The organism is Pseudomonas sp. GW821-FHT02B10, from assembly GCF_059421865.1.
In genome coordinates, this window is the sequence record NZ_JBWKVU010000002.1 from 730297 (window position 1) to 787186 (window position 56890).

A 56890-nucleotide genomic window follows, 5' to 3' on the forward strand; every position below is an offset into this window, starting at 1 on the left:
TGCCAATCCCGATCGGCATGCCGACCCTAGGTGCATCCCTGGCGACCCAGTCCGGCCTGCTGTTCTTCGCCGGCACCCAGGACTTCTACCTGCGCGCCTTCGATACCGGCAACGGCAACGAAATCTGGAAAGCCCGCCTGCCGGTGGGCAGCCAGTCGGGGCCGATGACCTACGTTTCGCCCAAGACCGGCCGGCAGTACATCCTGCTGACCGCGGGCGGCGCGCGTCAGTCGCCGGACCGTGGGGACTATGTGATCGCTTATGCATTGCCCGAATAACGGCTGATCCTGGCCTTACAGAAAAACCGCGCAAGGCGCGGTTTTTTTGTGGGCGGAATACAACCCGTCCGAACATGGAACGCTTAGCGATTAACCAGCTTGTCGAGTTCGTCGAGACTGATCTTGGGAATGATCGAGGTGGGAATACGCGACGTGGGGGACAGGTTGTAGACCGAAAAATCCTTGCCCATGACCTTGTCCGACATCAGCTTCAAGGACGGCAGGATCCGTGATTGCAGGTGCTGGTCCAGGCCGCAGGGTGACTTGAAGGTATCTGGCGTTTCATAAAAACGCCCTTGGGCAGGATTCAGGTCGACGCCCACCAGGATCGCCGTATTGAAGCCGGCGTGATAGGCGAGTTGCAGCGCCAGATAAGCCACCGTGCGGGCGTCGAAGAAACCCAGTTCAAGGTTCTTGCTGAAACCGATGGTCCGGCTCCTGTTGCCCCAGAGCAGGGGAGGGCGAACCAGATCGCGGTTGCTCCTGAGCAATCGCTGCATCCAGGTCTGTCGTGGCGCCTTCTTCAGCAGAAACAGCTCGCCGCGAGGCTGGATTGGAATCGTGCGGGCATGTTCTTCCCAGAGCGCCACGCGCTGACTGACAGCCATTGCCTGGGTGAAGAGCTCGGGTTGCTGGAGGGAGAAGCTGGTGTCGGTGCAGGCATAAAAAAAGGGCTGTATGCCGGTCCCGCGGAACATCGAGATGGCCCCGTTCATGGTGATCATCGGGATGTTCGAGAAGGCTTCGATAGGGAAGTCCTTTGCCGAACTACCGGATGCAATGATGAAAACAGGGCCTTGCTGAATATTTCGGCAACGTGCAAACCCCGTTGCCCGGCCAGGCGAAGGCGCCGTAGATACTACTTCCATGTGTTGTGTCCGAATCATCAGGCCACTCTGATTATTATGGGGTGGCTTAAGTGGTGCATCACGCCGGGGAAAGGACAGGCTCTCCCCCATTGATAGAAGTGCAGTCTAGGACCAAACAAAGGCCATGCACGACTTCCGAACAGTTATGACCGTCGCGGTTTTTAATAGTTGTGCGGTAGGGCTGATTTCTTGGAAAAAACGATCGGGCGTTTTGCCGGCCTGGCGGCCGAATGGAGGGATTTGCAGCGCGTTGAATACGCGAAAGCCGCGCAATGCGCGGCTTTCAAAGATGGTGGGCCCACACGGACTCGAACCGTGGACCAAAGGATTATGAGTCCTCTGCTCTAACCGACTGAGCTATAGGCCCTCAGTAGGCCGCGGATTATAGCGACGGTTTCTCGGCTGTGCTATCCGAAAAATCTGAAACGGGAAGGCGTAGAAAGGTCGCAGCGAATTCGTCGGCGCTCAGCGGCAGGCTGATGACGTAGCCCTGGATCTGTTCGCAGCCTTCGTTCCCGAGGAATACCTGCTGGTCATGGGTTTCCACGCCTTCGGCGATCACGGTGAATTGCATGCTGCGGCCCAGGGCGATGATGGCCCGTACGATCGCCACATCGTGGGGGTCGTCGGGCAGGCCACGGACGAAAGATTGATCGATTTTCAGGAAATCCAGCGGCAGGCGCTTGAGGTAGCTCAGGGACGAGTAGCCGGTACCGAAATCGTCGATGGCCAGTTGGACGCCCAGGCGCTTGAGCTGGTGCAGGACCGCCAGGGCTTCCTCGGCCTGGCTCATGATGAAGTTCTCGGTAATTTCCAGTTGCAGGAAGCCGGGTTTGAGGCGGTTGTCTTTCAGCAGTTGTTCAATCCGCCCCAGCAGGTTCGGCTGGCGCAACTGGGCGCCGGCGAGGTTGACCGAGAGCGGGCCGAAGCTGTCGTAGCGCTCGTTCCACTTGCGCAGCTGTTGGCAGGCGTGTTCCAGCACCCAGTCGCCGATCTGCAGGATCATGCCGTTCTCTTCGGCCAGGGGGATGAAGTGTTCGGGCGGGACATCGCCGAAGGTCGGGTGATGCCAGCGAATCAGGGCTTCGGCGCCCACCAGCTCCTGGTCACCCAGCCTGATCTTGGGTTGATAGTAGAGATACAGCTCGTTGCGTTCGATGGCCCGCCGCAGTTCATGTTCCAGGGCCACGCGCTCGCTGGCCTGGGCGGTCAGGTCGCGGGTATAGCTTTCGACCCGGTTGCGGCCCTTGGCCTTGGAGCGGTACATGGCGGCGTCGGCATTCTTGACCAGGGTGGCCACGTCGCAACCGTCCTTGGGGTAGAGGCTGGTACCAATGCTGGCACTGATGAAGAACTCGTGCTCGCCGGCCTGGAACGGCGCGGTGAAGCAGTTCAGCAGCTTGTTGGCGATGTGGTCGGCATCGCTGGGCTGCTGCAGCCCGGGTAGCAGGATGATGAACTCGTCGCCACCCAGGCGGGCCACGGTATCGATATCCCGCAGTTGTTCTTTCAGGCGCACGGCAATGCCCCTGAGCAGCAGGTCGCCGACCGGGTGGCCGAGGCTGTCGTTGATGTGCTTGAAGCGGTCCAGGTCGAGAAACAGTACGGCGCCCTGGCCACCATTCTCCTGCTGGTTGTTGAGGGCAGTCAGCAGGCGGCTTTCGAACAGGGTACGGTTCGGCAGACCGGTCAGCGGATCGTGGTGCGCCTGGTAATCAAGCTTGGCCTGGGCGTGCTTGAGGCTGGAAATATCGGCGAATACCGCGACGAAGTGGGTGATGAACCGGTCTTTGTTGCGCACCGCGCTGATGGTCAGCCAGCTGGGGTACAGCTCGCCATTTTTGCGCCGATTGCAGATTTCCCCTTGCCAATGACCTTCGGCGGTCAGTTGGTGCCACATGGCGGCGTAAAAGGCGCTGTCATGCAGGCCGGAAGCCAGCAGGCGCGGAGTGTGGCCCAGGGCTTCGGTTTCGCTGTAGCCGGTGATTTCGGTGAATGCCCGATTGACCGCGCTGATGTGCTGCTGGGTATCGGTGATCAGTACGCCTTCAGCGGTGCTCTCGAACACGGTGGCGGCCTGTTGCAGCTTCTCCTGCATCAGGTGGCGCTCGGTGATGTCGCGGGCGATGGTCAGCATGCAGTCTTCGTCGCCGATCGGCAGCGGCCGGCTCGAGAGCTCGCAGAGGCGGATCTGACCGTCATTGCGGCGAATATGGCAGCTGAAGTCGCGCACGAAGCCATCCCGCTGCATCAGGTCGAGCATCTGCCGGCGCTCGTTGAGGTTGACCCAGATGCCCAGCTCCAGCGTGGAACGGTCGACGGACATGGCGCTGTTGAAGCCGGTGATACGACTGAAACCTTCGTTGACCTCTATCAGCAAGCCGTCGCGCTGGCGGCTTAGCAGCAGGCCGTCCGGCGAGGCGTGAAAAGCCTTGGCGAACTTCTCTTCTGAGGTTTGCAACTGCTGTTGGGTTTCCTTCAACTGGCTGATGTCGCGAACCACCACGACCAGGGCGGGCGTAGTGTCGAGGTCGAAGGGTTCGGCGGAGATCAGCCCGGTGAACAGCTGGCCGTTGCTGCGCCGAAAGGGCATTTCCAGGTTACGGATACTGCCGGCCTGCAAGCGTTGCAGCAGCCCAGGGCCGACGCCCTGAATACCCCAGATATTCAGCTCGGTGGCCGTTTGGCCGATGACTTGCTCGGCATTCAGGCCGATCTGTTCCTCGAACGCTTCGTTGACCTCCAGCAGGCAGCCATCCGACAGGCGGGCAATGACCAGGATGTCCGGGCACTGTTGGAAGACCGAGGCGAATTTCTGTTCCGAGAGCTGCAGGGCCTCTTCGGTGCGTTTTGTCTCGCTGATGTCGATCATCAGGCCGCGCATGATCGGTTCATGCCCATGCTCGATCAGGCTGACGATGTCGCGAACCCACAGGCAGCGGCCATCAGCGGTGATCACTCGGTAATCCAGGCTGTGATCGCGCCCGGCCAGGACTTCGTGGTCGCAGAAGTGCTGGGCGCGCGTCAGGTCGGCGGGGTGGATGATGTTTCTCCAGAACCCGGGAATCAGCCAGTGCGAAAGGGGATAGCCCAGCAATTGCTCGGCATGGGGCGACACGTAGCTGTAGGTGAAGTCGCTGATGCGCGCTTCCCAGGCGATTGCCGACAGGCTTTCGACCAGGCCGCGGTAATGGTATTCGCTGCTGCGCAGCTCCTGTTCCAGGGCCACGCGCCTTGCGATCTCGGAGCTCAGCCGGCGATTGATGCGGATCACTGCCGCCAGAATGGCAAACAGCAGGAGCAGCCCTGGCAGGCCATAGAACAGCAGGTCCGACCAGAACGAACGGTGGTCGAGCACATTGCCCACCCAGCGCTGCTGGATCTCGTTGACCTCCGCCGGGCTTATGTCAGCCAGCACCTTGTCGAGAATGCTTACCAGTATCTTGCTGTCGCGGGGGACGCCCATGGCCAATTGATAGCGGTAGGGCGTCTCGCCGCTGACATAGAGCCCGTCGAGCTTCAACTGCCGCAGGCTCCAGACACTGGAAGCCAGGTCGCCGACCACGGCATCGACCTGATTGAGAGCCAGTGCCTGTAAGGCCGAACTCACATTGGGCAGGGCGACCAGGTTCAGGTCGGGATGGTGGGTGCGCAGCAGTTCATGGGGGGCGTAATTCTCCACGACGGCGATCTTCAGGCCGTACAGGTCCTGGAGCTTGCGAGGTTGCGCGCCGCCTTTATGGGCCAGGATCACAATGGGGAAATCGAGGTACGGGCGGGTGAAAGCCAGATAGTTTTGCCGTTCCGGGGTCGACATGATGCCCGGCAGCAGGTCCAGCTTGCCCTTTTTCGCGGCTTCGAGCACTTCGCTCCAGCTGGCGGGTTCTATCGGCTTGAGCGTGATCGCCAGGCGATCCTGGATCAGATGGATATAGTCCGCCGCCAGGCCCTGGTAGCGCCCTTCCTCATCGCGATATTCGAAGGGCGGCCACGAAGCGTCGACGCCCAGGCGCAATTCCGGATGGGCGGAAAGCCAGCCACGTTCTTCATCGGTGAGCGTCAGTGCGCCAGCCGTTGCGGTCCAGGCGAGCAGCGACAGCACCAGCACGGTCGGCAGTCTGGGCATAACGGTCTCGTTATGGCACGGGGAATGTTTCGAGTGTAGACGGGCAATCCGGAGGGAGTGAGGCGCGGGGAGTTTTTAAACTGCACAAAACAAGACCCCCAGCAGGGCTGGGGGTCTTGGTATTACTCGTCGAGGAAGGAGCGCAGGTGCTCGCTTCTCGTCGGGTGGCGCAGCTTGCGCAGCGCCTTGGCTTCGATCTGGCGAATCCGCTCACGGGTAACGTCGAACTGCTTACCGACTTCCTCGAGGGTGTGGTCGGTATTCATGTCGATGCCGAAGCGCATGCGCAGTACCTTGGCTTCACGGGCAGTGAGGCCGGAGAGTACTTCGCGAGTCGCTTCCTTGAGGCTCTCAACGGTGGCGACATCGATTGGCGACTGCATGGTCGAGTCTTCGATGAAGTCGCCCAGATGGGAGTCTTCGTCATCACCGATCGGGGTTTCCATGGAGATCGGCTCTTTAGCGATCTTCAATACCTTGCGGATCTTGTCCTCAGGCATTTCCATGCGTTCGCCCAGCTCTTCCGGGGTCGGTTCGCGACCCATTTCCTGCAGCATCTGCCGGGAAATACGGTTGAGCTTGTTGATCGTCTCGATCATGTGCACCGGAATACGGATGGTGCGTGCCTGGTCGGCGATCGAGCGAGTGATCGCCTGACGGATCCACCAGGTGGCATAAGTCGAGAACTTGTAGCCGCGACGGTATTCGAACTTGTCTACCGCTTTCATCAAGCCGATGTTGCCTTCCTGGATCAGGTCGAGGAACTGCAGGCCACGGTTGGTGTACTTCTTGGCGATGGAGATCACCAGACGCAAGTTGGCTTCGACCATCTCTTTCTTCGCGCGACGGGCCTTGGCCTCGCCGATCGACATGCGACGGTTGATGTCCTTGATCTCGGCGATCGTCAGGCCGGTCTCAGTCTCGAGCGCGGTCAGCTTCTGCTGGCAACGGATGATGTCCGGTTGCAGGCGACCGATGGCTTCGGCGTACTTGGCCTTGCCTTTGGCCAGTGCGTCGGACCAGCTTTCGTCCACTTCATTGCCAGGGAACTGGCGCAGGAAGTCGGCGCGTGGCATGCGAGCATCACGAACACAGAGTTGCATGATCGCGCGCTCTTGCTGACGCAGGCGATCCAGGGCACTACGAACGCGTTCAACCAGGCCTTCGAATTGCTTCGGAACCAGTTTGATCGGCATGAACAGTTCAGCCAGGGCCAGCATTTCAGCCAGGGCTTGCTTGTGTTCACGACCGTGCTTTTTCAGCGCCTTGCGGGTGATTTCCATCTGGTCGGCAACGGCGCCAAAGCGCTGGGCTGCGATGACCGGATCCGGACCGCTTTCGGCTTCTTCTTCGTCGTCACTGGCTTCGGCGTCATCGTCGTCGGTGTCGTCGTCCGCTTTCGCGGCCTTGGCATCGACAGGCGGTGGTACTTCGGCGGCAGGCGGCGCGATGCCGTCGTCCGGGTCGATATAACCGCTCAGGACGTCGGACAGGCGACCACCTTCGGTGGTGACGCGAGTGTATTCGGAGAGGATGTGCTCAACCGTGCCAGGGAAGTGCGCGATCGCGCCCATCACTTCACGGATGCCCTCTTCGATACGCTTGGCGATTTCGATTTCGCCTTCACGTGTGAGCAGCTCTACTGTACCCATTTCGCGCATGTACATACGCACTGGGTCGGTAGTGCGACCAATGTCGGTTTCCACTGCCGCCAACGCTGCGGCGGCTTCTTCAGCTGCTGCTTCGTCGGTATCGGCTTCGGCCAACAAAAGGGCATCCGCATCCGGAGCACTCTCGAATACGTTGATCCCCATGTCGTTGATCATGCGGATGATGTCTTCCACCTGTTCCGGATCTGAAATATCCTCCGGCAGGTGGTCGTTGACCTCCGCGTAAGTCAGGTAACCCTGCTCACGACCACGGCTGATCAACTCTTTGAGGCGAGACTGCTGTTGCGCTTTTCCGGACATAACACCCTATCCACTGAAGGTCTTGGCGGGCAAAAAACAAGCCGAGGATTATACCCGAGCTATGACCTCACGCGCCAGTTGAGGTCGGGTTTGATGCGGGAACATTGCGTTTTAAAAGCTCAAGTAGCTGAATTTTTTCTTCGCCACTCAATTCGCTTTGACGCGATTTCCTGAGAAGTTGTTCCAAAGCACGCTCACTTTGGCGAGCGGACAAGCTTTTAATGGTGTCGAAAAACTGTTGTTCAAGGTTATCGCCCTCAATCAACCATTCCTTTTCTGCCAGCGCCTTGATCAGGCGGCCCTGTTCGGTGCCGTGCCAACGCGCCATCAGCTGATGAATAGAGCGTAGCTTAGGATTTTTCTGCACGGCTTCGATCAGGGCGACCAGCAACTGGGTATTGGTGTTGTCGTCGGCGGCGAAATGCCCGGCGTCTTCAACTTTCTCGGCCAGTTGCGGGTGATGCAGCAATGTTCGAAGGGCTGACAGTGTAGGAGGTTCGACGGCGGCCGGAACGCGCGGGGCACGTGGTTGATCGCGATCGCCATTGCGCTTGCCCTTTTTGTCCCACGGCTTGTTCTCCCACTTCTTGCCGCCGGCACCGCTTTTCTTCGGCGTCCATTCCTGCTGCGGCACATAGGCTTCTTGCGGCTCGTGGTAGTCGGCATAGTCCGGCATGGCGTCGTAATCGATGCCGGCGTCGTACGCCGGCGGCGCTTCTTGTGGGGCGCTGTGCACCAACTGGTTGACGGTTTCGTTGTTGAGCCCGGTAATTTCACTGAGGCGCTGGCGCATCAGGGTCCGCAGGTTGGCTCCGGGGACCTTGTCGATCAGCGGTGCAGCCAGGGTGGCCAGGTGGGCCTTGCCCTCGAGCGAGCGTGGATCGGCTTCGTCCGTCAGTTGCTGGAAGAAGTAGTCGGCCAGCGGTTGAGCGTGTTGATTGATACGTGCGCGAAAGGCGTCGGTGCCTTCAGAGCGGACCAGGGTATCCGGATCTTCCCCTTCGGGAAGAAACAGAAAACGCGCCCGGCGACCGTCCTGCAGGCTGGACAGGGTCGCCTCCAGCGCGCGCCAGGCGGCCTTGCGCCCGGCCTGGTCGCCGTCGAAACAGAACAGGACGCTGGGCACGATACGGAACAGGCGCTTGAGGTGTTCTTCGCTGGTGGCGGTACCCAGGGTCGCAACGGCGTTACGCAGGCCTTGTTGGGCGAGGGCAATCACGTCCATGTAGCCTTCGACGACGATGATTTCGTCGAGGTTGCGGTTGTTCTTGCGGGCTTCGAACAGGCCGTAAAGCTCCTGGCCCTTGTGAAAAACCGGCGTTTCCGGCGAGTTCAGGTACTTCGGTTTGTCGTCGCCCAGTACCCGGCCACCAAAGGCGATGATCCGACCGCGGCTGTCGCGGATCGGAAACATCACCCGGTCGCGAAAGCGATCGTAGCGTTTGCCGGTTTCGGCATTTTCGATCAGCAGGCCGGCGTCGATCATGGCTTTCTGCTGCAGGGTGTCGCTGCTCAGGTGCTTGAACAGGTTGTCCCAGCCGGGCGGTGCAAAGCCGAGGCCGAAGTCGCGGGCGATCTCGCCGGTCAGGCCGCGCCCCTTGAGGTAGTCGACCGCGGCCTTGCGGGCCGGATGGCTTTTCAGGGCCTGGCGATAGTAATCGGCGGCGGCGGTCAGCAGCGGGTAGAGCGGCGAGTCGGTTGGCTGTCGGGGTTTGTGCGAGCGGCCGCTTTCCTCGCGCGGGATCTCCATGCCGGCGGCTTTGGCCAGTTCCTCGACTGCCTGGGGGAAATCCAGGTTGTCGTGGTCCATGATGAAACCGAGGGCGTTGCCGCCCGCGCCACAGCCGAAGCAGTAGTAAAACTGCTTGTCGGGGCTGACGCTGAAGGAGGGGGTCTTTTCCTTGTGGAACGGGCAGCAGGCGGTGTAGTTCTTGCCGGCCTTTTTCATCTGCAGGCGCGAGCTGACAACATCGACGATGTCGGTGCGGTTCAGAAGGTCGTCAATAAAGCTCTGGGGAATCAGCCCGGCCATGGCGTTCTCGTCATCACTGCGCGAAAGAATTGGACCAATGCGAAGGCTTCGAAAGTGGGCTGTTCGAGACGCAACGGCTGCGCGTTCGACCATCTGTCGTCGGCTTGATCGCTATCGGGAAGTGTATCTGCCGAAAGTCCACTGACGTTAGTTTCAATCAGTCTTCGACTATTTGAAGATATTGCTCTGAGTCCGACAGGTCTCGGATGGCTCATAAGCGGGCGCTGGAGAAAGGCGCCTTGGACTGAGTCTGTTGAGGAATCAGAATAAAGTGTGCTCGTCAGTAGCCTTGGAAGGCTCGTCAGAAGAGACGTGCACCGCTGGCAGGAAGCCAGGTCTGACGTGGTGAAGCGGATTGTCTCGGTCGCATGCGCGGCGTTGACGGTGAAGCATCAAGCGTTGTCCGCAAATGCCATTAGCCCGGCTGAGGGCCGGGCTTGGCAGAAGCTTGCAGCGAACGTCTGTGTATTAGTACAGACGTACGGCGCGGCGCTGTTCGCGCTGAACTTTCTTGGCGTGACGCTTAACAGCAGCAGCTGCTTTGCGCTTACGCTCGGAAGTCGGCTTCTCGTAAAATTCGCGGCTACGAACTTCAGCCAGAACACCGGCTTTTTCGCAGGAGCGCTTGAAACGACGCAGAGCTACGTCGAAGGGTTCGTTCTCTTTAACTTTGACGGCTGGCATCCAGAGCTACCTTCATTCATTACCGGGGTCAACGTTCTCGTCGCAAAAATCGCGGCTGAGGTCGTCGGTTTTTAAGGGTTGCGGATGTTAACCCCTCATCGCTCGGAATGCAAAGCCTCTGATCGAAAACCGCTGGTCGGCTGAGGGAGTGGCGACTATTATGCGCGCCTTCGAATTTAGCCTCTACAAGGCGCAAACCCATGCTAGTACTGGGATTAGAAACTTCCTGCGACGAAACCGGCGTCGCGCTTTACGACAGCGAGCGGGGGCTGCTGGCCGATGCGCTGTTCAGTCAGATCGACCTGCATCGGGCCTATGGTGGCGTGGTGCCGGAGCTGGCCTCTCGCGACCATGTCAAGCGCATGCTGCCGCTGATTCGCCAAGTTCTGGCCGAGGCGGACTGTGTGCCGACCGAAATCGACGCCATTGCCTATACCGCTGGCCCGGGCCTGGTCGGAGCCCTGCTGGTGGGCGCTTCCTGTGCCCAGGCGCTGGCCTTCGCCTGGGGTATCCCGGCGCTGGGTGTGCACCACATGGAAGGGCACTTGCTGGCCCCTATGCTGGAAGAACAACCGCCGGAATTTCCGTTCGTCGCTTTGTTGGTTTCCGGTGGTCATACGCAACTGGTGCGGGTCGATGGCATCGGCCAATACGAACTGATGGGTGAAACCCTGGATGATGCTGCCGGTGAAGCCTTCGACAAGACGGCGAAGATGATCGGCCTGAATTATCCGGGCGGTCCGGAAATCGCTCGCCTGGCCGCCCAAGGCGTGGCCGGGCGCTTTGTTTTCCCGCGACCGATGACCGATCGTCCAGGGCTGGATTTCAGTTTCAGTGGCTTGAAAACCTTCGCCCTGAATACCTGGCAGCAATGTGTCAGCGCTGGGGACGACGGCGAACAAACCCGTTGCGACATCTCGCTCGCCTTCCAGCAGGCGGTGGTGGAAACTCTGACCATCAAATGCAAGCGAGCCTTGAAGCAGGCCGGACTCAAGCGTCTGGTCATTGCTGGTGGCGTGAGCGCCAACAAGGCGCTGCGCGCGTCGCTGGAAAAAATGCTCGGCGAGATGAAGGGGAATGTGTTTTACGCCCGTCCTGAGTTCTGCACCGATAACGGCGCGATGATCGCGTTTGCCGGTTGCCAGCGTTTGCAGGCCGGTCAGCAGGAGAGCCTGGCGATCAGTGTGCAGGCGCGTTGGCCAATGGAGCAGTTGTCGCCGTTGTGAGTCGGTAATTTCCCGACCTGAGCCCGGCTCATCTTCAGGATTCAGAAATGCCGTTCGCGCCCGGCAAACAGGTCGCGTAGATTGCCGCGGTGGCGCCAAACGATGAGCAGTGTGAGGACGCTCATCGGCAGTAGCGCCGCCGGCGCCTGCCAGGCCAGCAATGGCAGGGTCAGGGGCGTGGCAATCAAGGCCGCCAGCGAGCTGGTGCGGGTCAGGTAGAAGGTCAGGAGCCAGGCGGCAATGGCCAGGAGCGCCGCTGGCGGATAAAGCCCCAGCAGCATCCCGGCGGCGGTGGCGACACCCTTGCCGCCGCGAAAGCGAAAATACACCGGGAACAGATGGCCCAGTACGGCGTAGAGCCCGATCCAGGCCTGTTGTTGGAGCGAAAGGCCTGCGAGACTGGCGATCAGCACGGGCAACAGCCCTTTGAGCAGATCGCCGAGCAAGGTCAGTACCGCAAGTTTCTTGCCGGCCAGGCGCAACATGTTGGTGGCGCCGGCATTGCCCGAGCCACTCATTCGCGGATCGGGTTTACCGGTCAGGCGGCTGAGCAAGATAGCGAAGGACAGCGAGCCGAGCAGGTAGGCGAAGATCGCCAGTAACCAAAACATGCTAACTATTCCGGGCGAGGACGCCCTGATTCTAACGGCGCATTGCGCCCTTGTCGTGCTGCGGAGAAGAGTGCTTGGACAGAGTGTTTATCGAGGGTCTGGAAGTCGACACGGTGATCGGTGCCTACGACTGGGAGCGAGGCATCCGACAGTGCCTGCGCCTTGACCTGAGCTTCGCCTGGGACAACCGCCCGGCCGCGGCTGGTGACGACCTGACCCTGGCGCTCGACTACGCCAGCGTGTCTTCGCGGATCCAGGCGTTTGCTGAACAGGCGCAATTCCAGCTGGTGGAAACCTTTGCCGAGCGTCTGGCTGAAGTCCTGATGAGCGAGTTCCATATTCCCTGGTTGCACCTCAAGCTGACCAAACCCGGTGCTGTTGCGGCCGCCAAAGGTGTGGGCGTGGAGATCGAGCGCGGATGTCGCTAACTCAGGTATTTCTTGGGCTCGGTAGCAATATCGAGCGCAAAACCCATCTGCTGGCCGGGCTCGATGCCCTGGCGGGCTTCCTGCAGGACATGCGCTGCTCGGCAGTGTTCGAAAGCCAGCCGGTCGGGATCAAGAGCGGGCCATTCTTCAATCTGGTGGTTTCGGCCTTTACCGATCTGCCACTTATGGAGTTGGACCGCCGGTTGAAGTTCATCGAAGCGGACAACGGTCGTTATGCCCCGGACCGCAAGGGCCTGCCGCTGGATATCGATGTGCTGCTGTACGGCGATCTGGTGGGCAATTTCGACGGCTTGATCCTGCCGCGCGCCGAGATTCTGAAGAATGCCTTTGTGCTCTGGCCTTTGTCGCTGATGGCACCAAAAAGGGTTCATCCGCTGGCCGGACAGGACTTCGCCACCCTCTGGCGCGAAGCCCAAATCGACCAGGTGCTGGCGCCTGTGGCCTTTGAGTGGCGGGGCAGGCAGCTGACGCCACCGGAGCTGGGATAGTTCTGGCTGATTGCTATCGGCTTGCGAGCAAGCTAGCTCCTGCGGTGGAGCTAGCTCGTGATATTTCTTATCGCAGGTGCTGTTCTTTGTAGGCCTTCAGCGCCTTCAGTCGCTCCCGTTTCAACGCCTCTCCCAACTCCGGCCCCTTGAATCCCTGCTCCAGCAGCGGCTGCACCGCTACCGTTCGTGCTGCGGTGGCCGCGCCGCGCAAATAGTCCGCCTGGGGATAGGCGCGCTCCTCCAGTCCGAGACGACCGCGAGCATCCATTTCACAGGCGGCGATAAACTCCTCGAACCGCTGCGGCCGACGGTACACGTCAAAGCTTTGCAGCAGCTGCGCCAATGTCGAAGGTTTCAGTTCGAGGGCGCGATGGCCATGGGTGTGGTACTGACCCACCAGCAGCGCCAGTTCCTGGCAGTCGCGTGGCGCCTTGAAGCGTTCGTTGACGCACTTGATCAGCTTCAGGCCCTTGTGCTCGTGTGCGATGTGCTGTGGCCATTCACTTTGCGGTGTCAGCCCCTTGCCCAAGTCGTGCAACAGGCACGCCCAGCGCACGCTCAATGGCTGATTATGCAGTGCCGCCTGCTCGAGAACGCTCAGTGTGTGCACACCGCTGTCGATCTCCGGGTGATGGGCGGCGGGTTGCGGAACGCCAAACAGCGCCTCCACTTCGGGCAGCAGGACCTTGAGCGCTCCACAGTCGTGCAGCACCCGGATGAACACTTGGGGGTGATCTTCCATCAGTGCGCGGGAAATTTCCTTCCAGCTGCGCTCCGGCGTCAGGGCTTCCAGTTCGCCTGATTCGCTGAGCTGGCGCATCAATTCGAGGGTGTCAGGTGCCACCCGGAAACCGAGCCCAGCGTAGCGAGCAGCAAAGCGGGCAACACGCAGGACACGCAGCGGATCTTCGGCGAATGCGGGGGAAACGTGGCGAAGCAGGCGGTTCTCCAGATCCTGCTGGCCGTGATATGGATCCGTCAGCACGCCATGGTCGTCTTCCGCCATGGCGTTGATTGTCAGGTCGCGGCGGATCAGGTCTTCTTCGAGGGTGACTTCGGGGCTGGCGTGAAAGGTGAAGCCGCCATAACCCCGACCGCTTTTGCGTTCGGTGCGGGCCAGGGCGTATTCCTCGCCGCTCTTGGGGTGAAGAAAGACCGGAAAGTCCGAGCCTACCGGCCGAAAGCCGTTGGCGAGCATTTCTTCGGCCGTGGCACCGACTACCACCCAGTCTATGTCGGTTACCGGTTTGCCCAGCAGGCGATCGCGTACCGCACCGCCGACCTTGTAAATCTGCATAAAAAACCTCCGTTAGCCCGACAGAATAACCCTTGTGCCGAGCTTTCGGAGGTTTGTCATGCGCTCAGAGGTGGATGACAGCCAAGTCCAGGCGGCCGTAGTCCCCTTCGTTGTGATCGCTTCTTGGTGGTACGTGATGGGTTTTCATCACTTGGTCGCCCTGCAGGGTTTCCAGATGGATGTCGAACCCCCATAGCCGGTGCAGGTGCTTGAGGACCTCGTCGGTGGAGTCTCCCAGTGGTTTGCGGTCGTGCTGTTGGTGGCGCAGGGTCAGCGAGCGGTCGCCCCGTCTATCGATGCTCCAGATCTGCACGTTGGGCTCGCGGTTACCCAGGTTGTACTGGGCCGCAAGGGTTTCGCGGATGACTCGATAGCCGCTTTCGTCATGAATGGCCGGTACCAGCAAGTCGTCTTTCTGGTCGTCGTCCAGGATGCTGAACAGCTTGAGATCGCGGATCACCTTGGGCGACAGGTACTGCAGGATGAAACTCTCGTCCTTGAAGCTGCTCATGGCGAACTTGATGCTGGAAAGCCAGTCGGTCCCGGCCAGTTCCGGGAACCAGCGACGGTCTTCCTCAGTCGGTTCTTCGCAGATGCGCCGGATATCGCGGTACATGGCGAAACCGAGGGTGTAGGGGTTGATGCCGTTGTAGTAAGGGCTGTCGAAGCCAGGCTGGAAGACCACGCTGGTGTGGGAGGCGAGGAACTCCATCATGAAGCCATCGGTCACCAGGCCTTCGTCATACAGGTCGTTCATCAGGGTGTAGTGCCAGAACGTTGCCCAGCCTTCGTTCATCACCTGGGTCTGGCGTTGCGGGTAGAAGTACTGGGCGATCTTGCGCACGATCCGCACGATTTCCCGCTGCCACGGTTCCAGCAGCGGCGCGTGTTTCTCGATGAAGTACAGGATGTTTTCCTGCGGCTCGGCGGGGAAGCGCGCGTTGTCCTTGTCGCTGAACTTGTCCGTGCCTTTGGGAATGGTGCGCCACAGGTCGTTGATCTGTTTCTGCAGGTGTTCTTCCCGGTCCTTTTGCCGGCGTCGTTCTTCTTCCGCGGAAATCGGATAAGGACGTTTGTAGCGGTCCACCCCGTAGTTCATCAGGGCATGGCAGGAGTCCAGCAGGTCCTCCACGGCGTCGATGCCGTGGCGCTCTTCGCACTGCATGATGTACTGCTTGGCGAACACCAGGTAATCGATGATCGAACTGGCATCCGTCCAGGTGCGGAACAGATAGTTGCCCTTGAAGAAGCTGTTATGGCCATAGCAGGCATGGGCCACCACCAGTGCCTGCATGCAGATGGTGTTTTCTTCCATCAGGTAGGCAATGCATGGGTCCGAGTTGATCACGATCTCGTAGGCCAGCCCCATCTGGCCGCGGCTGTAGGACTTTTCGGTGCTAAGGAAGTGCTTGCCGTAAGACCAATGGTGATAACCCAGGGGCATGCCGACAGAGGCATAGGCATCCATCATCTGTTCGGCGGTGATCACTTCGATCTGGTTGGGATAGGTATCCAGGGCGTAGCGCGCCGCGATACGGCTGATTTCGCGGTCGTAGGCCTGGATCAGCTCGAACGTCCATTCCGAACCGGTGGAAATAGGCTGGCGTTTCTGCTCTCTGGCGGTCATGTCACTAACCTGCGCTGGAAGAGTTCACGGAAGACCGGATAGATATCTCCGGCCGAGACCAGTTGCTGCTGGGCGAAAGTATCGGAAAAGGCTTCGGCGATGCGCTCGTATTCGAACCACAGGGCCTGATGTTCGCGCGGGGTAATCTCCACGTAAGTGTAGTACTGCACGAAGGGCATGATCTGGTTGATCAGGATGTCGCGGCAGATCGGCGAGTCGTCGTTCCAGTTGTCGCCATCGGAAGCCTGGGCGGCGTAGATGTTCCACTCATTGCTCGGATAGCGCTCGGCCATGATCTCCTGCATCAGCTTCAAGGCGCTGGAGACGATGGTGCCGCCGGTTTCCCGGGAGTAGAAGAACTCCTCCTCGTCCACTTCACGCGCACTGGTGTGGTGGCGGATGAACACTACGTCGATCTTATCGTAGTTACGTTTGAGAAACAGGTACAGGAGGATGAAGAAGCGCTTGGCGATGTCCTTGGTGGCCTGGGTCATGGAGCCGGAAACGTCCATCAGGCAAAACATCACGGCCTTGGAGCTGGGGTTGGGCTGTTTGACCAGCAGGTTGTACTTGAGGTCGAAGGTGTCGAGGAATGGCACCCGATGGATACGGGCGCTGAGACGCTCGATTTCCGCTTCCATTTCCTGAATATCGCCGAAGTTGTCCGGTTCTTCGCGTTTCAGGCGTTCAAGTTCCTCTTTGACTTCGCGCAGTTTTGCCCGGCTGCTGCCGGACAGGGCGATGCGTCGGGCATGGGCCGAGCGCAGGGTCCGAATGATGTTAATGCGCGAGGGATTGCCTTCGTTGCTGATCCCGGCCCGGACGGTCTTGAAGGTGTCGGTCCCGCTCAGGTTGCGTTTGACCAGGTTCGGCAACTCCAGGTCTTCGAACATGAACTCGAGGAATTCTTCCTGGGTAATCTGGAAAACGAACTCGTCCATGCCTTCGCCGGAATTGCCGGCCTTGCCCCGGCCACCTCCGCCACCACCGCCTTGAGGGCGTGCGATGTGCTCGCCGGCCGTGAACTCCTTGTTTCCCGGGTGCACCACGGTCTGTTTGCCGCCGCGCCCATGATGGAGCACCGGTTCATCGATATCCCGGCCTGGAATGCTGATTTGTTCGCCATGCTCCATGTCAGTGATGGAACGGCGGCTGACCGCCTCTTCGACGGCCTTCTTGATGTGGTCACGATAGCGCCGCAGAAACCGCTGACGGTTTACCGTGCTCTTGTTCTTGCCATTGAGACGTCGGTCGATCACATAACTCATGACTGCTCCTTAGAAGCGGTCTTGAAGCTCGCAAGCGGCCCGGGCGGGGGGAGGGGGCGACAAGGTGTCTTGCCGCCGGTCCTCTGCCCGAGCCTCGCTGCGAACGTTCAAACGCGCTTCCTGAAGCCTGTGTAGCAGAAATCGCTAAGACAGGCTCCTGGCTAACGACAACCGGTGCAACCGGCGGGTTACTGCGATTTTCTGACCCGCAGATACCACTCGGACAGCAGTCGTACCTGTTTGTCGGTGTAGCCGCGCTCGACCATTCGGGTAACAAAGTCGTTGTGTTTCTGTTGATCCTCTTTGCTGGCCTTGGCATTGAAGCTGATGACCGGGAGCAGGTCCTCGGTGTTGGAGAACATTTTCTTCTCGATGACCACCCGCAGTTTTTCGTAGCTGAGCCAGGTCGGGTTCTTGCCGTTGTTGTTGGCTCGGGCCCGCAATACGAAATTGACGATTTCGTTGCGGAAGTCCTTCGGATTGCTGATGCCGGCCGGTTTCTCGATTTTCTCCAGCTCTTCGTTGAGCGCGACCCGATTGAGGATCTCGCCGGTTTCCGGATCGCGGTATTCCTGATCCTGAATCCAGAAGTCCGCATACAGCACATAGCGGTCGAAGATGTTCTGGCCGTATTCGCTGTAGGACTCCAGGTACGCCGTCTGGATTTCCTTGCCGATGAACTCGATGTACCGCGGAGCCAGGTATTCCTTCAGGAAGCGCAGGTAGCGTTCGCGGGTTTCCGCCTGGAATTGCTCCTGTTCGATCTGTTGTTCGAGCACGTAGAGCAGGTGCACTGGGTTGGCCGCGATCTCGTGGGGATCGAAGTTGAAGACTTTCGACAGGATCTTGAAGGCGAAGCGGGTCGACAGACCGTTCATGCCTTCATCCACGCCGGCGGCGTCGCGGTATTCCTGGATCGACTTGGCTTTCGGATCGGTGTCCTTGAGGTTCTCGCCGTCGTAGACACGCATTTTCGAGTAGATGTTCGAGTTCTCCGGCTCTTTGAGGCGCGAGAGCACGGTGAACTGAGCGAGCATTTTCAGGGTGTCGGGAGCGCAATGCGCTTTGGACAGGGAGCTGTTGAACAGCAGCTTGTCGTAGATTTTGACTTCGTCGCTGACCCGCAGGCAGTACGGGACTTTGACGATATAGATCCGGTCGATGAAGGCTTCGTTGTTCTTGTTGTTACGGAAGGTGTGCCATTCCGATTCGTTGGAGTGAGCCAGCAGGATGCCGGTGAAGGGGATCGCGCCCAGACCCTCGGTACTGTTGTAGTTGCCTTCCTGGGTGGCCGTCAGCAATGGGTGCAGCACCTTGATCGGTGCCTTGAACATCTCGACGAACTCCATCAGGCCCTGGTTGGCCCGGCACAGTGCGCCCGAATAGCTATAGGCGTCGGCGTCGTTCTGCGGGAACTCTTCCAGCTTGCGAATATCGACCTTGCCCACCAGTGCGGAAATGTCCTGGTTGTTCTCGTCCCCCGGTTCGGTCTTGGCGACGGCGATCTGGTTGAGGATCGAAGGATAGAGCTTGACCACCCGGAACTGGCTGATGTCGCCACCGAACTCGGACAGGCGCTTGGTGGCCCAGGGCGACATGATGGTGTTCAGGTAGCGCCGTGGGATACCGAAGTCTTCTTCGAGGATCGCGCCATCTTCCGTGGCGTTGAACAACCCAAGAGGCGACTCGAATACCGGAGAGCCCTTGATGGCGTAGAAGGGCACCTTCTCGATCAGTTGTTTGAGTTTCTCGGCCAGGGATGATTTGCCGCCACCGACGGGGCCGAGGAGGTAGAGGATCTGTTTCTTCTCTTCCAGGCCCTGAGCGGCATGGCGGAAGTAGGAGACGATCTGGTCGATGCATTCTTCCATTCCATGGAAGTCTTCAAAGGCCGGATAGCGACGGATCACTTTATTGGAGAAGATCCGTGACAGTCTCGAATTGGTCGACGTGTCCAGCAGCTCCGGTTCGCCGATAGCCAGAAGCAGGCGTTCAGCGGCCGACGCGTAGGCGCTACGGTCCTTTTTGCAGAGCTCCAGGTACTCCTGTAGCGAGAACTCTTCCTGGCGTGTGGATTCGAAGCGTTGTTGGAAGTGGCTAAAAATACTCATGACGTCACCTCGCTCGATACGTGGAGCCGACGCCGGATCAGTCAGTCAAGTGCTGGCATGCAGCCGGGAATCCGGCTGATGTTTACCCCCCAGAACACTTTCAAAGCTATCGACCTTGAAAGCTAGTACCGATGACCCGCACGCCGGTGTACCGGCTCTCCCCTGATTGGATGGCCTGAGGCTAAGGATAGTTCGGAATCGGGGAGATAAAGGTGGAATACGTAATTTGTTCAAGTGACCGTTCGTCGGTCGCGGCGCCAGCCCGCGAATGACGCGGGCTGGCGCACAGAAAAAATTATTCGGCGTTGCCCTGGGCAATTTCCGCAGGGTAGGTGGTCCGCCACAGTTCGAAGCCACCGTCCAGGCTGTAGACGTCGGAGAACCCCTGGCTGATCAGGTAGGCCGCCGCGCTTTGGCTGGAGTTGCCGTGATAGCAGACGACCACCAGTGGGGCGTCGAGATCGGCATTGCGGATGAAGTCGGAGATGGAGTGGTTATCCAAGTGCAGGGAGCCGCTGATGTGGTTCAGGGCAAAGGTCTGCGGGTCGCGGATATCGACCACCACGGCGCCTTGCTCGCGCAGTGCCTGGGCCTGTTCTGGGGGGATGCGTTTGAATTCGCTCATGGCGGGCTCCTGGGCCTGGTGGCAAGCGCCGTCTAGCGCTTGGCGGTGATTGGCGTGGGTTCAGGGGAAGGTTGATTGGCCTGGGGCTTGATGTGGCCGTGGGCATCGCACTCACACTCTAGGCGTTGGCCGGTGTCGACGTTCAGCAAGGTCAGGGCGCCGCCCCAGACGCAGCCAGTGTCCAGGGCGACGACGCCGGGCTGGTTGCAGTTGCCTTCGAGGGCGGCCCAGTGACCGAAGATGATTTTCACGTCCCGGGTCTTGCGTTCCTTGTGCTCGAACCATGGGGCGTACCCCGGTGGGGCGGTGTCCGGCCCTTCCTTACCCTTGAGGTCGAGCTTGCCATCGCTGGTGCAGAAACGCATGCGGGTGAAATAGTTGGTGATCACCCGCAGGCGGGGCACGCCTTTGAGTTCGCTGTCCCATTTTGTCGGGTCGTTGCCGTACATGCCGTCCAGATAGGGCTCGAAGCGGTTGTCGTCCCGCAGCGCCTCTTCGACTTCGGTGGCGCACTTGAGGGCTTTTTTCAGCGACCACTGTGGCGGTATCCCCGCGTGCACCAGGGCGACGTTGCGCTGTTCGTCATAGTGCATCAGCTTTTGCTGGCGCAGCCACTGGAGCAACTCCTCGCAATCCGGCGCGTTGAGGATCTCGCGCAGAGTGTCGGCTTTCTTCAGGCGCTCGATATTGCGCCAGACGGCCAGCAGGTGCAGGTCGTGATTGCCCAGCACGCACACCAAGGAGTCGCGCATGGCATAAAGAAAACGCAGGGTTTCCAGCGACTGCGGGCCGCGGTTGACCAGGTCGCCGACCAGCCACAGGCGATCCTTGGCCGGGTCGAAAGCGACCTTTTCAAGCAGGCACTGCAACGGTCCCAGGCAGCCTTGCAGGTCACCGACGGCGTAAGTCGTCATCAGTGCAGGGCTCCGGGCACGGCCAGGCGGAAGGGGGCGATGATGGCGTCGAAGTGTTTGCCGTCTTCGGCGAGCATCTGATAGCTGCCCTGCATATTGCCGACGCGTGTGGTCATGACCGTGCCGCTGCTGTAGGTGTGGCTTTTGCCCACGGCGATCAGCGGTTGCTGGCCGACGACGCCGGCACCGCGAACTTCCTCGACGTGCCCGTCGCCATCGGTGATCACCCAGTGCCGGGAGAGCAGTTTGGCGGGCAGCAGGCCATTGTTCTGTACGGTGATGGTGTAGGCGAAGGCAAAGCGGTTCTGCTCGGGTTGCGACTGTTCTGCGAGAAAGCGGGTGACGACGCTGACGTCGATCTGATAACGGGGATCGGACATGCAAGGGGCCTTAAAACGAAGCGGGACGCGGGACAAAGCTGATGGAGGTCAGTCTAGGCCAAGTATCGGGTAGTAAACCAGACATGGAGCCTGGCGTCTTACCCGATAACGCTGGTGGCGTGTCAGCTGGCGCTGGCGGTGTCCGCGGCTTGTTCGCTGAGCTTGTCGGCCAGGCGAACGAAGGCTGCCAGGTCCAGTTGCTCCGGACGCAGGCTGCCATCGACGCCGGCGGCTTCGATCTCGGCGCTGGAAAGCAGGGCCTTGAGGGTATTGCGCAGGGTCTTGCGACGCTGGTTGAAGGCTTCGCGGACGATGCGCTCCAACAGGCGATGATCCTTGGCCGGATGCGGCAGCACAGCGTGTGGCACCAGGCGGACGATTGCCGAGTCGACTTTCGGTGGCGGATTGAATGCGCCAGGACCGACGTTGAACAGATGCTCCACTCGGCAGTGGTACTGGACCATGATCGACAGACGGCCCCAGTCACCACCGCCCGGGCCTGCGGCGAGGCGCTCGACCACTTCTTTCTGCAGCATGAAGTGCATGTCGCGGATCAGTCCGGCGTTCTGCAGCAGGTGAAAGATCAGCGGGGTGGAGATGTTGTAGGGCAGGTTGCCAACCACCCGCAGGCTGCCGGGCGCGGCATTCAGGCTGTTGAAGTCGAACTTCAGGGCATCGCCCTGGTGCAGGCTGAAATTATCCCGGCCAGCAAACTGCTGGTTGAGGATCGGCACCAGGTCCTTGTCCAGCTCGACCACATCCAACTGGGCGCCGCTGTTGAGCAGGCCCTCGGTCAGGGCGCCCTGGCCCGGGCCGATTTCCAGCATGCGGTCGCCGGATTTGGCATTGATGGAGCGCAGGATGCGGTCGATCACGCCGGCGTCATGCAGGAAGTTCTGGCCGAAGCGCTTGCGCGCCCGGTGTTGGTATTGCTCGGTCATAAACGGGTCTCGGCCATCTGGTAGGCGGTTTCCAGGGCGACTTTCAGGCTGCCGGTATCGATCTTGCCGCTGCCGGCCAGATCCAGGGCAGTGCCGTGGTCGACCGAGGTGCGGATGATCGGCAAGCCCAGCGTCACGTTGACCGCGGCGCCGAAGCCTTTGTATTTCAGCACGGGCAGCCCCTGGTCATGGTACATCGCCAGCACTGCGTCGCAGTGCTCCAGATATTTGGGGGTAAACAGAGTGTCGGCGGGCAGGGGGCCGCGCAGGTCCATACCTTCGTTGCGCAGACGCTCCAGGGTGGGTTCGATGATATCGATTTCTTCATGGCCCAGGTGTCCGCCTTCGCCGGCATGCGGGTTGAGCCCGCAGACCAGGATACGTGGCTGGGCGATGCCGAATTTGTTGCGCAGGTCCGCATGCAGAATGCGCGTAACCCGCTCCAGGCGCTCCGGGGTAATGGCGTCGGCGATGTCCCGCAGGGGCAAGTGAGTAGTCACCAGGGCTACGCGCAGGCCATGGGTGGCCAGCATCATTACCACTTGTTCGGTCTGCGTCAGGTCGGCGAGAAACTCGGTATGGCCGGAAAAGGCGATGCCGGATTCGTTGATCACACCCTTGTGCACCGGGGCGGTAATCATGCCGTCGAAATGCCCGTCCAGGCAGCCTTGGCCGGCCCGGGTCAGGGTTTCCAGGACGAACGCGGCGTTGGCCTTGTCCAGCTGACCAGCGACGACCTTGGCCGAAAGCGGGGTATCCCAGACATAAAGGCTACCGGCGGCGGCCGGCTGGTTCGGCCAATTGTCGGGGCCGACTGCAATCAGGCTGACGGCCACACCCAGCTGAGCGGCCCGCTCGGTAAACAGGTCGCAACTGGTGATGGCGATCAGGGGGTATGGCTGTTGTTGCGAGGCGAGCAACAGGCACAGGTCGGGACCTATGCCGGCTGGCTCGCCGGGGGTGAGCGCGAAACGCTTGGGTTTCACTGTGCCGCCTGGTCGGCGCCAGGAAGTTTGATCTCGACGTAGGCTTCGTCGCGAATCTGGCGCAGCCAGGTTTGCAGCTCTTCGTCGTATTTACGGTTGCGCAGCACGGTCATCGCTTGCTGTTCACGGGCCTGGCTGGTGCTGTCAGTGGCGCGGCGGCCAAGGACTTCCAATACGTGCCAGCCATATGGGCTCTGGAACGGCTTGGACAGCTGACCTTGCGGGGTCTTGGCCATCACGTCGCGGAACTCGGGAACCAGGGCGTTCGGGTCGATCCAGCTGAGGTCGCCGCCATTGAGGGCGGAACCCGGGTCTTCCGAGTAGCTTTTCGCCAGTTCGGCAAAGTCTTCGCCGGCTTCGATGCGCTCGTAGAGCTTCTGGGCCAGGCGCTTGGTTTCTTCTTCGCTGCGAATCTCACTTGGCTTGATCAGGATATGACGGACATGCACTTCGTCCCGCATCTGATTGCTGCCGCCGCGTTTTTCCAACAGCTTCAGGATGATGAAGCCGCCTGGAGTACGAGCTGGCTGGGTGATATCGCCCACTGCCATGGCGCTCAGTTCGCGGTCGAATGGAGGGGGCAGTTGAGCGGCTTTACGCCAGCCCATGTCACCGCCTTCCAGGGCGTTGTCGCTACCGGAGCGGGCGATGGCCAGCTGAGCGAAGTCGGCGCCTTGCTTGAGCTGCTGGTAGATGTCCATGGCCTGGCGCGCGGCGCTCTGAATCGCTTCGGAGTTGGCGCTTTCCGGGGTTGGAATCAGGATATTGGCCAGGTGCAGCTCTTCGGACAGCTGCATCTTGCCCAGGTCGGAGGCGAGGAAGTTCTTCACTTCCTGCTCGGAGACCTGAATGCGTTCGGCAACACGGCGCTGACGCACACGGCTGATGATCATCTCGCGGCGAATCTGCTCACGGGCGTCCTGATAGGACAGGCCATCACGAGCCAGTGCGGCGCGGAACTGATCGGGCGTCATGTTGTTGCGTTGGGCGATGGTGCCGACGGCCTGGTTCAGCTCTTCATCGGTAATGCGGATGCCGGAGCGCTCGCCGATCTGCAGTTGCAGGTTTTCGACGATCAGGCGTTCCAGTACCTGCTGGTTCAGGACATCGGCGGGTGGCATGCCGCCGCCGCGCTTGGCGATGGTTTGCTGAACTTCGTGAACCCGTTGGTCCAGCTGGCTCTGCATGACCACGTCGTTATCGACGATGGCCACCACTTTGTCGATGGGTTGTACCGCGGCGCTCGCCGCGGTACCCAGGAACAGCGCGCCCAACATCAGCGGGCGCAGACAATCAGAAAGCTTGGTCTTCACGTTCACGGTAACCTTGAATGCCTTTGTCGAGGAAGCTCTCTACCTTGGCGCCGGTCAGGCCGCCGAGTCCTTTCAGGACGATTTGAAGGAAGATGCCATGGTCGCCTTTCTCGTTCTGCGGGGCGTCTTGACTGAACTCGTCATACTTGACCCAGTAACGGTTGATCAGGCGCAGTTTCCAGCAGCAGTTGTCGTATTCGAAACCACCGAAGGCATCGAGGGTACGGTTGCGGTTGTAGTCGTACTGCCAGCGGCTGATCAGGTTCCATTGCGGCACGATCGGCCAGATCACCGAGAAGTCGTGCTGCTTGATCTTGTAGTAGTCCTTCACATAGCCAGGTTGTCCTGGAGTGCCGTAGTCACCGCCACCCACCGACCATTTACCCGTGGACTGGTCGTAACGAACCAGGTCGTTGCGATAGCGATAACCGGCGTTGATGACTTTGTTCGGGTTGTCTTCCGGCTGGTAGTGGAACATTGCGCTGCCGGAGCGTGGGCTGTGGCTGTCCGGATCCCAGTTGTAGTCGGCAGTGGTACGCCAGTCGCGGTTCCAGCGGTACTCGTATTCCAGTGCATAAGGCGAAACATTGGAGTGCGCGTCGTCGCGGGTTTTCACATCGATACCCGGCAACTGGACTTCGCGGTCCTTGAAGTACAAGGCCTGACCGATGCTGATGCGCTGACGTTCAAAGCCGTTTTCTTCGATCCAGCGGTTGGTGACGCCGAGGGACAGTTTGTTCTCGTCGCCTACGCGGTCGGAGCCGGTGAAACGATTATCGCGGAACAGCGACGAGTAGTTGAACGTAGACTCGCTGGTGTCGAATACCGGGATGTCGCTCTGGTCTTTCTCCGGTACATAGAGATAGTAGAGGCGTGGTTCCAGGGTCTGGCGATAGTTCTTGCCGAACCATTGGGTGTTGCGGTCGAAGTACAGGCCGCTGTCGATACTGGCGATAGGTACGCCACGGTTCTGATTGCTGCTGTAAGTACCGTTCAGACGATTCTGTTCCGCGGTCTGTGCAGCAACCTGGCTCTTGCCGATACTGTCCAGATCCAGATCGTACTGGGTGTATTGATACTTGAGAGACGGCTTCAGGAAGCCATAGGTCCAGTTAAGCGGAAGGCTCACAGACGGTGCAAGGTTCAGGCGATTACCATTGGCACGTGCCAGACCTTGAATGTTGCGGTCGAGTCGCGGTGCACCGACACCATTCTCATCAAAGAACGTACCGTTCTGCAGGTCGCGATCAAAGCGAACAATCTCGGTTTCGTACTTGAAGTCCAACCCGCCGGGATGCTGCGGCAAGAAGCCATTCAAGGTGATTTGCGGCAGACGGTTGTAAGGCGTGATGTTAGAAACCGTGGCCAGTTCATAAGCCTGGGCATTGAGGCGTGCGGTGTAGGTATCACCACGGTAGGTCACAGCACCCTGCTGGTTCACGAAATCGCGGCTTTCCACGCCGATCTGGTCGGTCTGCAGATCCTGGAAGTAGTACGGATCGCTGATCTTGGTGTAGTCGACCTCGGTCATCAGGCGCGAATCGAGCCCGCCCTTGTGCTGCCAGTTGTACATGTAGCGGGTTTTTTCGTAGTCCGACTGCAGTTTGCGGTCATCGTTTTCGTCGTTGAGGTACGCCGCGCCGAACTGACCTTCGCTGGACTTGGTCAGGTAGCGGAATTCGCCTTCCATCAACAGGCCACGCTTGCTCATGTAGCGCGGGTACAACGTGGCGTCGTAGTTCGGTGCCAGGTTGAAGTAGTACGGAGTGACCAGCATGAAGCCGGTATCGCTGCCGCTGCCGATGGTCGGCGGCAGGAAGCCGGACTGGCGACGGTCGTCGATCGGGAAATAGATGTACGGCGTGTACAGGACCGGAATGTCCTTGACGCGCAACGTCACGTTGGTCGCGGTGCCGAAGCCGGTCGCCGGGTTCAGGGTGATGTTGTTGCCCTTGAGCTGCCAGGCGTTGCTGCTCGGTTCGCACGTGGTGTAGGTACCATCCTTGAGGCGGATGATTGCGTTCTCGGCACGCTTGGCGTACAGCGCGTTACCGCGGATGCGCGATTTGTGCATCACGTATTCGGCGTTGTCGACCTTGGCCTCGCCGGTGTCCAGCTGCACGTCGGCGTGATCGCCGACCAGCAGGGCGCCGTTGTCGCGCAGGCGGACGTTGCCGTTCAGCTCGCCACGATTTTCGGCCTGGTACAGGTTGGCCTCGTCGGCCTCGACCTGCATGCTGCCCTGGCGCATGACCACATCACCGGCCAGGGTGGCGATCTGCTGCTCCTGCTGGTAACGCGAAGCCTTGGCGCCGATAAAGGTCGGGGCGTCACTTTTATTCGTCTTGTCATTCATGCCAGGACGAATCGGTTCGATATAAGCACCAGCACAGTAAGGACCGGTCTCGGCCAGCTGGGCGGCGGTGAGCTTCTCGCGCGGAACCCAGTCGAGGTGACTGTAGTCTTCGCTGCGGGACTTCAGGCCGCGGCCCTTGGACTCGGTAACCAGCATCGGCTTGGCGCCGGTGTCTTCGCTGGTTTCGCCGCCTTCGGCCGATGCAGCGGTGCTCGAGCTGACCGCACTCGCGTCATGCACGGGGCGCGGAGGCAGTTGAGCGGCGCTGGTTTTCGGCGCGCAGTCCCAGCCACCCGAAGCAGAGACTGAGCAGTCATACTGTTCTGCGGCGACCACGAACGAAGTGGCTAGGGGTTGCAGGGCCAGCAGACTGCCAGTAACCAACAACGGAAATTTTTTACGAAACGCGGGGGATTTCAATGCCATCTTATTAGTCCGGGCTTCCTGCGTGCCATCTGCCCGCGGTGTGGGCCGCACGCCTCTCGATGGTCTGAAAAAGATGCTGGATAATAAAGCATGACCCGCTTGACGGCTAGCGCCGTCGGAGACCCTTGCAATGCCTGACCAAGATGTACGCTTGCAACACCTGAAAGTTTGGCTCGATGAACAGTTGTCGATTGTTTATGCCTCCAACGGATGGGGCCCCGTGCCCCCGGCCACATTGACCGCGGCCAGCAGCGACGCGAGTTTCCGGCGGTATTTCCGCTGGGAAGGCGAAGGCCGCAGCTTTGTTGTGATGGATGCTCCGCCGCCGCAGGAAAACTGCAAACCCTTCGTGGATATCGCCCATCTGTTGGCAAAATCCGCAACCAATGTGCCGAAAATTTATGCAGAAGATTTGCCGCGCGGCTTTCTTTTGCTCAATGACCTGGGCAACAAAACCTATCTGGACGTGATCGACGGCGAAAATGCCGACGCCCTGTTCAAGGATGCACTGCAAACCTTGCTGGCTTTCCAGCAATTGCCGATGGATGCGCCGTTGCCCAGTTATGACGTCGCTTTGCTGCGCCGTGAACTGGAACTGTTCCCCGAGTGGTACGTGGGGCGCGAGCTGGGCGTCGAGCTGAATGAGCGCCAGCGCGGCCAATGGCAGCGGGTCAGCGAGCTGTTGATCGAAAGCGCCCTGGCCCAGCCCAAGGTGCTGGTGCATCGTGACTATATGCCGCGCAACCTGATGCTCAGCGAACCCAATCCGGGCGTGCTGGATTTCCAGGACGCGGTCTATGGCCCGGTGACCTATGACGTCACCTGCCTGTTCAAGGATGCTTTTCTCAGCTGGCCCGAAGCGCGGGTGCGCGGCTGGCTGGAGGACTACTGGCAGCAAGCGTCCCGGCTCGGTATCGCGGTACAACCCGATTTCGAGGATTTCCTGCGCGCCAGCGACCTGATGGGCGTGCAACGCCATCTCAAGGTGATCGGGATCTTCGCGCGGATCTGCCACCGCGACGGCAAGCCCCGTTACCTGGGCGACGTGCCGCGTTTCTTCGCTTATATAGAGGCCGTCCTGGCTCGTCGGCCAGAGCTGGCGGAGTTGGGTGAACTGTTGGCCAGCCTGCGTCAATCGGTCGGAGCCTGTGTATGAAGGCAATGATTCTGGCCGCGGGCAAGGGCGAACGGATGCGCCCCTTGACCCTGACCACGCCCAAGCCATTGATCCGCGCCGCCGGTGTGCCGCTGATCGAGTACCACCTGCGAGCACTGGCCCGGGCGGGCTTTACCGAAGTCGTCATCAACCACGCCTGGCTGGGGCAGCAGATCGAAGATCATCTGGGCGATGGCTCGCGCTTCGGCCTGAGCATCCGCTATTCGCCAGAGGGCGAGCCGCTGGAAACCGGCGGCGGTATTTTCCGCGCCTTGCCCTTGCTGGGCGACGAGCCCTTTGTGGTGGTCAATGGCGATGTCTGGACCGATTACGATTTCCGCTGGTTGAACCGTCCGCTGGATGCGTTGGCGCATCTGGTGCTGGTGGATAACCCGGCTCACCACACCGCCGGGGATTTCATCCTCAGCGATGCCCGGGTGCGAGACGCCGAGCCGGGCGCGCAGACCCTGACCTACAGCGGCATCGCGGTATTGCACCCGGACCTGTTCCAGGGCTGCACACCGGGCGCGTTCAAGCTGGCGCCCCTGCTACGCAAGGCCATGGCCGATGGACAGGTCAGCGGCGAGCGTTTGCAGGGACACTGGGTCGATGTCGGCACCCATGAGCGTCTGGCGGAAGTCGAAACCTTGTTAGAAGCGAGCCGTTGATATGTTGTGGCCAGGGACTCTGATCGGAGCCGGGGCTGGCTTTGCCATAGCCAGTATTCCGGGGGCCATGCTGGGAGCGTTGCTGGGACAGGCGCTGGACCGGCGTTTGCAATTGCATAGCTGGGCCCAGGTGCGTGAGCGTCTGGGCGGTCGACCGGCGCTGCGCAACGATGAACTGCTGTTCGTGCTCTTGGGGCGGCTGGCGAAAAGCGATGGCCGGGTGGTCGATGGGCATATCCAGCAGGCGCGTCTGGAAATGCGTTCGCTGGACATGAGCGAAGCCGCGCAGCGCCGCGCCATTGCCGCGTTCAATCGGGGCAAGTCGGGTAACGATCGGCTACGGGGCTACCTGCGACGCCTGGCGACGCAGCCTCATGCTGCCGAGGGTGTGTTGCGCGCTTGCTGGCGGATGGTCTGGGCCGATGGCCGGGCCAGCCCCTCCGAGCGCGAGCTGATCCAGCTTTGGGGCAAGTGGCTGGGCTGGACTGTGCAGCAGGTGCAGGCGTTGGCGGCGGACTATGAGCCGAGCAAAAAGCCGTTGGCCAACAGCAGTGGCACCTATCAGGACGCGTTGCGCCTGCTCGGTGTCTCGGCGACCAGCGAGCCGTCGCAGATCAAGCGCGCCTACCGGCGCCTGCTCAGTCGCCATCACCCGGACAAGATTGCCGGCAGCGGCGCAAGCCCCTTGCAGGTGCGTGAAGCCACGGAGAAAACTCGCGAGCTGCACAGCGCTTACGCACTGATCCGCGAGCGTCGGGACTTTCGTTAGAGAGACTCGCTAGAGGGAAATGCCCCACGCCCGGCCCCGCACCTTGCCAAAAACAGGAGCGGGACCGGGCGCGGCGGGATTCAGTCTTGCGCGGGTTGCGGGCTCAGCCAGCCGCGTACGCGTCTAAACAGCTGCTCGTTTTCAGCCGTGCTGTTGCCCGGCAGGGCATTGAGCGAGACCTGGGTGAAGTTGGCATTCTTCAGGCGCTTGCTCGCCTGCAGGCGTTCCAGGGCGTTCTTGCGAGCCTGTGCGTTGTCCTTGTAGAAAAAATCGGCGGTCGCCAGCTTCAGGGTCGGCGTCAGTTCCGCCAGCCCGGGGTTGCCGATGGACGGGGTCTGGGCAGCCACCAGCACCAGCTTTTGAATCTCCGGTGGTTGTTTTTCGCTCAGGTAGCGCGTGGCCCAGTAGGCGCCGCTGCCATGACCCAGCAACACAATGCTGCGGGCGTTCTGCTGCTGGGCGTAGGTCACCGCGGCGTCGATACGGGCAAAAATCCGCTCGGCGTCGGCCTTGGCCTGTTCTTCGCTACTCTCCACCACCGCGCGATCGGCGATCTCGGCTTCGCCACCGGCGGCCTGTTCGATCGGTTTGGGCGCTGCCGTGGCGGCATCTTTGCTGCTAGTGTCGGCGGTCGCGGGCGCAGGTTCGGCCTCGACGATGCGGGGTTGCGCCGCATCGCTTTGCAGGTCGGGCAAGGTCAGGCTCAGGCTGCTCCAGTCGGCATCCGGCAATCTGTTGCGCAAAGGGCCGATTGCCTGAGGCCAGTCAGCGGTTTCGCCAGCGCCCGGGATGATGATCACCGCGCCTTTGGGGTCGCTGGTGTTGGCGGGTTTCCACAGGGCCAGAAAGCTCTCGCTGCCGGCTTGCAGTGACTGTTGTTCGCTGGATGGCAGGACTCGTTCGAGGGCCGTTGCATCTTCCTGGCTACGCTCAAGGAGCGGCTGGCGTTCGGCCGGTTTTTCCGCGGCAGGCTGTTCTGCCGGGGCGGCTTGCGGATCGGCGGCCTCGACCGAAAAGGCACAAGGCAGGATCAGCGACAGGCACAATGCGGGCAGTGCCGTGCGGTGGACAAGGGACATCGGTTATTCCAGGCCAGAAGTAATCCCGGCAGCCTAATGGGTTGGTCAGTATTTGTCAGTGTGTGAGACTTCAGATGATGCGTTTTCGCTGCCTGTTGGTTATCGGCTGTATCTGCCTTCCCTTGATGGCACGGGCGGTGCCTGCGCCACATATCGCCCAGGCGCAGTGGAGCCCCGCGCAACAGCAGTGGCTGGAGCAGCACCGGGAATTGCGGGTCGGCGTGGTGCTCCAGGCTCCCTATGCCCAGTACGACCGACGGCTGCAACGCTTGTCCGGCGCCAATATCGAACTGATGCAGTGGCTGGCCCAGGCGATGAAGGTCGAGCTGAGCTGGCGCAACTTTGCCGATCAGGCGCAACTGGAAGCGGCGGTGCGTGCCGGTGAAGTGGATATGGCCCCGGGCCTGAGCCAGACCCCGGCCGGCCTGCGGCTCTGGCAGTTTTCCGATCCCTATATGCGCGTGCCGCAACTGGTGGTCGGCGAGCAGAAGGGCGCCGGCGCGGTGGAGCTGGAAAAGCTCGACAGCCAGACCCGCGTGGCGGTGCGCATGCCCAGTGCGGTGGCGGACTACCTGCGGGCGACCTATTCCAACCTCAATCTGCAGGGTGTGCCCCTGGAGCGCCAGGCCCTGCAATTGCTGCTCAGCCAGCAGGCGCGTTATGCGGTGATCGATGAAGCACAGCTCAGTCGTTTGTCGGCGGAGCCGGAGTTCGCCGGCCTGGCGGTGGTGGGCGATATCGGCCTGCCGCAACTGTTGCGGGTGGCGACCCGGCGCGATTGGCCCGAGCTGGCGGACATCGTGCAACGCGCCTTGCACGGTATCGCCGCCAAGGACCTGGAGCAGCTGCATAATCGCTGGCTGCAGCCCAAGTATCCGCGGCTGAGCGAGTCCCGCGGTTTCTGGCAGAACCTCAGCCTGCTGCTGGCCGTGCTGCTGTTGGCGAGCATGGCCATCGTTATCTGGCAGCGCCGCCAGCAACAGACGCTCGAACAGCGGCTGCTGGCCACCCGCGAGGACCTGGCCCGGCGCGAGGCCAGTGAAGAAGCCTTGCGCCTGACCCAGTTTTCCATCGACCAGAGCACGGTGGGCATTCTGTGGGTCAACTGGGACAGCCATGTGCGCTACGCCAATCGCGCGGCCGAAAGCATGCTGGGCTATGCGCCGGGGGCGGTGGTCGACCGGCCGTTGAGCGACTTCGAACCCAACCTGCACATGGACCGCTGGCTTGGCCTGTGGAAGCGCGCCCGGGCCAGCGAGGACGCGCCGCCCAGCTTCGAGACCCAGTGTGTCCGCGCCGATGGCAGCATCCTGCCGGCCGATGTGTCGCTGAGCTTTCTGCGTTTTCGCGATGGCGAGTACCTGGTGGTTTATCTCACAGACGTCACCGAGCGTCGTCGCGCCCTGGCCGCCCTGCAGGAAAGCGAGGCGCGATTGCAGGGGATCGCCGCCAATGTGCCGGGGCTGGTGTTCCGCCTGGAACGGGCACCGGTGACCGGGCAGATCGATTTCGCCTACATCAGCGAAGGCAGCGAGAGCCTGGTGGGTTATTCCCCGGCGACCCTCAGCCACCGTGACATAGGGCTGCGCAGCCTGGTGCATCCTGAGGATCGGGCCAGTTATCACCAGACCCAGGATCATGCCCTGGACACCGACAGCGACTGGTCCTGGCAGGGGCGGATCCTGACCCGGCAGGGCGAACAGCGCTGGGCGGAAATCAAGGCCATCACTCGCCAGCTCGAGGATGGCGCCTATGTCTGGGACGGCATCGTCTGGGACATCAGCGAAAGCAAGCGCATCGAACTGGAGCTGGCCAGTTCGCGGGAGCAACTGCGCGAGTTGTCGGCGCACCTGGAAAGCGTGCGCGAAGAGGAAAAGGCGCGCATCGCCCGGGAAGTGCACGACGAGTTGGGGCAGATGCTCACGGTGCTCAAGCTGGAGACCTCGATGTGCGAGCTGGCCTACGCGCAGCTCGATCCGGGGCTGCACGAACGCCTGAACAGCATGAAGCGCCTGATCGCCCAGTTGTTCCAGTTGGTGCGCGATGTGGCCACGGCCTTGCGCCCGCCGATTCTCGATGCCGGCATCGCCTCGGCTATCGAGTGGCAGGCGCGGCGTTTCGAGGCGCGCACACAGATTCCTTGCCTGGTGCAGGTGCCCGACAATCTGCCGGTGCTCAGCGATGCCAAGGCCATCGGTCTGTTCCGCATCCTCCAGGAGGCGCTGACTAACGTGATGCGCCATGCACAGGCGCATACTGTCGAGCTGACCCTGAGCCTCGAGCAGAACCAACTGTGTATGACCATCAGCGACGACGGGCAGGGTTTCGTGGTCGAGACCGGGCGGCCGACGTCCTTCGGTCTGGTGGGCATGCGCGAGCGGGTGCTGATCATGGGCGGTAGCCTGAGCCTGGACAGTCAGCTGGGCGAGGGCACCACCCTGAGCGTGACTGTGCCGCTGGACCTGTAGGCGCGAGCAGATTCACTGCTGCAGAGATCATTACCAATAAGAAGAGGTACGAGCTGTGATCCGTGTACTGGTAGCCGAAGACCACACCATCGTTCGCGAAGGCATCAAGCAGTTGATCGGCCTGGCCAAGGACCTGACGGTGGTGGGGGAGGCGAGCAATGGCGAGCAGCTATTGGAAACCCTGCGCCATGTGCCTTGCGAGGTGGTGCTGTTGGATATTTCCATGCCTGGCGTCAACGGCCTGGAGGCGATCCCGCGGATCCGCGCGCTGAACAATCCGCCGGCGATCCTGGTGCTGTCGATGCACGACGAAGCGCAGATGGCGGCCCGGGCGCTGAAGGTGGGGGCGGCCGGTTATGCCACCAAGGACAGCGACCCGGCGCTGCTGCTGACGGCGATCCGCAAGGTGGCGGCGGGCGGGCGTTATATCGACCCGGAGCTGGCCGACCGGATGGTCTTCGAAGTCGGCCTGACGGACACCCGGCCCCTGCATTCCTTGCTGTCGGAGCGCGAGTTTTCCGTGTTCGAACGGCTGGCCCAGGGTGCCAACGTCAACGATATCGCCCAACAGCTGGCCTTGAGCAGCAAGACCATCAGTACCCACAAGGCGCGGCTGATGCAGAAGCTCAACATCACCTCCCTGGCCGAGCTGGTGAAGTACGCGATGGAGCACAAGCTGCTCTGAATGGATCTGTAGCCGCTGCCGCAGGCTGCGATAGGTCCGCAGGGCCTCGACGGACTCAAGACCGCAGGCGTCCCTTCGGGCCGATCGCAGCCTGCGGCAGCGGCTACACGTACCTATTTGCGACACGAAAACCGGCTTATGGCCATGATCCTCGCCGGGCTTGTGCCGGGACTTGTCCAATCGCGCCATCTTTGTAGGGGGATTCCTACAAGGAACCTTCCATCCGGCTGAGGCCAATCTCTCATACCCCCCGATTTGCGCGGCTTGTGGGCTCCACTAGGCTTAGTCCACAGCCGTCAAAAAACAAAAGGTGTGGGTATGAGCGAGGTCGATTCAAGCGCTGGGACGAGTGATGTACTGGTCAGTTTTCGTGGTGTGCAAAAGAGCTACGACGGCGAAAACCTGATCGTCAAAGACCTCAACCTGGAAATTCGCAAAGGCGAGTTCCTTACCCTGCTCGGGCCATCCGGCTCCGGCAAGACCACCAGCCTGATGATGCTGGCCGGCTTCGAGACCCCGACCGCCGGGGAGATCCAGCTGGCCGGGCGGGCGATCAACAACGTGCCGCCGCACAAGCGCGATATCGGCATGGTGTTCCAGAACTATGCGTTGTTCCCGCACATGACCGTGGCCGAGAACCTGGCATTCCCGCTGTCGGTGCGCGGCCTGAGCAAGACCGATATCAGCGAGCGGGTCAAACGCGTGCTGAGCATGGTCCAGCTTGAATCCTTCGCCCAGCGTTATCCGGCGCAACTGTCCGGTGGCCAGCAGCAGCGGGTGGCCCTGGCCCGGGCGCTGGTGTTCGAGCCGCAGCTGGTGCTGATGGACGAACCCCTCGGCGCGCTGGACAAACAGCTGCGCGAACACATGCAGATGGAAATCAAGCACCTGCACCAACGTCTCGGCGTGACCGTGGTCTACGTGACCCACGACCAGGGCGAAGCCCTGACCATGTCCGACCGGGTCGCAGTGTTCCACCAGGGCGAGATCCAGCAGATCGCCCCGCCTCGGACCCTTTACGAAGAGCCGAAGAACACCTTCGTCGCCAACTTCATCGGCGAGAACAACCGCCTCAACGGCCGCCTGCACAGCCACAGCGGTGACCGCTGTGTGGTCGAGCTGGGGCGCGGCGAGAAGGTCGAGGCGCTGGCGGTCAACGTCGGCAAGACCGGCGAGCCGGTGACCCTGTCGATTCGTCCGGAGCGCGTGAGCCTCAACGGCTCCAGCGAAAGCTGTGTCAACCGCTTCTCAGGGAGGGTGGCGGAATTCATCTATCTGGGCGACCACGTCCGGGTTCGCCTGGAAGTCTGTGGCAAGACCGACTTCTTCGTGAAACAGCCGATTGCCGAGCTCGATCCGGAGCTGGCGGTGGGCGATGTGGTTCCGCTTGGCTGGCAGGTCGAGCACGTTCGCGCGCTCGACCCACTTCTAGAGGCGCATTGATCGCCCCCTTGCTTCACCAACCCTGCACGTGGAGAGAACAATAAATGTTGAGATCCCTGAAATTCACCGCTTTGACATTGGGCCTGATGGGCGCATCGCACGCGATGGCGGCGGGCCCGGACCTGACCGTGGTGTCCTTTGGCGGGGCGAACAAGGCGGCCCAGGTCAAGGCCTTCTATGCCCCGTGGGAAGCCGCGGGCAATGGCAAGATCGTCGCTGGCGAATACAACGGTGAGATGGCCAAGGTCAAAGCCATGGTCGACACCAAGAGCGTGTCCTGGGACCTGGTGGAAGTCGAGTCGCCGGAGCTGTCCCGCGGTTGCGACGAAGACATGTTCGAGCAGCTCGACCCCGAGCTGTTCGGCAAGCCCGAGGACTACGTCAAGGGCGCGATCCAGCCTTGTGGCGTGGGTTTCTTCGTCTGGTCGACCGTCCTGGCCTATAACGCCGACAAGCTGAAGACCGCGCCGACCAGTTGGGCGGATTTCTGGGACACCCAGAAATTCCCGGGCAAGCGCGGCCTGCGCAAGGGCGCCAAGTACACCCTGGAATTCGCCCTGATGGCCGACGGCGTCGCGCCCAAGGATGTGTACAAGGTGCTGGCCGGCAAGGACGGCCAGGATCGTGCCTTCAAGAAGCTCGATGAACTCAAGCCGAGCATCCAGTGGTGGGAAGCCGGCGCCCAGCCGCCGCAGTACCTGGCTTCCGGTGACGTGGTCATGAGTTCGGCCTACAACGGCCGGATCGCCGCGGTACAGAAGGAAAGCAACCTGAAAGTCGTGTGGAATGGCGGTATCTACGACTTCGACGCCTGGGCCATTCCGAAAGGCTTGGACAAGACCCGCGCTGAAGCGGCGAAGAAATTCATCGCCTTCTCGGTGCAGCCGCAGCAGCAGAAGACCTACTCGGAAAACATCGCCTACGGTCCGGCCAATACCCAGGCGGTTCCGCTGCTGGCCAAGGACATCCTGAAAGACATGCCGACCACCCCGGAAAACATCGCCAACCAGGTGCAGATCGACGTCAGCTTCTGGGCTGACAACGGTGAGCAACTGGAACAGCGTTTCAACTCGTGGGCGGCCAAGTAAGGCGTCATGCATGGGCGGCGTCACCCGCGGGTGACGCCGTTACCGTTTAAAGATTTGCGGAGTTCGTCATGGCCATTAGCGTTCCCCTGAACGAGGTCACCAGCCCCAGCCTCAAGCAGCGCCTGGCGCGTGCCGAGCGGGTCAACCGCTGGAAAGCGCAAGCGTTGATCGCGCCGCTGGTGCTGTTCCTGCTGCTGGTGTTTCTCGTGCCTATCGCCGCGCTGCTGTACAAGAGCGTCGGTAACCCGGAAGTGGTCGAAGGCATGCCGCGCACCGTGGTCGCCGTGGCCGGTTGGGACGGACGCGGCCTGCCGGCCGAGTCGGTGTACAAGGCGCTGAGCGAGGATTTGGCCGAAGCGCGCAAGCAGCAAACCCTGGGCGATCTGTCCAAGCGACTGAACATGGAATTGGCCGGCTATCGCAGCCTGCTGACCAAAACCGCCCGGGCCCTGCCGTTCAAGGAGGAACCGGCTTCCTATAAAGAAGCGCTGGAGGCCATCGACGAGCGTTGGGGCGACCCGGCCTACTGGCAGGCGGTACGCCGCAACACCAGCAACCTGACGCCGTTCTACCTGTTGGCCGCCGTCGACCATCGGATCGACGACCTGGGGGAGATCGCCCCGGCGACTCCTGACCAGGCCATCTACCTGGATATCTTCGCCCGGACTTTCTGGATGGGCCTGGTGATTACCGGTATCTGCCTGGTGCTGGCCTATCCTCTGGCTTACCTGCTGGCCAACCTGCCGGCGCGCCAGAGTAACCTGCTGATGATTCTGGTGCTGCTGCCGTTCTGGACTTCGATCCTGGTGCGCGTGGCGGCGTGGATCGTGCTGCTGCAATCGGGCGGCCTGATCAACAGCGCGCTGATGGCCATGGGTGTGATCGACAAGCCGCTGGAACTGGTGTTCAACCGCACCGGGGTCTACATCTCCATGGTGCACATCTTGCTGCCGTTCATGATCCTGCCGATCTACAGCGTGATGAAAGGCATCTCGCCGACCTATATGCGTGCGGCGATTTCCCTCGGCTGCCACCCGTTCGCCAGCTTCTGGCGGGTGTATTTCCCGCAGACCTATGCCGGCGTCGGCGCCGGTTGCCTGCTGGTGTTCATCCTCGCCATCGGCTACTACATCACCCCGGCGTTGCTGGGCAGCCCGAACGACCAGATGGTCAGCTACTTCGTCGCCTTCTACACCAACACCAGCATCAACTGGGGCATGGCGACCGCGCTGGGCGGCCTGCTGCTGTTGGCGACCATCGTGCTGTATCTGATTTACAGCTGGCTGGTGGGCGCCAGTCGCCTGCGCCTGAGCTAAGGAGAGAATCGAAATGCTGAGCCCTTACATGTCGCCCGTCGAGCGGGTCTGGTTCTACAGCTTGCGGATTCTCTGCGGCGTGATCCTGTTGTTCCTGATCCTGCCGGTGCTGGTGATCATTCCGCTGTCGTTCAACTCGGGCAGCTTCCTGGTGTACCCGCTGCAAGGCTTCTCGCTGCAGTGGTATCACGACTTCTTCGGCTCGGCGGAATGGATGCGCGCCCTGAAGAACAGCATCATCGTCGCCCCGGCGGCCACGGTACTGGCGATGGTCTTCGGCACGCTGGCGGCCATCGGCCTGACCCGCGGCGACTTCCCCGGCAAGGCGCTGGTGATGGCGCTGGTGATTTCGCCGATGGTGGTGCCGGTGGTGATCATCGGCGTGGCCAGCTACCTGTTCTTCGCGCCCCTGGGCATGGGCAACAGCTTCTTCTCGCTGATCATTGTCCACGCCGTGCTGGGCGTGCCGTTCGTGATCATCACGGTCTCGGCCACCTTGCAGGGCTTCAACCAGAACCTGGTGCGGGCCGCGGCCAGCCTTGGCGCTTCGCCGCTGACGGCGTTCCGCCGGGTGACCCTGCCGTTGATCGCGCCGGGGGTGATCAGCGGCGCGCTGTTCGCCTTTGCTACCTCGTTCGATGAAGTGGTGGTCACGCTGTTCCTCGCCGGTCCCGAGCAAGCCACCTTGCCCCGGCAGATGTTCAGCGGTATCCGCGAAAACCTCAGCCCGACCATCGCCGCCGCGGCGACACTGCTGATCGCCTTCTCGGTGATCCTGCTGCTGACCCTGGAGTGGCTGCGTGGCCGCAGCGAAAAACTGCGTACCGCCCCGGTCTGATCGCCACTGACAGATCGCTCCCGCGTCGGCCGTGGGGGCGATCTGCTCCGGCATTCATCGCTGAAATAGCAGACAACCTGCAATCCCCAGCTACTCTTGTGCCAGCTCCCCCCTATAGTAAGAGGCCGCGCACATGAGTCTTTCCTCTTTCAAAATCGCCCACAAACTGCTCACCGGCTCCGCCGCGATCGAGCAACTGTCCACCGAACTGAGCCGCCTGGATATCGATAACCCGCTGATCGTCACTGATGCCGCGCTGGTCAAGTCCGGTACCGTGGAGCTGGCGCTGGCGCAACTGGGGGGGCGGGATTACGAGATTTTCGACCGGGTGCTGCCCGACCCGGAAATTGCCATCGTCGAAGATTGCATGCAGGTTTACCGCGAGGGCGGGCACGACGGGCTGATCGGCCTGGGCGGCGGCAGCGCCATCGATATCGCCAAAAGCGTCGCGGCCTACGCCGGTTATCACGGGGCGCTGGAAGACCTGTTCGGGATCGACCAGGTACCGCGCAAGGGGCCGCCGCTGATTGCCATTCCCACCACGGCGGGCACTGGCTCCGAAGTCACCAATGTGGCGATTCTCTCGGACAAGGTCGCGCAGCTGAAAAAGGGCATTGTCAGCGATTACCTGTTGCCGGATGTGGCGCTGGTCAGCCCACAGATGACCCTGACCTGCCCGCGCGGTGTGACTGCCGCCAGCGGTGTCGATGCCCTGGTGCATGCCATTGAGTCGTATCTGTCGCTCAACGCCTCGCCCATCACCGACTCCCTGGCCCTTGGCGCCATCAAGCTGATCGCCCAGGCGCTGCCCAAGGCATACGCCAATCCTGCCCACTTGCAGGCCCGCGAAGACATGGCCACCGCCAGCCTGATGGCCGGCATGGCCTTCGGTAACGCCGGGGTCGGCGCGGTGCACGCGCTGGCTTATCCACTGGGCGGGCGCTTCAACATCGCCCATGGTGTCAGCAATGCCTTGCTGCTGCCGTACGTCATGACCTGGAACAAGATGGCCTGTGTCGAGCGCATGCAGGATATCGCCGAGGCCATGGGGGTGAAGACCGCTTGTCTGAGCGCGGCCGAGGCGGCCGACAAGGCGGTCGAGGCCATGACCCAGCTCTGCGCCGCGGTGGAGATTCCCTCGGGGCTGCGCAGCTTCGGGGTGCCGGAGGAGGCCATTCCGTCCATGGCGGTGGAGGCCGCGGGGATCGAGCGCCTGATGCGCAACAACCCGCGCAAACTGAGCCCGGGCGATATAGAGAAGATATATCGCGCAGCTTACTGATCATCGCGGTCACGGTGCGCGCGCCAAAGCATGAGGTATACAATGCGCGCCACCGTGATTCTGCTCAAAAAGGTGCGTCATGCAGCCCTTCGCAATTGCTCCGTCGATCCTCTCCGCCGATTTCGCCCGCCTGGGCGAGGAAGTGGACAATGTTCTCGCCGCTGGCGCCGATATCGTGCACTTCGATGTCATGGACAACCATTACGTACCCAACCTGACCATCGGTCCGATGGTCTGCGCTGCCCTGCGTAAGTACGGCATCACCGCGCCGATCGACGCCCACCTGATGGTGAGCCCGGTGGATCGCATCATTGGCGACTTCATCGAGGCCGGTGCGACTTACATCACCTTCCACCCGGAAGCCACGCTGCACGTCGACCGTTCCCTGCAGATGATCCGCGAAGGCGGCTGCAAGGCTGGCCTGGTGTTCAACCCGGCCACCCCGCTGGACGTGCTCAAGTACGTCATGGACAAGGTCGACATGGTCCTGCTGATGAGCGTCAACCCGGGTTTCGGCGGTCAGAAGTTCATTCCGGGCACCCTCGACAAGCTGCGTGAGGCCCGTGCCCTGATCGACGCTTCCGGTCGCGATATCCGCCTGGAAATCGACGGCGGGGTGAATGTGCACAACATTCGCGAAATCGCTGCCGCGGGCGCCGATACCTTCGTCGCGGGCTCGGCGATCTTCAATGCGCCGAATTACCGGGACGTGATCGAGAAGATGCGCGCCGAACTGGCGCTGGCCCGTCCATGAGCGGTTTCGAGCAGCTGTTCCCGGGGCGTCTGCCGCGGCTGGTGATGTTCGACCTGGATGGCACCCTGGTCGATTCGGTTCCCGACCTCGCGGCGGCCGTGGACGACATGCTGCTCAAACTGGGGCGCCCGCCCGCCGGTATCGAGGCGGTGCGCGAGTGGGTCGGCAACGGCGTGCAGATGCTGGTGCGCCGGGCCCTGGCCAACGACATCGCGGCGCAGGGCGTCGACGATGTCGAGGCTGAGCGCGGGCTGGAGCTGTTCAACAATGCCTATGAGGATGGCCACGAACTGACCGTGGTCTACCCTGGCGTGCGCGACACCCTCAAATGGCTGCACAAGCAGGGTGTGGAAATGGCGCTGATCACCAATAAGCCGGAGCGTTTCGTCGCGCCCTTGCTGGATCAGATGAAGATCGGCCGTTATTTCCGCTGGATCATCGGTGGCGATACCCTGCCGCAGAAGAAACCCGACCCGGCAGCGCTGTTCTTCGTCATGAAAATGGCCAGTATCCCGGCCTCGCAATCATTGTTCGTCGGTGACTCGCGCAGCGACGTGCAGGCGGCGAAAGCCGCGGGTGTGAAGTGCGTGGCATTGAGCTATGGCTACAACCACGGACGGCCGATTGCCGAGGAAATGCCGGCCCTGGTGATCGACGATCTGCGCCAGCTAATTCCCGGTTGCCTGGATCCGGCCGCTGAGATAACGTTGCCCGACGCTGTTCAATCCCCTCCTGGAAACGCCATCGTGGTGGTCACTCGCAAACTCTGGATGAAAGTCATCAAGGCCCTGGCCCGCTGGCGTTGGCGCGCCTGACTTGTTCCTGGCCGGTCTTCCGGCGTGTTTGCATACCTGACTGTCAGAACCTCAAGCCACGAGGCACCTCATGATCCGCGAAGAATTCCTGCGTTTGGCCGCTGCCGGCTACAACCGCATCCCGCTTGCCTGCGAAACCCTGGCCGACTTCGACACGCCGCTGTCGATCTACCTGAAACTGGCTGACCAGCCCAACTCCTATCTGCTGGAGTCGGTGCAGGGCGGCGAGAAGTGGGGCCGTTATTCGATCATCGGCTTGCCCTGCCGCACCGTACTGCGGGTGCATGACCATCACGTCAGCATTACCGTCGATGGCGTCGAGACCGAAAGCCATGACGTGGCCGATCCGCTGGCATTCGTCGAAGAGTTCAAGGCGCGCTACCAGGTGCCGACCATCGCTGGCCTGCCGCGTTTCAACGGTGGCCTGGTCGGCTACTTCGGTTACGACTGTGTGCGTTATGTGGAGAAGCGCCTGGGCAAATGTCCGAACCCGGATCCGATCGGTGTGCCGGATATTCTGCTGATGGTCTCCGACGCCGTGGTGGTGTTCGATAACCTCGCCGGCAAGATGCACGCCATCGTCCTCGCCGACCCGTCCCGGGACGATGCTTTCGAGCAAGGCCAGGCACGCCTGCAAGCGTTGCTGGAGAAGCTGCGCCAGCCCATCACCCCGCGTCCTGGCCTGGACTTCAGCAAGCAGCAGGCGGCCGACCCGGTGTTCCGCTCCAGCTTCACCCAGGGTGACTACGAACGTGCCGTCGATACCATCAAGGAGTACATCCTGGCGGGCGACTGCATGCAGGTGGTGCCGTCGCAGCGCATGTCCATCGATTTCAAGGCGGCGCCGATCGACCTGTATCGCGCCCTGCGTTGCTTCAATCCGACGCCTTACATGTACTTCTTCAACTTCGGCGACTTCCATGTGGTCGGCAGTTCGCCGGAAGTGCTGGTGCGGGTCGAAGACAACCTGATCACCGTTCGCCCGATCGCCGGCACCCGTCCACGCGGCGCCAGCGAAGAGGCGGATCTGGCGCTGGAGAAGGACCTGTTGTCCGACGACAAGGAAATCGCCGAACACCTGATGCTGATCGACCTGGGGCGCAACGACACCGGGCGGGTCTCCGAGATCGGTTCGGTGAAGCTCACCGAGAAGATGGTGATCGAGCGTTATTCCAACGTGATGCACATCGTTTCCAACGTCACTGGCCAGTTGAAGGCTGGACTGACCGCGATGGACGCGCTGCGGGCGATTCTGCCAGCGGGCACCTTGTCCGGTGCGCCGAAGATTCGCGCGATGGAAATCATCGACGAGCTGGAGCCGGTCAAGCGTGGCGTGTATGGCGGGGCGGTAGGTTATTTCGCCTGGAACGGCAACATGGACACGGCCATCGCCATTCGTACCGCGGTGATCAAGGACGGCGAGCTGCATGTGCAGGCCGGTGGCGGTATCGTCGCCGACTCGGTGCCTGCACTGGAATGGGAAGAAACCCTGAACAAGCGTCGCGCGATGTTCCGCGCGGTGGCCTTGGCTGAACAGACGCCCGATAGCTGAGTCGGACAACGAGCCATAAAAAACGCTGCCTCCTCACGGGGGGCAGCGTTTTTTATTGCCTGCTCTCTACTAGAAGTCGAGGCTGACGCCAACGTTGATGCCTTGCTGGGTGAAGTCATCGTCCTTGCGGATGTTGTAGCTGGCGCGCAGGGCCAGGTCCTGGGTGAGCTTGTGGCTGACGCCGAGGTTCAGGCGGTTGAGGTTGGTCTGTGGGGTGTAGCCTTCCAGCGTGTAGTGGTTATCCGGCAGACTGTTGAGGGCCATGGTCAGCTTCTGGGTATCGTCCTCGTATTCCTTTTCGTGGGCGATTTCGCCGAACACCTGGGTCTGCCGGGTGATCTGATACTTGCCCTGCAGGCCGATGCCCAGGCGCCGCGACGTGCGTTTCTGGTCATCGAAGGTCAGTGCCGTGGAGTCGTTGCCGTCCTCGGAATAGCCGTCGACCTTGACCCGCGCGTAGTCGGCGCTGATGAACGGCGACAGGTGCCACGGGCTGCTGGCCTGCTGCGCGATGTCGTAGCCCAGGCGAGCGCTGAAAGCGAGGACGTCGCCGCTGGTATCGCCTTTTTCCCCGCGCTCGTTGGGCCCCAGGTCGAATTTGCGCTTGAGGTTGTCGTAGTCCATGTGCCCGGCGGTGGCTGCCGCGTCGGCCCACCAGCGGTTTTGCTGGTACTGGACGAAGGCGGTGCCCAGGTAGGTGTTGAGCTTGTAGTCCGAGTCGTTGCTGCCGGCTTCGAGCTTCTGCCGATAGGCGCCGGCCAGCACGCCGACTCGCCAGGCCTCGTCGAGCCGGTAGCTGCCGCCGATGTTCAGATTGAAGCCGTTGCCGTCGGCGCTGGCGCCGCTGCGCTGGCTGTCGAAGTCCTGGTGCTGGCCGCCCGCGGCAACAATCGCCCGCCATTGACCCACGCCCTGCCAGTTTTCCCAGTCGGCCTGCCATTGATTACGCAGCTCATCTTGATGCGCGCGCAGGGTGCCCTGGGCCATTTCCGGGAGCAGGGTTATTTCCCAGGGCGCCGCCAGCAAGGAGTAAGCGTAATCGGCGATCAGCTGCTGGCCCGCTTCAGTGGGGTGGACCGAGTCGTTGTAGATCAGCTTGCTTGGGTCCGGCGTGGCGCTGTGAATGCCATAGCGGGCGTTTTCCGTGCAGCCATTGCCACTGAAGCAGGTGGCGGTGAGGTTCTGGTCGGTGGCCAGGCCGAACTGTGCCGGGTTGGCGAAGCTTTCCTTCAACAGCACGGGAATATTGAGGGGAATGACTTCGGCATCGACCGTTTGCAGCTGTCGGACCAGTTCGGTATTGAATTGGGCACTGAGCTGGGAAGTGAACCCTTGCAACGGGCTGCCGTTGATTGCCGGGGTCAGGCCGATGTCCGGCAACAGCCAGACCATGATGTAGCGGGCGCCGGCCTGTTGCAGGGTTTGCACGCTATCGACCAGGCGGCCGGCCGCGGCGTTGGCCTGGTCAAGGCTGGTGACGCGGCCCTGGAGGAAGTCGTTGCCGCCGCCCGACAGGTAATAGAGGGCATTCGGGTCGGCGCGGAAATCGTTGGCCACCAGATAACCCGGGCGGCTACGGCTGCCGGCGGTCGAGGTGGTGGTAATCGAATCGAGGATCTGGTCGGTGCGATAACCGCCGACTGCCCAGTTGTTGCCATCAGGCAGGCCTTCGCTGGCGCGGGTCGCCGAGGTCGAGGCGGCGAGCTGGTCGTCCGAGAAGCCCAGTCTGGCCCCCAGCAATTGCGTCGAGTTGGCGGAGCGGACTTCCCCGCTACCATCCAGGTAGACCGGCCCGGTTCGGTTGGTAAAGCGCTGGGTCGCGCCCGCGGGACCGCCGGGATCGGCAAATTGCCCGGCATCGCTGAGGCTGTCGCCGAACACGATAAAGCTGGAATAGGGGGAGGGGGCTGCGATCGCTTGAGCGCAGGCCAGGGACAAAAGACTGCCGGCGAGTGGTACGAACAACGTCTTTTTGATCATGAGCAAGTCCGTTTTATTTATTGTTGTAGAGAACGAAACGACAGTACCAAAAACTTTTGCGTTTCAGCTATGGCGATAAGCCATATCGCTTGTTTATCCGGGCGCGGGCCCCGCCATATTGCACCCTCTGCTCAGCTAAGTTACTGTGCCTGAACGTATGAATGAGACCTTCCCCGTGTTGATCGTCAGCAAACTCTTGATGCGAGTTGTTAAGGCACACGCCCGTTGGCGTTGGCGCGCCTAACTTTTCTCTGCCGGCCCGGCCGGACCTGTACCGTTTTGCCTTCTTTACCCCTGTTCGACTCCGCTTGTGCTGGTTGAGTGATTGCAACCTCCGGCGGGCCTGCCAGCGGGCAATCCACTGAAGGCTGTATTAAAAGTCAGTGAATTCAAGAGGTTGTAATCCCCATGTTGCTGATGATCGATAACTACGACTCCTTTACCTATAACGTTGTGCAATACCTTGGCGAGCTGGGTGCCGAGGTCAAGGTGGTGCGCAACGACGAACTGACCGTGGCTGAAATCGAAGCGCTCAACCCTGAGCGGATCGTCGTGTCGCCCGGTCCTTGCACACCAACCGAAGCCGGTGTGTCCATCGAAGCGATCAAGCATTTCGCCGGCAAACTGCCGATCCTAGGTGTCTGCCTGGGCCACCAGTCCATTGGCCAGGCCTTTGGCGGCGACGTGGTGCGCGCGCGGCAGGTGATGCACGGTAAGACTAGCCCGGTATTTCACCAGGACAAGGGCGTATTCGCCGGTCTGAACCATCCGTTGACCGTGACCCGTTACCATTCCCTGGTGGTCAAGCACGATACGTTGCCGGACTGCCTCGAACTGACCGCCTGGACCCAACTGGAAGACGGCTCCGTCGACGAGATCATGGGGCTGCGCCACAAGACGCTGAACATCGAGGGTGTGCAGTTTCACCCCGAGTCTATTCTCACCGAGCAGGGCCACGAGCTGTTCGCCAACTTCCTCAAACAGAGCGGCGGCACGCGCTAAGGACTTTCCATGGATATCAAGACTGCCCTGAGCCGTATCGTCGGCCATCTCGATCTGAGCACCGATGAAATGCGCCAGGTCATGCGTGAAATCATGACCGGCCAGTGCACCGATGCACAGATTGGCGCCTTCATGATGGCCATGCGCATGAAAAGCGAAAGCATCGACGAAATCGTCGGCGCTGTTTCGGTCATGCGCGAGCTGGCGGACAAGGTCGAGCTGAAAACCCTCGACGGTGTGGTCGATGTGGTCGGCACCGGTGGTGACGGTGCGAACATCTTCAACGTGTCCACGGCTTCTTCCTTTGTGGTCGCCGCAGCGGGTTGCACGGTGGCCAAGCACGGCAACCGCGCGGTGTCCGGGAAAAGCGGCAGTGCCGACCTGCTCGAATCCGCCGGTATCTACCTGAACCTGACGCCGGTACAGGTCGCCCGCTGTATCGACAACGTCGGTATCGGTTTCATGTTCGCCCAGTCCCATCACGGTGCCATGAAGTACGCCGCTGGCCCGCGCCGCGATCTCGGCCTGCGCACCCTGTTCAACATGCTTGGCCCGCTTACGAATCCGGCCGGCGTGAAACATCAGGTGGTGGGTGTGTTCACTCAGGCGTTGTGCCGGCCGTTGGCCGAGGTTTTGCAACGCTTGGGCAGCAAGCACGTGCTGGTGGTGCACTCTCAGGATGGCCTGGATGAATTCAGCCTCGCCGCGCCGACCTTCGTCGCCGAGCTGAAGGACGACCAGATCACTGAATATTGGGTTCAGCCCGAAGACCTCGGCATAAAGAGCCAGAGCTTGTTCGGCCTGGTGGTCGAAAGCCCGGCGGCATCGCTCGAGCTGATTCGCGATGCCCTGGGGCGACGCAAGACCGAGCACGGGCAGAAGGCGGCGGAGATGATCGTGCTCAATGCCGGTGCCGCGCTCTATGCGGCGGACCATGCCAGCAGCCTGAAAGAGGGCGTGGCCCTGGCCCATGACGCTTTGCACACCGGGCTGGCTCGCGAGAAGCTTGAGGAGTTGGGTGCCTTTACCGCGGTATTCAAGCAGGAGAATGAAGGATGAGTGTGCCGACGGTTCTGGAAAAAATCCTCGCCCGCAAGGTCGAGGAAGTGGCTGAGCGTAGCGCACGAGTAAGCCTGGCCGAACTTGAAGGCCAGGCCCGTGTCGCGGATGCGCCGCGCGGCTTTGCCAAGGCGCTGCTCGACCAGGCCAGGCTCAAGCAGCCGGCGGTGATCGCCGAAATCAAGAAAGCCTCGCCGAGCAAAGGCGTGATCCGCGAGCATTTCGTGCCGGCAGAGATCGCCAAGAGCTATGAGAAGGGCGGCGCGACCTGCCTGTCGGTACTCACCGATATCGATTATTTCCAGGGCGCCGATGCCTATCTGCAACAGGCGCGTGCCGCCTGTTCGTTGCCGGTGATTCGCAAGGACTTCATGATTGATCCGTACCAGATCGTCGAAGCCCGCGCATTGGGGGCCGACTGCGTGCTGTTGATCGTGGCCGCGCTGGATGATGCCAGGATGGCTGAACTGGCTGCCGTGGCCAAAGGCGTGGGTCTCGATGTGCTGGTCGAAGTGCATGATGGCGACGAGCTGGAGCGTGCCCTGAAAACCCTCGACACGCCGCTGGTGGGCATCAACAACCGTAACCTGCACACCTTCGAGGTCAATCTGGAGACCACCCTCGATCTGTTGCCGCAGATTCCGCGCGATCGTCTGGTGATCACCGAGAGCGGTATCCTCAACCGGGCCGATGTCGAGCTGATGGAAATCAGCGACGTTTACTCCTTCCTGGTGGGCGAGGCCTTCATGCGCGCCGAAAGCCCTGGCCTGGAGTTGCAGCGCCTGTTCTTCCCAGAGCGTGGCGTGCCGGTGAGCGGTTCGACCCTGGACTGAACCTGAGTTGATGAAGAAGCCGGCGCCGCCGGCTTTTTTATACCTATCGCCAAGGACCTTTACTGCCATGATCCAGCCCCTTTCCCTGACCGTCGAAGCCGGCCTGCAGGCCGAACAGGATCTGCTCGCCCAGGTATGCACCGGTGACCAGGAGTACGGCTTGTTGTTCTGGCAGCCGAGCGACAGGGCCTTGGTGATGCCGCGACGCTTGAGCCGTTTGCCGGGGTTCGAGCAGGCCTGCGACGTGCTGGCCGCCAGTGGCTGGCCGGTGTTGCTGCGAGAAACCGGTGGGGAGCCGGTGCCGCAATCGGCGGCGACGGTCAATATCGCGCTGGTTTATGCGCCGCCTCGCAGCGAGGGTGATCAGAATCGGATCGAAACCGGCTATCGCCGTTTGTGCCAGCCGATCTGCGACCTGATTTCCGAGCTGGGAGGCGAGCCCTCCCAGGGTGAGGTCGAAGGCGCTTTCTGCGATGGCCGCTTCAACGTCAATCTCAACGGGCGCAAGATGGTCGGCACCGCCCAGCGTTGGCGCCAGAGCAAGGGTGGGACGCGTCCGGTTGGATTGGTGCATGGCGCGCTGTTGCTGGATGACGAGCGGGAAACCATGGTGGCGGCGGTCAATCGTTTCAACCAGGCCTGTGGCCTGGAGCAGCGTTGCCGCGCCGAGAGCCATATCGCCTTGCATGAGGCATTCGTCGCGCCGAATGCCATCGAGCGCCTGGATGCCCTGTACCGGCAGACGCTGGCGCAGTTCCTGCCGCTCTAACGGGTGCCGAACACCACCATGGTCTTGCCTTTGACATGGACCAGGTTGCGTTCTTCGAGGTCCTTGAGCACCCGGCCGACCATCTCCCTTGAGCAGCCGACGATCCGCCCGATTTCCTGGCGAGTCACCTTGATCTGCATGCCGTCCGGATGGGTCATGGCATCTGGCTGCTTGCACAGTTCGAGCAGGCAGCGGGCCACTCGCCCGGTGACATCGAAGAACGCCAGGTCGCCGACCTTGCGGGTAGTGTTGCGCAGGCGTTGGGCGATCTGGCCGCTGAGCACGTACAGAATGTCCGGGTCCTGTTGAGACAGCTCACGGAATTTTGCATAGCTGATCTCCGCGACTTCACATTCGACCTTGGCCCGTACCCAGGCGCTGCGTTGCTGCTCATGCCCGGCTTGTTCGAACAGGCCCAGCTCGCCGAAAAAATCCCCGGCATTGAGGTAGGCGATGATCATTTCCCGACCGTCGTCATCTTCGATCAGGATGGTGACCGAGCCTTTGACGATGAAGAACAGCGTGTCCGACTGATCGCCGGCGCAGATGATGTTGCTCTTGGCCTGATAGCGGCGGCGCTGGCAATGCATCAACAGCTTGTCGAGGTTCTTGATCTTGGGTGTAGGGGCAAGAGCAACCATGGTTGTATCCCGAAAAGACAGCACGGTGTGATTTGGTTTTTTTATGGGGCGGTCAAGCTGGATCGCCGATAGCTGGCAATGCGCCAGTGATTTGGCGCCAGCTTAACAGACGCTTCCTTTGGGTAATTAAGAATTTTCCTATCAGAACTGAGTGTGGCACCCGAACAGGCAAAGCGCTGCCATCCCGGGCCCCTGTGCTAAGCTGGCGACCCTTTTTTAGCAGTGGAGTCTTGGCGATGAAGGCACGCATCCAATGGGCTGGCGAAGCCATGTTCCTCGGGGAATCGGGCAGCGGTCATGTGGTGGTAATGGATGGCCCGCCGGAAGCCGGTGGTCGTAACCTGGGCGTGCGCCCGATGGAAATGCTCCTGCTCGGCGTAGGCGGTTGCAGCAACTTCGACGTGGTCAGCATCCTGAAGAAATCCCGCCAGGCTGTCGAAAGTTGCGAAGCCTTCCTCGACGCCGAGCGTGCGACAGAGGATCCCAAGGTCTTCACCAAGATCCACATGCACTTCGTGGTCAAGGGCCGCGGGTTGAAAGAAGCCCAGGTCAAGCGCGCCATCGAGCTGTCGGCGGAAAAGTACTGCTCGGCATCGATCATGCTCGGTGCGGCCGGGGTTGCCATCACTCACGATTACGAAATCGTCGAGCTCGGTTGAGTCGCCATTCAATCCTTCTGAATTCGCGGCAAAAGAAAGGGCGCTGAAAAAGCGCCCTTTTTTTGCCTGCGATTTGTATCGCTCAGATCCGGTAAGTGCTTTTCGTCATGACCTTGGCCAGTAGGCTCATGCCGAATTTTACCGGCGCCGGGAAGCGGAATCCGCCCGCGTCCAGGGCGCTTTCGGCGTGTTGTTCTTCGTCGATGCGCATCTGCTCGAGAATCGCCCGGGATTTTTCGTCCTCGGCCGGCAATTGCTCAAGGTGTTCGTTGAGGTGTTTGCACACCTGATCTTCAGTGGCGGCCACGAAACCCAGGCTGACCTTGTCGCTGATCAGCCCGGCCACTGCGCCGATGCCGAATGACATGCCATAAAACAGCGGGTTGAGCACGCTGGTGTGGCTACCCAGTTGGTGAATGCGTTGCTCGCACCAGACCAGGTGATCGATTTCTTCTTCCGCGGCATGCTCCATGGCGGCGCGCACTTGCGGCAGCTTGGCGGTCAGTGCCTGGCCCTGGTACAGCGCCTGGGCGCAGACTTCGCCGGTATGGTTGATGCGCATCAGGCCGGCGACATGCTTGGTGTCCTCTTCGCTCATCTGCACGTCCGGCTGCACGATGGCAGGGGAAGGGCGATAAGGCTGGCCGCTGAAGGGCAGCAAGGTACGCATTGCCGCATCTGCCTGCAGCAGTAGACGGTCAATCGGCGAGTAGTGACGTTGGGTAGTCATGCTTACCTCCGGGAAGAATCACGGCGGCCAGTTTACCCCAATCGATGGGCAGAGGCCTGCGCTGGATCAGCACACTCTCGGCAAAGCGGGCGAGAAGTGTGCTGTCGCGCACCTTGGATGGGGATCAGCCCGGCGGCCAGTGCATCTGGCGCTGACCCAGAACGTGCATGTGAATGTGATACACGGTCTGGCCACCGAGTTCATTGCAGTTCATGACGACCCGGAAGCCTTCTTCGCAGCCCAGCTCCCTGGCCAGACGCTGGGCGGTGAACAGGATATGTCCGGCCAGCAGCTTGTCGTCTTCGGTCAGGTCATTGAGGGTGCGTACCGGCTTTTTCGGAACTACCAGGAAATGCACGGGGGCCTGTGGGGCGATATCGTGGAAGGCCAGAACCTGGTCGTCCTCATAGATGATCTTCGCCGGTATTTCCCGGTTGATGATCTTGGTGAACAGAGTATCCACAGCTGTTTCTCCGTTGTGTTGGTCCGGGCTGAGTGTACTCAGGCAAGCCGAGTGCGCCCAGCCTTAGATGGTTGCCAGGTCAGCGCGGGCAATAGGCTTTGTTGACGGCGCCGGAAATCTTGCGGGTCAGCCAGCGCGAACCCAGGCGCGGGCTGAATGCAAACCAGCGGTTGCGGCGGCCGGGGATGATAATGGCGCGATTCTTGTCCAGGGCGCGCACGGTGTACAGCGCGACTTCTTCCGGGCTCATCAGCAGTTTGCTGTCGTTAAGCTTGCTGGTGTTCAGCTGGGCGGTATCAAAGAAACCGGTGCGGGTCGGGCCGGGGCAGAGCACGGAAACCTTCACTGCATTGTTTTTCAGCTCTTCGCGCAGGCCTTCGGAGAAGTGCAGCACATAGGCCTTGCTGGCGTAGTAGGTGCTCATCCAGGGGCCGGGATAGAAGCCGGCGATCGAAGCGACGTTGAGAATCTGCCCGCCGCCCTGCAAGGCCATACTGTTGCCCAGGGCATGGCACAGCCGGGTGAGGGCCAGAATATTCACTTCGATCAGGTCCTGCTCGGTCATCCAGTCCTGGGCGAGGAAGGGGCCGCAGGTGCCGATACCGGCGCAGTTCACCAATAGATCAATCTGCCGGTCGCCTTCCTCCAGCTCCAGCAGGAAACCCGAAAGCCGCAAAGGCTCGGACAGGTCGCAGGCACGGAACAGCACCTCCACACCAAAGCGTTGGGTCAACTCGATGGCGATGCTTTCCAACTGATCACGCTGACGGGCCACCAGGATCAGGCTGCGGCCGCGCCGGGCCAGCGCTTCGGCCAGGGCCAGGCCTATGCCGCTGGAGGCGCCGGTGATCAGAGCGTAACGGGTCATGCGGTTCTCCATTGCAACGGCCGGTTGCCTGTGGGGAAAAGTCCCAGGCAGCGGCGCGTTAATTCAATCCGATAGTCTACAGGTGGCCGGGGCGGGCTTGCTGCTTTCACTGCTCCTGTTCTCGGCGCCCTAGACCGAGCTGAGACCACCGATGAAGGACAGCAGTAAGACGATTATCCACAGCGCGGCAATCCCCTTGACCGCTCCGCTGTTTGGCGGAGGCGGCGCGCCGTAACGATTGGCGCCGGTGTTGCCCGGCAGGATCGCCAGCAGCAGCGGAAACACTGCGTACACAAAAGGCAGCAAATTCAGCAGCCAGAGCCAACCCGACCAGCCCAGGTCATGCAGGCGCTGAACGGAAATGGTGATGTTCAGATAGGCGAAGGCCAGTGCTACGACGCCGAGGAAGATCATTCCCGTCACTTGCAGGCTGTTGCCGACCAGAGCCGCGGTCAGGAAGCCGCCGGCCAGGGTAGTCAGCAGGATCAGCACCAGGGTCCAGGCGAGATAGCGCAGGCGCCCGATGCGTCCATCGACGGTGTAGAACTTCAGCTCGCCAAACTCGGGAAGGGGATCGCCTACTGTGGCTTGAGGCGGGGTGTAGGGCGAAGTACCCGCGCCGGCCATGGGGTCTGGCGTCGGCGTAGGGGCCGGGCGTTGCCAGTCACTTGTCGCGGTGGGTTCTGCCTGGGGCAAGTCCATCGAAGGTGCTGGTGCTGGGGGAGCAGGCTGAGGTGCCGGTTGGCTGGCGCCTGGGGCAAGATCCGGTTCGATGCGTGGGGCGATCCCGGCCTGGTTCAGCGCGGCGAGATAAATATCCGCGTCCTGTTGGGAGAGGTCGCGCTTGAGGGTGATGTTTTGCCCCTTGAACAGAGGCTCGATCGCGGCGATATCACTTTTGAACAGCTTGGCGATTTTCTGCTTGGCATGTTCGATGTCGACACCCGGAAGCAGAGCCCCGTCAAATACGATCTTGAAACGGTCTTGGCTCATGCAGGGCGTCCTTGTCGGCTATATAGAGAGGGCTTTCGCAGGGCGACAGTTTAAGGCCAGCCGTCCGTTGCTGGCTAAAAAACATCAGCGATTCAGCGCGGCCAGCGTTGCGGTAGCCGGGCGGCCAGTTCCTGCGCGGCACGGTATTCGGCGTCCAGACGGGCGATCAGTTGATCGACGCTCGGCAAGTCATCGATTTCACCGACGCCTTGTCCGGCGGACCACACGGTTTTCCAGGCTTTGGCTTCGTCGCTGAGCGGCTTGAGTTTCGAGCCGAAGTTGACTTCGCCTTTGCCCTGCAGGGCGGCAAGGTCGAAGCCTGCGTTTTCCAGGCTTTGGCGCATGAAGCTTGCCGGAACCCCGGAGACTGCCGCGGTGTGCACAATGTCGGCGGCCTTGGCGCTCAGCAGCATCTCCTTGTAGGCCTCCGGTGCATGGCTTTCCGTGGTGCCGATAAAACGCGTGCCGAAGTAGGCGAGGTCGGCGCCGAGCAACTGTGCGGCGAGGATCTCGTGGCCGTGGTTCAGGCAGCCAGCCAGCAGCAGCGTCTTGTCGAAGAACTGGCGGATTTCGGCGACCAGGGAGAACGGGCTCCAGGTCCCGGCGTGGCCACCGGCGCCGGCGGCTACGGCGATCAGGCCATCGACCCCGGCCTCGGCGGCTTTTTCCGCGTGGCGCCGGGTGGTGACGTCATGGAAGACCAGGCCTCCATAAGCATGCACCGCATCGACCAGTTCCTTCACCGCGCCCAGGCTGGTGATGACGATAGGCACCTTGTGTTCGATACAGATCGCCAGGTCGGCGTTCAGGCGTGGGTTGCTGTGATGCACGATCAAATTGACGGCATAGGGCGCAGGGTTTTCCAGGGCCGCAAGGCCTGCTTCGATTTCTTCCAGCCAGGCTTTGAAGCCACTGCTTTCACGCTGGTTGAGGGCAGGGAAACTGCCGACCACACCATTGCGGCAGCACGCCAGAACCAGTTGTGGGTTGGAAATCAGGAACATCGGCGCCGCCACGACAGGCAAGCGCAAGCGTTGTTCGAGCAGAGCGGGCAGCGACATTGGAAGTACCCCGAATAATGAACGGCTAGTAGGAATTAGAACGGCCGGACGACGACCAGAATTACGATAGCCAGCAATACCAGAACTGGCACTTCATTGAACCAGCGGTAAAAGACATGGCTGCGGGTGTTTTCGCCACGGGCAAAACGCTTCACCTGGGCGCCGCACATATGGTGGTAGCCAATCAGGATGACCACCAGGGTCAGCTTGGCATGCATCCAGCCGCCCTGGCCGAAGTAGGCGCTGGGGTTCAGGCTCAGCAGCCAGATACCGAAAATCAGCGTGGCGATCATCGCCGGCCCCATGATCCCGCGGTACAGCTTGCGCTCCATGATGCTGAAGCGTTCCTTGCTGATCGTGTCTTCGCTTTGAGCGTGATAAACGAACAGGCGCGGCAGGTAGAACAGACCGGCAAACCAGCAGACCAGACTGACGATGTGAAAGGCTTTGAGCCACAGATAGAGCATTTCGGTTATTCCCAGGTTCACGGTAGCGAAGATAGTAGTGGCAGGAGCGTCCGCACGTCACCTTGACGGTTGTCGCAGGGTCTTTCGGCCCCTATCATCGACGGCTTTCCAGTGGGTTCGTTGAGGGCAGGTTTATGGTCAAGGTCGGTATCGTCGGCGGCACGGGTTACACCGGGGTCGAACTGCTGCGTCTGTTGGCACAGCATCCGCAAGCAGAAGTGGTGGTCATCACTTCCCGATCCGAGGCAGGCCTTGCCGTTGCCGATATGTACCCGAACCTGCGAGGCCACTATGACGGCCTGGCATTCAGCGTTCCGGACATCAAGACCCTTGGTGCCTGCGATGTGGTGTTCTTCGCGACTCCGCACGGCGTTGCCCATGCCCTGGCGGGTGAGCTGCTGGCTGCCGGTACCAAGGTCATCGACCTGTCGGCGGATTTCCGTCTGCAGGACGCCGATGAGTGGGCCAAGTGGTACGGCCAGCCCCATGGGGCCCCTGAGTTGCTCGACGAAGCCGTCTATGGCCTGCCGGAAGTCAATCGCGAACAGATCAAGAAGGCACGCCTGATCGCTGTTCCAGGTTGCTACCCGACCGCTACCCAGCTCGGCTTCCTGCCATTGCTGGAGGCGGGGCTGGCCGACACTTCGCGCTTGATCGCCGACTGCAAGTCGGGTGTCAGCGGTGCCGGTCGGGGCGCCAGCGTCGGTTCCCTGTACTCCGAGACCTCGGAAAGCATGAAGGCCTATGCGGTCAAAGGTCATCGTCACCTGCCGGAGATTCGCCAGGGCCTGCGTCGTGCGGCGGGTAAGGATGTCGGCCTGACGTTCGTGCCGCACCTGACGCCGATGATCCGTGGCATTCACTCGACACTCTATGCCACTGTCGTGGACAAGTCGGTGGACCTGCAGGCGCTGTTCGAGAAACGTTATGCCAACGAGCCGTTCGTGGATGTGATGCCGGCGGGCAGCCATCCGGAAACCCGCAGCGTGCGGGGCGCCAACGTATGCCGGATTGCCGTGCACCGTCCGCAGGATGGCGATCTGGTGGTCGTGTTGTCGGTGATCGATAACCTGGTCAAAGGCGCGTCGGGCCAAGCCGTACAGAACCTGAACATCCTGTTCGGTCTGGACGAGCGTCTGGGCCTGTCCCACGCCGGCATGCTGCCTTAAGGCGTCTGCCTGCCTCAGCAAAAGGCCCGTTACCGGGCCTTTTTGCATTTTGCGGTAAGCCCTGGGCTTATTGATATACCGTAACAATAGTTGACCGCTTTTCTGGGAGAAGCGGATAATGCGCGTCATCACGCATTATGGCGGCGTAACGCCGGGAGATAGTCAGCATGAGCGTCGAATCCTTCACCCCCACGGCTTTGCAATTCACCCACGGTGCCGCGCACAAGGTGAAGAGCCTGGTCGATGAAGAGGGTAATGATCGCTTGAAGCTGCGCGTATTCGTTACGGGCGGCGGTTGTTCAGGGTTTCAGTACGGCTTCACTTTCGATGAAGAAGTCGCGGATGACGACACCATCGTCGAGCGCGAAGGCGTCAGCCTGGTGGTCGATCCGATGAGCTTCCAGTATCTGGCGGGTGCCGAGGTGGATTATCAGGAAGGTCTGGAAGGTTCGCGTTTCGTGATCAAGAACCCGAATGCCACAACCACCTGCGGTTGCGGGTCTTCGTTCTCGATCTGATCGCTGAATAAGGTTTTACCAAGCGCCGCAGGGTTTTCGGGCTCTGCGGCGTTTTGCTGTCTGGCGATCAGGCGGGGTAGATCGCGCCCAGGACACGCAAGCCGCGGGCGCCGGTGACACTTGGGCGGTTGGCGGCTATGCCTTCCAGGCAGCAGTGGGCCAGCCAGGCGAATGCCATGGCTTCAACCCAGTCCGGATCGACGCCGTGGGTGGCGGTACTGCTGACCTTGGTGTTAGGCAGCAGGCTGGACAGGCGATTCATCAAGACCGAGTTGTGAGCGCCGCCGCCGCAGACCAGCAGCTCCTGGGTATCGGTCTGCGCAGCTTGCAGCGACTCGACGATGGTCAGTGCTGTCAGCTCCAGGAGCGTTGCCTGTACGTTTTCGGTGGGCAAGGCTGGCAGGCGAGCCAGATGCTCCTGTAGCCACTCCAGGTTGAATACCTCGCGACCCGTACTCTTCGGGCCTTGAGTGGCAAAGAAGGGGTCGCTGAGCAGCGCGTTCAGCAGCCGCGGCTCAACCTGACCGCTGGCAGCCCATTGGCCGTCGCGATCATAGTTTTCTCCACGCTGGGCATTGATCCAGGCATCCAGCAGGACGTTACCCGGGCCACAGTCGAAGCCGGCAACCGGCTTGTCGCTCTCGATCAGGCTCAGGTTGCTGAAACCGCCGACATTGAGGACCGCGCGCTTGCCGCAGCGTTGATCAAAGAGCGCTTCATGAAAGGCCGGTACCAGTGGAGCGCCCTGGCCGCCGGCGGCGACATCGCGGCTGCGGAAGTCGCTGACC

General features: G+C 61.2%; 51 protein-coding genes and 1 tRNA gene (2 of these 52 running past the window's edge). 24 read left to right on the forward strand and 28 right to left on the reverse strand.

Annotated elements, in window-relative coordinates:
* A protein-coding gene (locus AC07VU_RS07210; RefSeq protein ID WP_277589722.1) for a glucose/quinate/shikimate family membrane-bound PQQ-dependent dehydrogenase crosses the window boundary here: on the forward strand, window positions 1–278 show its 3' portion. It extends 2089 nt beyond the left edge of the window; 278 of the gene's 2367 nt are visible here — the last part of the coding sequence; its start codon lies beyond the left edge, outside the window; its stop codon occupies window positions 276–278.
* 83 nt (window positions 279–361) lie between these two features.
* On the opposite strand, the gene AC07VU_RS07215 is transcribed toward AC07VU_RS07210, so the two are convergent.
* The 6 genes from AC07VU_RS07215 to rpsU all read right to left on the reverse strand — a co-directional run bounded on the left by AC07VU_RS07215 (window position 362) and on the right by rpsU (window position 9959).
* Window positions 362–1147 (reverse strand): WaaZ-like lipopolysaccharide core biosynthesis protein, encoded by a 786-nt coding sequence (locus AC07VU_RS07215; RefSeq protein WP_274304843.1) that lies wholly within the window; start codon window positions 1145–1147, stop codon window positions 362–364.
* 290 nt (window positions 1148–1437) lie between these two features.
* Window positions 1438–1514 (reverse strand) — tRNA-Ile (locus tag AC07VU_RS07220).
* Between the two features lie 15 nt (window positions 1515–1529).
* On the reverse strand, window positions 1530–5273 hold the full coding sequence (locus tag AC07VU_RS07225; RefSeq protein WP_495029655.1) for a bifunctional diguanylate cyclase/phosphodiesterase: 3744 nt from the start codon (window positions 5271–5273) through the stop codon (window positions 1530–1532).
* A 122-nt stretch (window positions 5274–5395) separates the two neighbouring features.
* Complete coding sequence (gene rpoD, locus AC07VU_RS07230) at window positions 5396–7243, reverse strand: RNA polymerase sigma factor RpoD (RefSeq protein WP_007926106.1); 1848 nt, start codon at window positions 7241–7243, stop codon at window positions 5396–5398.
* 67 nt (window positions 7244–7310) lie between these two features.
* On the reverse strand, window positions 7311–9275 hold the full coding sequence (gene dnaG, locus AC07VU_RS07235) for a DNA primase (RefSeq protein WP_009045891.1): 1965 nt from the start codon (window positions 9273–9275) through the stop codon (window positions 7311–7313).
* A 468-nt stretch (window positions 9276–9743) separates the two neighbouring features.
* Window positions 9744–9959 carry a 30S ribosomal protein S21 gene (gene rpsU, locus AC07VU_RS07240; protein WP_002551877.1) on the reverse strand — a complete coding sequence of 72 codons (216 nt, stop codon included), beginning with the start codon at window positions 9957–9959 and terminating at the stop codon, window positions 9744–9746.
* Between the two features lie 200 nt (window positions 9960–10159).
* Between rpsU and tsaD the strand changes: the two genes are divergently transcribed.
* Window positions 10160–11185 carry a tRNA (adenosine(37)-N6)-threonylcarbamoyltransferase complex transferase subunit TsaD gene (gene tsaD / locus AC07VU_RS07245; protein WP_009045890.1) on the forward strand — a complete coding sequence of 342 codons (1026 nt, stop codon included), beginning with the start codon at window positions 10160–10162 and terminating at the stop codon, window positions 11183–11185.
* Window positions 11186–11226: 41 nt separating this feature from the next.
* Here tsaD and plsY read toward each other — a convergent pair whose 3' ends face one another.
* Entirely contained in the window at window positions 11227–11796 is a 570-nt protein-coding gene (gene plsY, locus AC07VU_RS07250; protein ID WP_007926112.1) for a glycerol-3-phosphate 1-O-acyltransferase PlsY, read from the reverse strand.
* A 74-nt stretch (window positions 11797–11870) separates the two neighbouring features.
* On the opposite strand from plsY, the gene folB reads away from it, so the two are divergent.
* Window positions 11871–12224, forward strand: a complete 354-nt coding sequence (gene folB, locus AC07VU_RS07255; protein ID WP_007926118.1) for a dihydroneopterin aldolase — start codon at window positions 11871–11873, stop codon at window positions 12222–12224.
* Window positions 12215–12733: a 2-amino-4-hydroxy-6-hydroxymethyldihydropteridine diphosphokinase gene (folK, locus tag AC07VU_RS07260; RefSeq protein WP_320448825.1), complete on the forward strand. Its 519-nt coding sequence runs from the start codon at window positions 12215–12217 to the stop codon at window positions 12731–12733. Before folB ends, folK begins: the two co-directional genes overlap by 10 nt.
* 67 nt (window positions 12734–12800) lie before the next feature.
* Here folK and AC07VU_RS07265 read toward each other — a convergent pair whose 3' ends face one another.
* The 11 genes from AC07VU_RS07265 to AC07VU_RS07315 form a co-directional block, all read right to left on the reverse strand.
* Entirely contained in the window at window positions 12801–14030 is a 1230-nt protein-coding gene (locus tag AC07VU_RS07265) for a multifunctional CCA addition/repair protein (protein ID WP_457275086.1), read from the reverse strand.
* Between the two features lie 64 nt (window positions 14031–14094).
* Window positions 14095–15657, reverse strand: a complete 1563-nt coding sequence (locus AC07VU_RS07270) for a SpoVR family protein (RefSeq protein ID WP_007926122.1) — start codon at window positions 15655–15657, stop codon at window positions 14095–14097.
* Window positions 15654–16925 (reverse strand): YeaH/YhbH family protein, encoded by a 1272-nt coding sequence (locus AC07VU_RS07275; protein WP_007926123.1) that lies wholly within the window; start codon window positions 16923–16925, stop codon window positions 15654–15656. Before AC07VU_RS07275 ends, AC07VU_RS07270 begins: the two co-directional genes overlap by 4 nt.
* A 188-nt stretch (window positions 16926–17113) precedes the next feature.
* Window positions 17114–19036, reverse strand: coding sequence for a PrkA family serine protein kinase (locus tag AC07VU_RS07280; RefSeq protein WP_007926124.1), 1923 nt, complete (start codon window positions 19034–19036; stop codon window positions 17114–17116).
* A gap of 295 nt (window positions 19037–19331) precedes the next feature.
* Window positions 19332–19661, reverse strand: a complete 330-nt coding sequence (gene glpE / locus AC07VU_RS07285; RefSeq protein WP_009051163.1) for a thiosulfate sulfurtransferase GlpE — start codon at window positions 19659–19661, stop codon at window positions 19332–19334.
* Between the two features lie 32 nt (window positions 19662–19693).
* Complete coding sequence (locus AC07VU_RS07290; protein WP_277589720.1) at window positions 19694–20575, reverse strand: symmetrical bis(5'-nucleosyl)-tetraphosphatase; 882 nt, start codon at window positions 20573–20575, stop codon at window positions 19694–19696.
* The gene (gene apaG, locus AC07VU_RS07295) at window positions 20575–20955 is read right to left on the reverse strand and encodes a Co2+/Mg2+ efflux facilitator ApaG/CorD (RefSeq protein ID WP_007926128.1); all 381 of its coding nucleotides are present in this window, start codon (window positions 20953–20955) and stop codon (window positions 20575–20577) included. Before apaG ends, AC07VU_RS07290 begins: the two co-directional genes overlap by 1 nt.
* A 122-nt stretch (window positions 20956–21077) precedes the next feature.
* Window positions 21078–21896, reverse strand: a complete 819-nt coding sequence (gene rsmA, locus AC07VU_RS07300; protein ID WP_038575316.1) for a 16S rRNA (adenine(1518)-N(6)/adenine(1519)-N(6))-dimethyltransferase RsmA — start codon at window positions 21894–21896, stop codon at window positions 21078–21080.
* Window positions 21893–22882 carry a 4-hydroxythreonine-4-phosphate dehydrogenase PdxA gene (gene pdxA / locus AC07VU_RS07305; RefSeq protein WP_457275085.1) on the reverse strand — a complete coding sequence of 330 codons (990 nt, stop codon included), beginning with the start codon at window positions 22880–22882 and terminating at the stop codon, window positions 21893–21895. Before pdxA ends, rsmA begins: the two co-directional genes overlap by 4 nt.
* Window positions 22879–24195, reverse strand: coding sequence for a peptidylprolyl isomerase SurA (gene surA / locus AC07VU_RS07310; protein ID WP_274304836.1), 1317 nt, complete (start codon window positions 24193–24195; stop codon window positions 22879–22881). The genes pdxA and surA overlap by 4 nt, the downstream gene beginning before the upstream one ends.
* Window positions 24176–26977: an LPS-assembly protein LptD gene (locus tag AC07VU_RS07315; protein WP_495029656.1), complete on the reverse strand. Its 2802-nt coding sequence runs from the start codon at window positions 26975–26977 to the stop codon at window positions 24176–24178. Before AC07VU_RS07315 ends, surA begins: the two co-directional genes overlap by 20 nt.
* Before the next feature lie 130 nt (window positions 26978–27107).
* On the opposite strand from AC07VU_RS07315, the gene AC07VU_RS07320 reads away from it, so the two are divergent.
* The 3 genes from AC07VU_RS07320 to AC07VU_RS07330 are packed head-to-tail and all read left to right on the forward strand — an operon-like array spanning window position 27108 to window position 29570.
* Entirely contained in the window at window positions 27108–28133 is a 1026-nt protein-coding gene (locus AC07VU_RS07320; RefSeq protein ID WP_457275083.1) for an aminoglycoside phosphotransferase family protein, read from the forward strand.
* Entirely contained in the window at window positions 28130–28801 is a 672-nt protein-coding gene (murU, locus tag AC07VU_RS07325) for an N-acetylmuramate alpha-1-phosphate uridylyltransferase MurU (RefSeq protein WP_495029657.1), read from the forward strand. The genes AC07VU_RS07320 and murU overlap by 4 nt, the downstream gene beginning before the upstream one ends.
* 1 nt (window position 28802) lies before the next feature.
* On the forward strand, window positions 28803–29570 hold the full coding sequence (locus tag AC07VU_RS07330; protein WP_053262871.1) for a TerB family tellurite resistance protein: 768 nt from the start codon (window positions 28803–28805) through the stop codon (window positions 29568–29570).
* A gap of 80 nt (window positions 29571–29650) precedes the next feature.
* Here AC07VU_RS07330 and AC07VU_RS07335 read toward each other — a convergent pair whose 3' ends face one another.
* The gene (locus AC07VU_RS07335; RefSeq protein ID WP_495029658.1) at window positions 29651–30649 is read right to left on the reverse strand and encodes an alpha/beta hydrolase family protein; all 999 of its coding nucleotides are present in this window, start codon (window positions 30647–30649) and stop codon (window positions 29651–29653) included.
* A gap of 74 nt (window positions 30650–30723) precedes the next feature.
* Between AC07VU_RS07335 and AC07VU_RS07340 the strand changes: the two genes are divergently transcribed.
* The 10 genes from AC07VU_RS07340 to trpE all read left to right on the forward strand — a co-directional run bounded on the left by AC07VU_RS07340 (window position 30724) and on the right by trpE (window position 42890).
* Window positions 30724–33117 (forward strand): PAS domain-containing sensor histidine kinase, encoded by a 2394-nt coding sequence (locus AC07VU_RS07340; protein ID WP_495029659.1) that lies wholly within the window; start codon window positions 30724–30726, stop codon window positions 33115–33117.
* 55 nt (window positions 33118–33172) lie between these two features.
* Window positions 33173–33802 (forward strand): response regulator, encoded by a 630-nt coding sequence (locus tag AC07VU_RS07345; RefSeq protein ID WP_007926150.1) that lies wholly within the window; start codon window positions 33173–33175, stop codon window positions 33800–33802.
* 318 nt (window positions 33803–34120) lie between these two features.
* Window positions 34121–35245, forward strand: a complete 1125-nt coding sequence (locus tag AC07VU_RS07350; protein WP_087089362.1) for an ABC transporter ATP-binding protein — start codon at window positions 34121–34123, stop codon at window positions 35243–35245.
* A gap of 44 nt (window positions 35246–35289) precedes the next feature.
* On the forward strand, window positions 35290–36333 hold the full coding sequence (locus AC07VU_RS07355) for an ABC transporter substrate-binding protein (RefSeq protein ID WP_007926152.1): 1044 nt from the start codon (window positions 35290–35292) through the stop codon (window positions 36331–36333).
* 68 nt (window positions 36334–36401) lie between these two features.
* Complete coding sequence (locus AC07VU_RS07360) at window positions 36402–37649, forward strand: ABC transporter permease (RefSeq protein WP_495029660.1); 1248 nt, start codon at window positions 36402–36404, stop codon at window positions 37647–37649.
* Between the two features lie 13 nt (window positions 37650–37662).
* Window positions 37663–38487, forward strand: a complete 825-nt coding sequence (locus AC07VU_RS07365; RefSeq protein ID WP_007926154.1) for an ABC transporter permease — start codon at window positions 37663–37665, stop codon at window positions 38485–38487.
* A gap of 133 nt (window positions 38488–38620) precedes the next feature.
* Window positions 38621–39769: an iron-containing alcohol dehydrogenase gene (locus AC07VU_RS07370; protein WP_495029661.1), complete on the forward strand. Its 1149-nt coding sequence runs from the start codon at window positions 38621–38623 to the stop codon at window positions 39767–39769.
* A 79-nt stretch (window positions 39770–39848) separates the two neighbouring features.
* The gene (gene rpe, locus AC07VU_RS07375; RefSeq protein WP_007926156.1) at window positions 39849–40523 is read left to right on the forward strand and encodes a ribulose-phosphate 3-epimerase; all 675 of its coding nucleotides are present in this window, start codon (window positions 39849–39851) and stop codon (window positions 40521–40523) included.
* Window positions 40520–41338, forward strand: coding sequence for a phosphoglycolate phosphatase (locus AC07VU_RS07380; RefSeq protein WP_007926157.1), 819 nt, complete (start codon window positions 40520–40522; stop codon window positions 41336–41338). Before rpe ends, AC07VU_RS07380 begins: the two co-directional genes overlap by 4 nt.
* A 70-nt stretch (window positions 41339–41408) precedes the next feature.
* Window positions 41409–42890, forward strand: a complete 1482-nt coding sequence (trpE, locus tag AC07VU_RS07385) for an anthranilate synthase component I (RefSeq protein WP_457275073.1) — start codon at window positions 41409–41411, stop codon at window positions 42888–42890.
* Window positions 42891–42959: 69 nt separating this feature from the next.
* On the opposite strand, the gene estP is transcribed toward trpE, so the two are convergent.
* Complete coding sequence (gene estP, locus AC07VU_RS07390) at window positions 42960–44870, reverse strand: esterase EstP (RefSeq protein ID WP_495029662.1); 1911 nt, start codon at window positions 44868–44870, stop codon at window positions 42960–42962.
* Window positions 44871–45278: 408 nt separating this feature from the next.
* On the opposite strand from estP, the gene AC07VU_RS07395 reads away from it, so the two are divergent.
* The 4 genes from AC07VU_RS07395 to AC07VU_RS07410 all read left to right on the forward strand — a co-directional run bounded on the left by AC07VU_RS07395 (window position 45279) and on the right by AC07VU_RS07410 (window position 48533).
* Complete coding sequence (locus AC07VU_RS07395) at window positions 45279–45872, forward strand: aminodeoxychorismate/anthranilate synthase component II (protein ID WP_007930170.1); 594 nt, start codon at window positions 45279–45281, stop codon at window positions 45870–45872.
* Between the two features lie 9 nt (window positions 45873–45881).
* Window positions 45882–46931 (forward strand): anthranilate phosphoribosyltransferase, encoded by a 1050-nt coding sequence (gene trpD, locus AC07VU_RS07400; protein ID WP_009045865.1) that lies wholly within the window; start codon window positions 45882–45884, stop codon window positions 46929–46931.
* Window positions 46928–47764, forward strand: a complete 837-nt coding sequence (gene trpC, locus AC07VU_RS07405; protein WP_495029663.1) for an indole-3-glycerol phosphate synthase TrpC — start codon at window positions 46928–46930, stop codon at window positions 47762–47764. Before trpD ends, trpC begins: the two co-directional genes overlap by 4 nt.
* Window positions 47765–47831: 67 nt before the next feature.
* Window positions 47832–48533: a lipoate--protein ligase family protein gene (locus tag AC07VU_RS07410; protein WP_495029664.1), complete on the forward strand. Its 702-nt coding sequence runs from the start codon at window positions 47832–47834 to the stop codon at window positions 48531–48533.
* On the opposite strand, the gene crp is transcribed toward AC07VU_RS07410, so the two are convergent.
* A complete protein-coding gene (crp, locus tag AC07VU_RS07415) occupies window positions 48530–49174 on the reverse strand; it encodes a cAMP-activated global transcriptional regulator CRP (RefSeq protein ID WP_007930174.1) in 645 nt (214 codons plus the stop codon). The two genes, AC07VU_RS07410 and crp, sit on opposite strands and share 4 nt — an antisense overlap.
* Before the next feature lie 236 nt (window positions 49175–49410).
* Here crp and AC07VU_RS07420 point away from each other — a divergent pair, with 236 nt between their 5' ends.
* Window positions 49411–49833, forward strand: coding sequence for an OsmC family protein (locus tag AC07VU_RS07420; RefSeq protein ID WP_009045862.1), 423 nt, complete (start codon window positions 49411–49413; stop codon window positions 49831–49833).
* Between the two features lie 82 nt (window positions 49834–49915).
* On the opposite strand, the gene coq7 is transcribed toward AC07VU_RS07420, so the two are convergent.
* From coq7 to hemJ, 6 genes are all read right to left on the reverse strand, one after another.
* Entirely contained in the window at window positions 49916–50563 is a 648-nt protein-coding gene (coq7, locus tag AC07VU_RS07425; RefSeq protein WP_007930179.1) for a 2-polyprenyl-3-methyl-6-methoxy-1,4-benzoquinone monooxygenase, read from the reverse strand.
* Between the two features lie 124 nt (window positions 50564–50687).
* Complete coding sequence (locus AC07VU_RS07430) at window positions 50688–51026, reverse strand: histidine triad nucleotide-binding protein (RefSeq protein ID WP_007930180.1); 339 nt, start codon at window positions 51024–51026, stop codon at window positions 50688–50690.
* Between the two features lie 79 nt (window positions 51027–51105).
* Window positions 51106–51894, reverse strand: coding sequence for an SDR family NAD(P)-dependent oxidoreductase (locus tag AC07VU_RS07435; protein ID WP_007930181.1), 789 nt, complete (start codon window positions 51892–51894; stop codon window positions 51106–51108).
* Window positions 51895–52023: 129 nt separating this feature from the next.
* On the reverse strand, window positions 52024–52887 hold the full coding sequence (locus tag AC07VU_RS07440; RefSeq protein ID WP_495029665.1) for a DUF805 domain-containing protein: 864 nt from the start codon (window positions 52885–52887) through the stop codon (window positions 52024–52026).
* 92 nt (window positions 52888–52979) lie between these two features.
* The gene (locus AC07VU_RS07445; protein WP_457275066.1) at window positions 52980–53948 is read right to left on the reverse strand and encodes an NAD(P)H-dependent flavin oxidoreductase; all 969 of its coding nucleotides are present in this window, start codon (window positions 53946–53948) and stop codon (window positions 52980–52982) included.
* A 35-nt stretch (window positions 53949–53983) separates the two neighbouring features.
* Window positions 53984–54415, reverse strand: coding sequence for a protoporphyrinogen oxidase HemJ (gene hemJ / locus AC07VU_RS07450; protein WP_007930191.1), 432 nt, complete (start codon window positions 54413–54415; stop codon window positions 53984–53986).
* Between the two features lie 134 nt (window positions 54416–54549).
* Here hemJ and argC point away from each other — a divergent pair, with 134 nt between their 5' ends.
* Window positions 54550–55584, forward strand: coding sequence for an N-acetyl-gamma-glutamyl-phosphate reductase (gene argC, locus AC07VU_RS07455; RefSeq protein WP_025804014.1), 1035 nt, complete (start codon window positions 54550–54552; stop codon window positions 55582–55584).
* Window positions 55585–55751: 167 nt separating this feature from the next.
* A complete protein-coding gene (gene erpA, locus AC07VU_RS07460) occupies window positions 55752–56102 on the forward strand; it encodes an iron-sulfur cluster insertion protein ErpA (RefSeq protein WP_007906865.1) in 351 nt (116 codons plus the stop codon).
* A gap of 67 nt (window positions 56103–56169) precedes the next feature.
* On the opposite strand, the gene AC07VU_RS07465 is transcribed toward erpA, so the two are convergent.
* Window positions 56170–56890, reverse strand: partial view of an anhydro-N-acetylmuramic acid kinase gene (locus tag AC07VU_RS07465; RefSeq protein WP_274304824.1) — the 3' portion only. The gene runs 371 nt beyond the window's last position; the window shows 721 of its 1092 coding nt (coding positions 372–1092); its start codon lies beyond the right edge, outside the window; the stop codon is at window positions 56170–56172.

Coding starts and splice junctions, on each gene's coding strand:
- AC07VU_RS07215 (WP_274304843.1), bottom strand. CDS start 1,147: ATGGAAGTAGTATCTACGGCGCCTTCGCCTGGCCGGGCAACGGGGTTT.
- AC07VU_RS07225 (WP_495029655.1), bottom strand. CDS start 5,273: ATGCCCAGACTGCCGACCGTGCTGGTGCTGTCGCTGCTCGCCTGGACC.
- rpoD (WP_007926106.1), bottom strand. CDS start 7,243: ATGTCCGGAAAAGCGCAACAGCAGTCTCGCCTCAAAGAGTTGATCAGC.
- dnaG (WP_009045891.1), bottom strand. CDS start 9,275: ATGGCCGGGCTGATTCCCCAGAGCTTTATTGACGACCTTCTGAACCGC.
- rpsU (WP_002551877.1), bottom strand. CDS start 9,959: ATGCCAGCCGTCAAAGTTAAAGAGAACGAACCCTTCGACGTAGCTCTG.
- tsaD (WP_009045890.1), top strand. CDS start 10,160: ATGCTAGTACTGGGATTAGAAACTTCCTGCGACGAAACCGGCGTCGCG.
- plsY (WP_007926112.1), bottom strand. CDS start 11,796: ATGTTTTGGTTACTGGCGATCTTCGCCTACCTGCTCGGCTCGCTGTCC.
- folK (WP_320448825.1), top strand. CDS start 12,215: ATGTCGCTAACTCAGGTATTTCTTGGGCTCGGTAGCAATATCGAGCGC.
- AC07VU_RS07265 (WP_457275086.1), bottom strand. CDS start 14,030: ATGCAGATTTACAAGGTCGGCGGTGCGGTACGCGATCGCCTGCTGGGC.
- AC07VU_RS07270 (WP_007926122.1), bottom strand. CDS start 15,657: ATGACCGCCAGAGAGCAGAAACGCCAGCCTATTTCCACCGGTTCGGAA.
- AC07VU_RS07275 (WP_007926123.1), bottom strand. CDS start 16,925: ATGAGTTATGTGATCGACCGACGTCTCAATGGCAAGAACAAGAGCACG.
- AC07VU_RS07280 (WP_007926124.1), bottom strand. CDS start 19,036: ATGAGTATTTTTAGCCACTTCCAACAACGCTTCGAATCCACACGCCAG.
- glpE (WP_009051163.1), bottom strand. CDS start 19,661: ATGAGCGAATTCAAACGCATCCCCCCAGAACAGGCCCAGGCACTGCGC.
- AC07VU_RS07290 (WP_277589720.1), bottom strand. CDS start 20,575: ATGACGACTTACGCCGTCGGTGACCTGCAAGGCTGCCTGGGACCGTTG.
- apaG (WP_007926128.1), bottom strand. CDS start 20,955: ATGTCCGATCCCCGTTATCAGATCGACGTCAGCGTCGTCACCCGCTTT.
- rsmA (WP_038575316.1), bottom strand. CDS start 21,896: ATGACCGAGCAATACCAACACCGGGCGCGCAAGCGCTTCGGCCAGAAC.
- AC07VU_RS07315 (WP_495029656.1), bottom strand. CDS start 26,977: ATGGCATTGAAATCCCCCGCGTTTCGTAAAAAATTTCCGTTGTTGGTT.
- AC07VU_RS07320 (WP_457275083.1), top strand. CDS start 27,108: ATGCCTGACCAAGATGTACGCTTGCAACACCTGAAAGTTTGGCTCGAT.
- murU (WP_495029657.1), top strand. CDS start 28,130: ATGAAGGCAATGATTCTGGCCGCGGGCAAGGGCGAACGGATGCGCCCC.
- AC07VU_RS07330 (WP_053262871.1), top strand. CDS start 28,803: ATGTTGTGGCCAGGGACTCTGATCGGAGCCGGGGCTGGCTTTGCCATA.
- AC07VU_RS07335 (WP_495029658.1), bottom strand. CDS start 30,649: ATGTCCCTTGTCCACCGCACGGCACTGCCCGCATTGTGCCTGTCGCTG.
- AC07VU_RS07340 (WP_495029659.1), top strand. CDS start 30,724: ATGATGCGTTTTCGCTGCCTGTTGGTTATCGGCTGTATCTGCCTTCCC.
- AC07VU_RS07350 (WP_087089362.1), top strand. CDS start 34,121: ATGAGCGAGGTCGATTCAAGCGCTGGGACGAGTGATGTACTGGTCAGT.
- AC07VU_RS07355 (WP_007926152.1), top strand. CDS start 35,290: ATGTTGAGATCCCTGAAATTCACCGCTTTGACATTGGGCCTGATGGGC.
- AC07VU_RS07360 (WP_495029660.1), top strand. CDS start 36,402: ATGGCCATTAGCGTTCCCCTGAACGAGGTCACCAGCCCCAGCCTCAAG.
- AC07VU_RS07365 (WP_007926154.1), top strand. CDS start 37,663: ATGCTGAGCCCTTACATGTCGCCCGTCGAGCGGGTCTGGTTCTACAGC.
- AC07VU_RS07370 (WP_495029661.1), top strand. CDS start 38,621: ATGAGTCTTTCCTCTTTCAAAATCGCCCACAAACTGCTCACCGGCTCC.
- rpe (WP_007926156.1), top strand. CDS start 39,849: ATGCAGCCCTTCGCAATTGCTCCGTCGATCCTCTCCGCCGATTTCGCC.
- AC07VU_RS07380 (WP_007926157.1), top strand. CDS start 40,520: ATGAGCGGTTTCGAGCAGCTGTTCCCGGGGCGTCTGCCGCGGCTGGTG.
- trpE (WP_457275073.1), top strand. CDS start 41,409: ATGATCCGCGAAGAATTCCTGCGTTTGGCCGCTGCCGGCTACAACCGC.
- estP (WP_495029662.1), bottom strand. CDS start 44,870: ATGATCAAAAAGACGTTGTTCGTACCACTCGCCGGCAGTCTTTTGTCC.
- AC07VU_RS07395 (WP_007930170.1), top strand. CDS start 45,279: ATGTTGCTGATGATCGATAACTACGACTCCTTTACCTATAACGTTGTG.
- trpD (WP_009045865.1), top strand. CDS start 45,882: ATGGATATCAAGACTGCCCTGAGCCGTATCGTCGGCCATCTCGATCTG.
- trpC (WP_495029663.1), top strand. CDS start 46,928: ATGAGTGTGCCGACGGTTCTGGAAAAAATCCTCGCCCGCAAGGTCGAG.
- AC07VU_RS07410 (WP_495029664.1), top strand. CDS start 47,832: ATGATCCAGCCCCTTTCCCTGACCGTCGAAGCCGGCCTGCAGGCCGAA.
- crp (WP_007930174.1), bottom strand. CDS start 49,174: ATGGTTGCTCTTGCCCCTACACCCAAGATCAAGAACCTCGACAAGCTG.
- AC07VU_RS07420 (WP_009045862.1), top strand. CDS start 49,411: ATGAAGGCACGCATCCAATGGGCTGGCGAAGCCATGTTCCTCGGGGAA.
- coq7 (WP_007930179.1), bottom strand. CDS start 50,563: ATGACTACCCAACGTCACTACTCGCCGATTGACCGTCTACTGCTGCAG.
- AC07VU_RS07435 (WP_007930181.1), bottom strand. CDS start 51,894: ATGACCCGTTACGCTCTGATCACCGGCGCCTCCAGCGGCATAGGCCTG.
- AC07VU_RS07440 (WP_495029665.1), bottom strand. CDS start 52,887: ATGAGCCAAGACCGTTTCAAGATCGTATTTGACGGGGCTCTGCTTCCG.
- AC07VU_RS07445 (WP_457275066.1), bottom strand. CDS start 53,948: ATGTCGCTGCCCGCTCTGCTCGAACAACGCTTGCGCTTGCCTGTCGTG.
- hemJ (WP_007930191.1), bottom strand. CDS start 54,415: ATGCTCTATCTGTGGCTCAAAGCCTTTCACATCGTCAGTCTGGTCTGC.
- argC (WP_025804014.1), top strand. CDS start 54,550: ATGGTCAAGGTCGGTATCGTCGGCGGCACGGGTTACACCGGGGTCGAA.
- erpA (WP_007906865.1), top strand. CDS start 55,752: ATGAGCGTCGAATCCTTCACCCCCACGGCTTTGCAATTCACCCACGGT.